The organism is Microbacterium altimontanum (genome assembly GCF_058349865.2).
The window spans coordinates 111365-167013 of record NZ_JBYRJB020000003.1; the positions used below are offsets into that span (position 1 = coordinate 111365).

Annotated in this window: 53 protein-coding genes and 2 tRNA genes (2 of these 55 running past the window's edge); 23 read left to right on the forward strand and 32 right to left on the reverse strand. The window is 71.1% G+C overall.

What is annotated here, in order from left to right:
• A protein-coding gene (locus AC3RX1_RS05245; RefSeq protein WP_491500190.1) for a DEAD/DEAH box helicase crosses the window boundary here: on the reverse strand, nt 1-283 show its 5' portion. Its footprint begins 1223 nt before the window's first position; only the first 283 of its 1506 coding nucleotides appear in the window; its start codon is at nt 281-283; its stop codon lies off the left edge, out of view.
• A gap of 199 nt (nt 284-482) precedes the next feature.
• Here AC3RX1_RS05245 and AC3RX1_RS05250 point away from each other — a divergent pair, with 199 nt between their 5' ends.
• On the forward strand, nt 483-1196 hold the full coding sequence (locus tag AC3RX1_RS05250) for a ferritin-like fold-containing protein (protein WP_491500191.1): 714 nt from the start codon (nt 483-485) through the stop codon (nt 1194-1196).
• Nucleotides 1197-1205: 9 nt separating this feature from the next.
• On the opposite strand, the gene AC3RX1_RS05255 is transcribed toward AC3RX1_RS05250, so the two are convergent.
• Nucleotides 1206-1496 (reverse strand): GlsB/YeaQ/YmgE family stress response membrane protein, encoded by a 291-nt coding sequence (locus tag AC3RX1_RS05255; RefSeq protein WP_491500192.1) that lies wholly within the window; start codon nt 1494-1496, stop codon nt 1206-1208.
• Entirely contained in the window at nt 1496-1720 is a 225-nt protein-coding gene (locus AC3RX1_RS05260; protein ID WP_491500193.1) for a DUF3107 domain-containing protein, read from the reverse strand. Before AC3RX1_RS05260 ends, AC3RX1_RS05255 begins: the two co-directional genes overlap by 1 nt.
• 183 nt (nt 1721-1903) lie before the next feature.
• Here AC3RX1_RS05260 and AC3RX1_RS05265 point away from each other — a divergent pair, with 183 nt between their 5' ends.
• Nucleotides 1904-5053, forward strand: a complete 3150-nt coding sequence (locus AC3RX1_RS05265) for an ATP-dependent helicase (RefSeq protein WP_491500194.1) — start codon at nt 1904-1906, stop codon at nt 5051-5053.
• Nucleotides 5050-8328 (forward strand): ATP-dependent DNA helicase, encoded by a 3279-nt coding sequence (locus AC3RX1_RS05270; RefSeq protein ID WP_491500195.1) that lies wholly within the window; start codon nt 5050-5052, stop codon nt 8326-8328. Before AC3RX1_RS05265 ends, AC3RX1_RS05270 begins: the two co-directional genes overlap by 4 nt.
• A gap of 10 nt (nt 8329-8338) precedes the next feature.
• On the opposite strand, the gene AC3RX1_RS05275 is transcribed toward AC3RX1_RS05270, so the two are convergent.
• Entirely contained in the window at nt 8339-9583 is a 1245-nt protein-coding gene (locus AC3RX1_RS05275; RefSeq protein WP_491500196.1) for a phosphotransferase, read from the reverse strand.
• Between the two features lie 63 nt (nt 9584-9646).
• On the opposite strand from AC3RX1_RS05275, the gene nudC reads away from it, so the two are divergent.
• Both nudC and AC3RX1_RS05285 read left to right on the forward strand, forming a co-directional pair.
• Nucleotides 9647-10570, forward strand: coding sequence for an NAD(+) diphosphatase (gene nudC, locus AC3RX1_RS05280; RefSeq protein WP_491500197.1), 924 nt, complete (start codon nt 9647-9649; stop codon nt 10568-10570).
• Entirely contained in the window at nt 10567-12336 is a 1770-nt protein-coding gene (locus AC3RX1_RS05285; RefSeq protein ID WP_491500198.1) for an ATP-dependent helicase, read from the forward strand. The genes nudC and AC3RX1_RS05285 overlap by 4 nt, the downstream gene beginning before the upstream one ends.
• Nucleotides 12337-13130: 794 nt before the next feature.
• On the opposite strand, the gene AC3RX1_RS05290 is transcribed toward AC3RX1_RS05285, so the two are convergent.
• Nucleotides 13131-14564, reverse strand: coding sequence for a zinc-dependent metalloprotease (locus AC3RX1_RS05290; protein ID WP_491500199.1), 1434 nt, complete (start codon nt 14562-14564; stop codon nt 13131-13133).
• Nucleotides 14565-14689: 125 nt separating this feature from the next.
• On the opposite strand from AC3RX1_RS05290, the gene AC3RX1_RS05295 reads away from it, so the two are divergent.
• Together AC3RX1_RS05295 and AC3RX1_RS05300 are read left to right on the forward strand one after the other, a co-directional pair.
• Nucleotides 14690-15811 carry a YlbL family protein gene (locus tag AC3RX1_RS05295; RefSeq protein ID WP_491500200.1) on the forward strand — a complete coding sequence of 374 codons (1122 nt, stop codon included), beginning with the start codon at nt 14690-14692 and terminating at the stop codon, nt 15809-15811.
• A 45-nt stretch (nt 15812-15856) separates the two neighbouring features.
• On the forward strand, nt 15857-18772 hold the full coding sequence (locus tag AC3RX1_RS05300) for a UPF0182 family membrane protein (protein WP_491500201.1): 2916 nt from the start codon (nt 15857-15859) through the stop codon (nt 18770-18772).
• Nucleotides 18773-18937: 165 nt separating this feature from the next.
• Here the strand turns inward: AC3RX1_RS05300 and AC3RX1_RS05305 are convergent, their stop codons facing one another.
• Entirely contained in the window at nt 18938-20356 is a 1419-nt protein-coding gene (locus tag AC3RX1_RS05305; protein ID WP_491500202.1) for an HNH endonuclease signature motif containing protein, read from the reverse strand.
• 252 nt (nt 20357-20608) lie between these two features.
• On the opposite strand from AC3RX1_RS05305, the gene AC3RX1_RS05310 reads away from it, so the two are divergent.
• Nucleotides 20609-20685 (forward strand) — tRNA-Met (locus AC3RX1_RS05310).
• 48 nt (nt 20686-20733) lie between these two features.
• Here the strand turns inward: AC3RX1_RS05310 and AC3RX1_RS05315 are convergent.
• Nucleotides 20734-21279, reverse strand: coding sequence for a flavin reductase family protein (locus AC3RX1_RS05315; RefSeq protein ID WP_491500203.1), 546 nt, complete (start codon nt 21277-21279; stop codon nt 20734-20736).
• Between the two features lie 90 nt (nt 21280-21369).
• Here AC3RX1_RS05315 and AC3RX1_RS05320 point away from each other — a divergent pair, with 90 nt between their 5' ends.
• On the forward strand, nt 21370-22188 hold the full coding sequence (locus AC3RX1_RS05320) for a carbon-nitrogen hydrolase family protein (RefSeq protein WP_491500204.1): 819 nt from the start codon (nt 21370-21372) through the stop codon (nt 22186-22188).
• A gap of 4 nt (nt 22189-22192) precedes the next feature.
• On the opposite strand, the gene AC3RX1_RS05325 is transcribed toward AC3RX1_RS05320, so the two are convergent.
• A complete protein-coding gene (locus AC3RX1_RS05325; protein ID WP_491500205.1) occupies nt 22193-23434 on the reverse strand; it encodes an aminotransferase class I/II-fold pyridoxal phosphate-dependent enzyme in 1242 nt (413 codons plus the stop codon).
• A gap of 55 nt (nt 23435-23489) precedes the next feature.
• Here AC3RX1_RS05325 and AC3RX1_RS05330 point away from each other — a divergent pair, with 55 nt between their 5' ends.
• The 3 genes from AC3RX1_RS05330 to AC3RX1_RS05340 all read left to right on the forward strand — a co-directional run bounded on the left by AC3RX1_RS05330 (nt 23490) and on the right by AC3RX1_RS05340 (nt 27754).
• On the forward strand, nt 23490-24962 hold the full coding sequence (locus AC3RX1_RS05330) for a S1C family serine protease (RefSeq protein WP_491500206.1): 1473 nt from the start codon (nt 23490-23492) through the stop codon (nt 24960-24962).
• Between the two features lie 84 nt (nt 24963-25046).
• Nucleotides 25047-26309 carry a CDP-glycerol glycerophosphotransferase family protein gene (locus AC3RX1_RS05335; protein ID WP_491500207.1) on the forward strand — a complete coding sequence of 421 codons (1263 nt, stop codon included), beginning with the start codon at nt 25047-25049 and terminating at the stop codon, nt 26307-26309.
• Nucleotides 26306-27754 carry a CDP-glycerol glycerophosphotransferase family protein gene (locus tag AC3RX1_RS05340; protein WP_491500208.1) on the forward strand — a complete coding sequence of 483 codons (1449 nt, stop codon included), beginning with the start codon at nt 26306-26308 and terminating at the stop codon, nt 27752-27754. Before AC3RX1_RS05335 ends, AC3RX1_RS05340 begins: the two co-directional genes overlap by 4 nt.
• A gap of 37 nt (nt 27755-27791) precedes the next feature.
• On the opposite strand, the gene AC3RX1_RS05345 is transcribed toward AC3RX1_RS05340, so the two are convergent.
• The 7 genes from AC3RX1_RS05345 to AC3RX1_RS05375 all read right to left on the reverse strand — a co-directional run bounded on the left by AC3RX1_RS05345 (nt 27792) and on the right by AC3RX1_RS05375 (nt 33213).
• Complete coding sequence (locus AC3RX1_RS05345) at nt 27792-28817, reverse strand: glycosyltransferase family 2 protein (RefSeq protein ID WP_491500552.1); 1026 nt, start codon at nt 28815-28817, stop codon at nt 27792-27794.
• A 93-nt stretch (nt 28818-28910) separates the two neighbouring features.
• Entirely contained in the window at nt 28911-30167 is a 1257-nt protein-coding gene (locus AC3RX1_RS05350; protein WP_491500209.1) for a DUF4192 family protein, read from the reverse strand.
• Between the two features lie 107 nt (nt 30168-30274).
• Nucleotides 30275-30508 (reverse strand): hypothetical protein, encoded by a 234-nt coding sequence (locus tag AC3RX1_RS05355; RefSeq protein WP_491500210.1) that lies wholly within the window; start codon nt 30506-30508, stop codon nt 30275-30277.
• A gap of 35 nt (nt 30509-30543) precedes the next feature.
• Nucleotides 30544-30837 carry a hypothetical protein gene (locus tag AC3RX1_RS05360; RefSeq protein WP_491500211.1) on the reverse strand — a complete coding sequence of 98 codons (294 nt, stop codon included), beginning with the start codon at nt 30835-30837 and terminating at the stop codon, nt 30544-30546.
• Between the two features lie 150 nt (nt 30838-30987).
• Complete coding sequence (locus tag AC3RX1_RS05365) at nt 30988-31953, reverse strand: hypothetical protein (protein ID WP_491500212.1); 966 nt, start codon at nt 31951-31953, stop codon at nt 30988-30990.
• Between the two features lie 38 nt (nt 31954-31991).
• Complete coding sequence (locus tag AC3RX1_RS05370) at nt 31992-32684, reverse strand: phosphocholine cytidylyltransferase family protein (RefSeq protein WP_491500213.1); 693 nt, start codon at nt 32682-32684, stop codon at nt 31992-31994.
• Between the two features lie 403 nt (nt 32685-33087).
• Nucleotides 33088-33213, reverse strand: a complete 126-nt coding sequence (locus tag AC3RX1_RS05375; RefSeq protein WP_498239138.1) for a hypothetical protein — start codon at nt 33211-33213, stop codon at nt 33088-33090.
• 34 nt (nt 33214-33247) lie between these two features.
• On the opposite strand from AC3RX1_RS05375, the gene AC3RX1_RS05380 reads away from it, so the two are divergent.
• The 3 genes from AC3RX1_RS05380 to AC3RX1_RS05390 are packed head-to-tail and all read left to right on the forward strand — an operon-like array spanning nt 33248 to nt 36437.
• Nucleotides 33248-34585 (forward strand): ABC transporter ATP-binding protein, encoded by a 1338-nt coding sequence (locus tag AC3RX1_RS05380; RefSeq protein ID WP_498239140.1) that lies wholly within the window; start codon nt 33248-33250, stop codon nt 34583-34585.
• 8 nt (nt 34586-34593) lie between these two features.
• Nucleotides 34594-36129 carry a hypothetical protein gene (locus tag AC3RX1_RS05385; RefSeq protein WP_491500215.1) on the forward strand — a complete coding sequence of 512 codons (1536 nt, stop codon included), beginning with the start codon at nt 34594-34596 and terminating at the stop codon, nt 36127-36129.
• A gap of 41 nt (nt 36130-36170) precedes the next feature.
• Nucleotides 36171-36437 carry a DUF3039 domain-containing protein gene (locus tag AC3RX1_RS05390; protein ID WP_491500216.1) on the forward strand — a complete coding sequence of 89 codons (267 nt, stop codon included), beginning with the start codon at nt 36171-36173 and terminating at the stop codon, nt 36435-36437.
• A gap of 3 nt (nt 36438-36440) precedes the next feature.
• Here AC3RX1_RS05390 and AC3RX1_RS05395 read toward each other — a convergent pair whose 3' ends face one another.
• A complete protein-coding gene (locus AC3RX1_RS05395) occupies nt 36441-37769 on the reverse strand; it encodes a nicotinate phosphoribosyltransferase (RefSeq protein WP_491500217.1) in 1329 nt (442 codons plus the stop codon).
• A 46-nt stretch (nt 37770-37815) separates the two neighbouring features.
• On the opposite strand from AC3RX1_RS05395, the gene murI reads away from it, so the two are divergent.
• The 4 genes from murI to AC3RX1_RS05415 all read left to right on the forward strand — a co-directional run bounded on the left by murI (nt 37816) and on the right by AC3RX1_RS05415 (nt 41052).
• The gene (gene murI, locus AC3RX1_RS05400) at nt 37816-38682 is read left to right on the forward strand and encodes a glutamate racemase (RefSeq protein WP_491500218.1); all 867 of its coding nucleotides are present in this window, start codon (nt 37816-37818) and stop codon (nt 38680-38682) included.
• Nucleotides 38679-39440 carry a ribonuclease PH gene (gene rph, locus AC3RX1_RS05405; protein WP_491500219.1) on the forward strand — a complete coding sequence of 254 codons (762 nt, stop codon included), beginning with the start codon at nt 38679-38681 and terminating at the stop codon, nt 39438-39440. The genes murI and rph overlap by 4 nt, the downstream gene beginning before the upstream one ends.
• Nucleotides 39437-40033: an RdgB/HAM1 family non-canonical purine NTP pyrophosphatase gene (gene rdgB / locus AC3RX1_RS05410; RefSeq protein WP_491500220.1), complete on the forward strand. Its 597-nt coding sequence runs from the start codon at nt 39437-39439 to the stop codon at nt 40031-40033. The genes rph and rdgB overlap by 4 nt, the downstream gene beginning before the upstream one ends.
• A 107-nt stretch (nt 40034-40140) precedes the next feature.
• Nucleotides 40141-41052, forward strand: coding sequence for a cation diffusion facilitator family transporter (locus tag AC3RX1_RS05415; protein WP_491500221.1), 912 nt, complete (start codon nt 40141-40143; stop codon nt 41050-41052).
• Nucleotides 41053-41164: 112 nt separating this feature from the next.
• On the opposite strand, the gene AC3RX1_RS05420 is transcribed toward AC3RX1_RS05415, so the two are convergent.
• Nucleotides 41165-43759: an ATP-dependent DNA ligase gene (locus AC3RX1_RS05420; protein ID WP_491500222.1), complete on the reverse strand. Its 2595-nt coding sequence runs from the start codon at nt 43757-43759 to the stop codon at nt 41165-41167.
• Between the two features lie 75 nt (nt 43760-43834).
• On the opposite strand from AC3RX1_RS05420, the gene ku reads away from it, so the two are divergent.
• Entirely contained in the window at nt 43835-44680 is an 846-nt protein-coding gene (gene ku / locus AC3RX1_RS05425; RefSeq protein WP_491500223.1) for a non-homologous end joining protein Ku, read from the forward strand.
• 36 nt (nt 44681-44716) lie between these two features.
• On the opposite strand, the gene AC3RX1_RS05430 is transcribed toward ku, so the two are convergent.
• Together AC3RX1_RS05430 and AC3RX1_RS05435 are read right to left on the reverse strand one after the other, a co-directional pair.
• Complete coding sequence (locus AC3RX1_RS05430) at nt 44717-45418, reverse strand: DedA family protein (protein WP_491500553.1); 702 nt, start codon at nt 45416-45418, stop codon at nt 44717-44719.
• Nucleotides 45419-45474: 56 nt separating this feature from the next.
• Nucleotides 45475-45556 (reverse strand) — tRNA-Leu (locus AC3RX1_RS05435).
• 125 nt (nt 45557-45681) lie between these two features.
• Here AC3RX1_RS05435 and AC3RX1_RS05440 point away from each other — a divergent pair.
• Together AC3RX1_RS05440 and AC3RX1_RS05445 are read left to right on the forward strand one after the other, a co-directional pair.
• On the forward strand, nt 45682-46017 hold the full coding sequence (locus AC3RX1_RS05440) for a hypothetical protein (RefSeq protein ID WP_491500224.1): 336 nt from the start codon (nt 45682-45684) through the stop codon (nt 46015-46017).
• Between the two features lie 145 nt (nt 46018-46162).
• Entirely contained in the window at nt 46163-46414 is a 252-nt protein-coding gene (locus AC3RX1_RS05445) for a hypothetical protein (RefSeq protein WP_491500225.1), read from the forward strand.
• 155 nt (nt 46415-46569) lie between these two features.
• Here AC3RX1_RS05445 and AC3RX1_RS05450 read toward each other — a convergent pair whose 3' ends face one another.
• The 4 genes from AC3RX1_RS05450 to AC3RX1_RS05465 all read right to left on the reverse strand — a co-directional run bounded on the left by AC3RX1_RS05450 (nt 46570) and on the right by AC3RX1_RS05465 (nt 50452).
• A complete protein-coding gene (locus tag AC3RX1_RS05450; RefSeq protein ID WP_491500226.1) occupies nt 46570-48882 on the reverse strand; it encodes a tape measure protein in 2313 nt (770 codons plus the stop codon).
• 117 nt (nt 48883-48999) lie between these two features.
• Complete coding sequence (locus AC3RX1_RS05455) at nt 49000-49275, reverse strand: hypothetical protein (RefSeq protein ID WP_491500227.1); 276 nt, start codon at nt 49273-49275, stop codon at nt 49000-49002.
• Nucleotides 49272-49604 carry a DUF7169 domain-containing protein gene (locus AC3RX1_RS05460; RefSeq protein ID WP_491500228.1) on the reverse strand — a complete coding sequence of 111 codons (333 nt, stop codon included), beginning with the start codon at nt 49602-49604 and terminating at the stop codon, nt 49272-49274. The genes AC3RX1_RS05455 and AC3RX1_RS05460 overlap by 4 nt, the downstream gene beginning before the upstream one ends.
• A gap of 521 nt (nt 49605-50125) precedes the next feature.
• The gene (locus AC3RX1_RS05465; protein ID WP_491500230.1) at nt 50126-50452 is read right to left on the reverse strand and encodes a hypothetical protein; all 327 of its coding nucleotides are present in this window, start codon (nt 50450-50452) and stop codon (nt 50126-50128) included.
• A gap of 178 nt (nt 50453-50630) precedes the next feature.
• Here AC3RX1_RS05465 and AC3RX1_RS05470 point away from each other — a divergent pair, with 178 nt between their 5' ends.
• Nucleotides 50631-51092 carry a hypothetical protein gene (locus AC3RX1_RS05470; RefSeq protein WP_491500231.1) on the forward strand — a complete coding sequence of 154 codons (462 nt, stop codon included), beginning with the start codon at nt 50631-50633 and terminating at the stop codon, nt 51090-51092.
• Nucleotides 51093-51239: 147 nt separating this feature from the next.
• Here the strand turns inward: AC3RX1_RS05470 and AC3RX1_RS05475 are convergent, their stop codons facing one another.
• From AC3RX1_RS05475 to AC3RX1_RS05515, 9 genes are all read right to left on the reverse strand, one after another.
• Nucleotides 51240-51482 (reverse strand): hypothetical protein, encoded by a 243-nt coding sequence (locus tag AC3RX1_RS05475; RefSeq protein ID WP_491500232.1) that lies wholly within the window; start codon nt 51480-51482, stop codon nt 51240-51242.
• 66 nt (nt 51483-51548) lie between these two features.
• On the reverse strand, nt 51549-51719 hold the full coding sequence (locus AC3RX1_RS05480; protein ID WP_491500233.1) for a hypothetical protein: 171 nt from the start codon (nt 51717-51719) through the stop codon (nt 51549-51551).
• A 10-nt stretch (nt 51720-51729) separates the two neighbouring features.
• Entirely contained in the window at nt 51730-51945 is a 216-nt protein-coding gene (locus tag AC3RX1_RS05485; protein ID WP_491500234.1) for a hypothetical protein, read from the reverse strand.
• Between the two features lies 1 nt (nt 51946).
• Nucleotides 51947-52684, reverse strand: a complete 738-nt coding sequence (locus AC3RX1_RS05490; protein ID WP_491500235.1) for a hypothetical protein — start codon at nt 52682-52684, stop codon at nt 51947-51949.
• Nucleotides 52685-52776: 92 nt separating this feature from the next.
• Complete coding sequence (locus AC3RX1_RS05495; protein ID WP_491500236.1) at nt 52777-53904, reverse strand: hypothetical protein; 1128 nt, start codon at nt 53902-53904, stop codon at nt 52777-52779.
• Between the two features lie 259 nt (nt 53905-54163).
• Nucleotides 54164-54382, reverse strand: coding sequence for a hypothetical protein (locus AC3RX1_RS05500; protein WP_491500237.1), 219 nt, complete (start codon nt 54380-54382; stop codon nt 54164-54166).
• 476 nt (nt 54383-54858) lie between these two features.
• Nucleotides 54859-55107 (reverse strand): hypothetical protein, encoded by a 249-nt coding sequence (locus AC3RX1_RS05505; protein WP_491500238.1) that lies wholly within the window; start codon nt 55105-55107, stop codon nt 54859-54861.
• 137 nt (nt 55108-55244) lie between these two features.
• On the reverse strand, nt 55245-55535 hold the full coding sequence (locus AC3RX1_RS05510) for a hypothetical protein (RefSeq protein WP_491500239.1): 291 nt from the start codon (nt 55533-55535) through the stop codon (nt 55245-55247).
• A gap of 76 nt (nt 55536-55611) precedes the next feature.
• A protein-coding gene (locus tag AC3RX1_RS05515) for a recombinase family protein (protein WP_491500240.1) crosses the window boundary here: on the reverse strand, nt 55612-55649 show its 3' end. It continues 1579 nt past the right edge of the window; only the last 38 of its 1617 coding nucleotides appear in the window; its start codon lies off the right edge, out of view — the gene reads right to left on this strand; the stop codon is at nt 55612-55614.

The following is a 55649-nucleotide window of genomic DNA, read 5'->3' on the forward strand; positions in this document are numbered from 1 at the left end:
TCAGCATGTCCATGTCCTCGTACACCTGCACCGCGAGCTCGCGGGTGGGCACGACGACGAGGGCCTTCACGCCGGGCTCGGGTTCGAGGCCGAGGCGCTGGACGATCGGGATGCCGAAGCCGAACGTCTTCCCGGTGCCGGTCTTCGCCTGGCCGATGATGTCCTGGCCGGGGAGGCTGAGCGGGATCGTCTGCTCTTGGATGGGGAACGAGTCGGTGATGCCGCGGGCCTGAAGCGCCTCGACGATGTCCTGATCGACGCCGAGTTCGGCGAAAGTCGTCACGATGTGTATGCCTGTCTGATTCGAGAGCAGCCCGTCAGGGCCGCCGGATGGAGGTCCACGCCGTCTCATCGTCTGCAGGCGCGGCGGTCCCGATCCGTCGCCGGGACGGCACGAGTCTACCGGAGGCGGCGTCGCACGCCCCGGTGCGCCGTCTGCGGCGCGCCTTCCGCTTCGCGATCCGGGCCGTAGGCTGTATCGCGTGTTCGGGTGGTGGAAGAGACGAGGCCCCGCTGAGCGCACGCTGCGGCTGCGCTCCCGCGGTGACATCGGCGACGCGACCCGCGTCGCCTTCGAAGACCTGGCGCCCGACATCGACACGTTCCTCGGCCAGGCGGCCTATCTGCAGCTCGGCTACTTCGAGACGCTCAGCGAGCTCATCGCCGCCACGCCGGCGCTCGCGCACAAGGAAGCGCTCTCCCGCGCTGCCGGCGCGGCGCTGACGAAGCACCAGGAGATCGTGGGCCTCATCCGTGAGCGGGGCGGCGATCCCACGGATCTCATGCTGCCGTTCCGGGAGCCGCTCGACGAGTTCCGGGCGGCGACCCACGGAGTTCGCCCCCAGGAGACGATGCTGTCGGTGCACATCACCGCCGGGATGCTCGACGACTTCTACGATGCGCTGTCGGGAAGCTACGGAGAGCCGGGCGCCCGCGTCGCCCGCGTCCTGCAGGCCGATGACGACCGTCAGGCGATCGTCGAGCTCGTAGCGGAGGCGATCGCAGGCGACGAGGAACTGCGCTCGCTGCTGGCGATGTGGGGGAGGCGCCTGGTCGGCGACACCATCCTCATCGCGCGCGGCGCGTTGCGCGCCCGCGCGCTCGACGCCGCCGAGGAGGAGCAGGTCGAGCCGGTCTTCACGGGGCTGCTCTCCGCGCACGCGCGGCGCATGGAGGCGATGGGCCTCACCGCCTGACGCGTCGTCTCAGGCGAGGCCGAGCCGCTTCCGCTCCCGTGCGTCGTGGGCCCGACGCATCCGGGTCGTGACGGCGAGGACGACGAAGACGGCCGCGGTGGGCACGCCGAACGAGAGGAGCCACAGCCACGGGTTGTCCAGGGCGAGGCCCGCCCACGTGAGGACCGTCCAGAGCGCGCCGCCGAGCACCGCGCCGACCATCGGTGCGAGCACCGGCCCGCGCGAGTCGCGCGCCGGCATCGTGAAGTGCGCGAGCGCGCCGATCGCCGCCCCGTAGATCAGGGCGAGGACGATCTGCATCAGGCGACGAACCCGACGCGGCGCACGTCCTCGGTGCCGAGCTCGACATACGCGAGATTCGCCGTCGGGACGATGTACGCGTTGCCCTTGTCATCGGTGAACGTGATGTGCGTCGCCCCCGACTCGAGCGCCGAGGTGACGGTCGTGCGGACGGCGTCCGCCGCCTGGTCGGTCTCGAAGTTCAGCTCACGTCCGGTGTTCACGATGCCGATGCGGATCTCCACGGATCACTGCCTTTCTGTGCCGTGCTGGCGGTCTTGTCGCGGGCGGTCCGGAACGACCTCCGGTGGCGCGCGGGTACCGCAACTCTACGACACGACGCCACGGCGACCGGCGCCGCGGGCGCACGCTGTCCGCGAACGGATGACGCGTCCGGTGTCGTCGGCACGCGATAGCGTGGCGGGGCGATGACACAGCACGACCCGAACACTGCGGAGCCCGCACTCGATCCCGCGCAGCGCGCCGTCGTCGACCTGCCCCTCGATGCTTCGGGGACCGTGGTCGGCGCGCCCGGCACCGGCAAGACGACCGCGCTCGTCGAGCGGGCACGCGCGCTCGTCGCCGCAGGGGTGAGCGCGGACGACATCCTCGTGCTGACGCCGAGCCGGCAGACGGCGACGGCCCTGCGCGATCGCCTCGGCCTCGCGGTGGGCGGCGCCACCGCCGGTGCGCTCGCCCACTCGGTGGCCTCGTTCGCCTTCCGCCTCGTCCGTGGCGCCGAGGTCCACGCCGGCGGGGAGCCGCCGCGTCTGCTGACGGGCGGCGACGAGGACCAGATCATCGCCGACCTCCTCAACGGCGACGCCGACGACGAGGTCGGCGGCGGCGGCCGCTGGCCGGAGTGGCTGGGGCCCGAGGTCCGGGGAACGAAGGGCTTCCGCAGCGAGGTGCGCACGTTCCTCGCAGAATGCATCAGCCTCGGCATCGACCCGCGGCGGCTGCAGCAGCTCGGGCAGCGCAACGGCGTCGAGGTCTGGTCGTCGATGGCCGCGTTCTTCGCCGAATACCTGCAGGTGCGCGCCGATATGCGCGGTGCGCACCGCGACGCCGCCGGACTCGTCCGCGAGGCCGTGTCGCTGCTCCGCTCCGCCGAAGCCGCCGACACCGCGGCACTCGGCGCCTTCACACACCTCCGCGCGATCCTCGTCGACGATGCGCAGGAGCTCACGCTCGGCGGGGTGGAGCTGCTCGAGGCGTGCCGGCTGCGCGGCGTCCCCGCGATCGCGTTCGGGGACCCCGATGTCGGCGCGGGCGCCTTCCGCGGGGCGACCCCCGAGAACTTCGCCCGGCTCACGGCGCTGCTCGGCCCCGTGCACGTGCTGTCCGAACCTCATCGCGGCAGCCCCGCCGTGGTCGATCTCATCCGCAGCGTCACTGCGCACATCGGCACCTCCGGAGGGGTGGCGCACCGGCGGCCGCCGGTCGGGGGTGCCGACAGCGGCGGCCTGACGACGATGCTCGCCCGCTCGCAGGCCGAGGAGTACGACGTCGTCGCGCGGCTGCTGCGGGAACGTCACGTGCGAGACGGCATCCCGTGGCACCGCTGCGCGGTGATCGCCCATGACACCCGCCAGGTGGCGGCACTCGAGGCGGAGCTCAGCGCCCGGGAGGTTCCCGCGCGCTCGACCGGTCCAGGCCTCGCGCTCGGCGCCCTCCGGCCGGTGCAGGACATGCTCCGGCTCGTGGAGCTCGCCGCGGTCGACCCCGACGAGTGGACCGCACCGGCGGTGTCCGACGTCCTCCTCGGGGTCGCCGGCGACCTCGACCCCGTGCAGCTGCGGCGGCTGCGCACGGCGCTGCGCCACGAGGAGCTGCGTTCGGGCGGCGAGCGCACCGCCACGCAGCTGCTGGTCGACGGGTTCCGGCATCCCATCGAACTCGACCTCGTCGACCTGCGCGAGGCCCGCCGAGCGGCCCGGCTCGCACGGACCGTCGCCGATGTGCGCCGAGGACTCGACGAGGGGGCGACCGCCCATGAGCTCCTGTGGACGGTCTGGGAGGCGTCGGGTCTCGCTCGTACCTGGTCGCAGGCGGCGCGCGGCACCGGGCCGCTCGCCGAGCAGGCGAACCGTGACCTCGACGCCGTCGTCGCGCTGTTCCAGGCGGCGAAGAGATTCGGCGAGCGTCAGGATGTCGCGGCCGGAGACGCGATGGTGTTCGTCCGCTCCATCCTGCACACCGATGTCGCCGAGGACCGGCTCGAGGCGGCGGCCTCGGCGGAAGGTTCTGTCGCGGTCCTGACACCGGCCGGCGCGCTGGGGACGGAGTACGACACCGTCGTGCTCGCGGGCGTGCAGGACGGCGTGTGGCCGAACACGCGCCTACGGGGGAGCCTCCTCGACACCTGGCGCCTCGCCGACGCCCTCCTGCGGGCCCCCGGTGACGGCGGCGCCCCCGACGTGCTCGACCGCCGCCGCCAGGCGATGCACGACGAGCTTCGGCTCTTCGTCCGCGCGGCGTCCCGCGCCCAGACCCGCCTTGTCGTCACGGCCGTCGACGACGACGACACCGGGCCGAGCCCCTTCTTCGAGTTCCTTCCCGCCCCGACGGCGCCCGGAGCGCTCGCCGAGCATCCGCTGTCGCTGCGCGGCCTCGTGGCGCGCCACCGCCGCGCGCTCACCGATCCACGCGGCATGCCGGAGTCGCGACGCCACGCCGCCGGCCAGCTCGCGGTGCTGGCCGACGCCGGAGTGGCCGGCGCCCGGCCGGCGGAGTGGTACGGCATCGCCGAGCCGAGTTCCACCGCGCCCCTGCGCGATCTCGCCCGCGAAGACGTGCGGGTCTCTCCGTCTCGCCTCGAGGCGCTGGAGACCTGCCAGCTCAACTGGGTCATCGCCGATCTCGGCGGCGACCCGGGAGGAGCCACGGCGGGCCTCGGAACCATCATCCACGCGGCGCTCGAGCACGCCGACGGCGCTCCCGACGAGCAGGCCCTGTGGGACCTGGTCGCGCAGCGGTGGGGGGAGCTCGAATTCGAGGCCGCCTGGGTCGACCGCGCGACCGAGCGGCAGGCGCGCGACCTCGTGCGACGCCTGCACGCGTACCTGCGGCGCTTCGAAGGGACGGGGGGAGTGCTGCTCGACGCCGAGCCGCACTTCGAGGTGCCCATCGCGATCGACGACAGCGGTGAGCACGGCGCGATCCTCAGCGGCTACATCGACCGGGTCGAGCGGCGTCCCGACGGCACCGTCGTGATCGTCGACCTCAAGACGGGGAAGAACGAGCCGCAGACAGATGCCAAGGTCGCCGAGAACCCGCAGCTCGCCGCCTACCAGCTGGCGTTCGAATCGGGCGCGATCGCGGGGACCGAGGGGCTGTCGGCGGGAGGGGCCAAACTCCTCGTCCTGCGCCCGAGCGCGAAGGGCAAGGACTACGCCGAGCCGTGGCAGCCGCCGTTCGACGACGAGAGCCGCGCGGCGTTCCTCGGCCGCATCCGTTCCGCCGTCGACGTGATGCGCTCGACCCTCTTCACAGCCCCGTTCGAGGAGCACTGCCGCGACGAGCACTCGTACGGGCTGTGCCGCATCCACACCATCGGGGCGGTGAGCGCCTCGTGACCGGCGCCCTCCTCTCCCCGGCCGTGATCGCCGCCGCGCTCGGCCAGTTCCCGCCCACCGACGAGCAGGCTGCCGTCATCGCCTCCCCGCTGGCGCCCGCCCTCGTCGTGGCGGGCGCCGGCAGCGGAAAGACCGAGACGATGGCCGGCCGGGTCGTGTGGCTCGTGGCCAACGGCCTCGTGCGTCGCGACGAGGTGCTCGGCCTGACGTTCACGCGCAAGGCCGCCGGCGAGCTGGCCGAGCGCATCGCACGCCGCCTGGCCCGCCTCGCCGAGTTCGAGCGGCGCGGGCTCGTGCCGCATCTTCCTGCCCTGCACGCCGCGGGGGCGCTCGACGTGTTCGCGCGCCTCGACGGCGCGCCGGATGCCGCCCGGCACGCCGCGCTCGACGCGCTCGCCGCACGGGTCGGGGCGCACCCGGTCGACGACGACGGCGAACTGCTTCTTCATCGCCCGACCGTGGCGACGTACAACAGCTTCGCCGACGGCATCGTCCGCGAGCACGCCGTGCGCATCGGACGCGATCCCGAGGCCGCGCTCCTGAGCGAATCGGCCGCGTGGCTGCTCATGCGCCGGGTCGTGTACGGCAGCGACGACGAGCGCCTGGAGGGGGTCGACCGGTCGGTGCACGGGGTCATCGACGCCGCGCTGCGGATCGCGCGCGACAGCGTCGACAACCTCGCCGACCTCGACGACCTCGCCGCGTTCCCCGCCCAGTTCCGCAGCGTGTGCGACCTGCCCAGCGAGAACAGCCGCACGAGCGTGTACGCGGATGTCGCGACGGCCGCCGCCAACGTCGACGCGCTCGAGCTGCTCGTGGAACTCGCCCGCGTGTACAACGCCGAGAAGCGGCGTCTGGGGGTCCTGGACTTCTCCGACCAGGTCGCCGGCGCCCGTCAGATCGTGCAGGGGCACCCGGCGGTGGCCACCGAGATCCGTGACCGGTTCCGCGTCGTCCTCCTCGACGAGTACCAGGACACCTCGGTCGTGCAGACGGAGCTCCTGTCGACCCTCTTCGCGGGGGCCGCCGTGATGGCGGTGGGCGATCCCCATCAGGCGATCTACGGGTGGCGGGGGGCGAGCGCCGGCAACCTCGCCGGCTTCGCGGCGGCCTTCGCCCCGGACGGCGCCTGTGGGTCGTTCTCGCTCCTGACCAGCTGGCGCAACAGCGCGGGCGTGCTGCGTGCGGCGGCGGCCGTGCTCGCACCCCTCGCCGCCGAGTCGCCCGTCGCGGTGGGCGAGCTGCGCGCGCGCCCGGGCGCGCCCGAAGGCGAGCTCGAGATCGTCGCCGCGGCCGACCTCGACGCGGAAGCCGATCGCGTCGCCGCCTGGTTCGCACGCGTGCGCGACGACCGGGCGCGGGCCGGACGATCGACGACCGGTGCCGTGCTGTTCCGCAGCAAGAAGCACATGGTGCGGTTCGGCGACGCCCTGGCGGCCCGCGGCATCCCGCACCGCATCCTGGGGCTCGGCGGCCTGCTCGCCACGCCCGAGGTGGTCGACGTGGTCAGCGCGCTGCGGGTCATCAGCGACCCGCGCGCCGGGTCGGCCCTCATCCGGCTCCTCGCCGGCCCGCGCTGGCGGATCGGCCTGGCCGATCTGCGCGAGCTGGAGCGTCTCTCGCGCCGGATCGCCGAGCACGACACCGCGCTGCAGCGCCTCGACGCGGCGATCGTGGAACGCATCCGCACGTCCTCGGGCGACGATCAAGGCTCGCTCATCGACGCGCTCGACTTCGTGCACCGGGCGCCCGACGATCACTCCTGGCTCGCGGGACTCACGCCCGTCGCCCGGGAGCGCCTGCGCGACGCGGCGGCCGTGTTCGCCGGTCTGCGCCGCTGTGCCGCCCTTCCGATCGCCGAACTCGTCCGTCTGGTCGAGCTCGAGCTGCGACTCGACGTCGAGCTCGCGGCCAACGAGATGCGCGGCCCCGCCCGCATCGCGTCGGCCCAGCTGCGCGCGTTCGTCGACGAGGTGCACGCGTTCCTCGCCGCCGACGAGACGGGATCGCTGTCGAGCCTCCTTGCCTGGCTCGACCACGCCGAGCAGCTCGACGAGTTCGCCCCGCGCACCGAGCCGCCCGAAGACGACGTCGTGCAGCTGCTGACGATCCACGGCTCCAAGGGACTGGAATGGGATGCCGTGGCCGTCGTGCGGATGGTCGACGGCGAGCTTCCCACGGCGGCCAAGGACACCAAGGCGTGGCTCGGCTTCGGCGTGCTGCCGTACCGGTTCCGCGGAGACGCACATTGGCTGCCGGAGTTCGCGTGGCGGGGCGCTGCGACCCAGCAGGAGGTGAAGCGCGCGCTCGACGACTTCGTCGCGGCGAACCGTCGACGCCAGGTGCAGGAGGATCGCCGGCTCGCCTACGTCGCCGTCACGCGGGCCCGCGAGCACCTTCTGCTGAGCGGTTCCCCGTGGGCCGGCACCGCGAAGCCCCGTGCGCACAGCCCGTTCCTCCTCGAGATCGCCGACGCCCTCGGCCGGCCGCTTCCCGAGGGAGATCCCGGCGAGAACCCGTACCTCGGTCAGCGTCGTCTGCTGCAGTGGCCGATGGATCCGCTCGGCGCCCGCCGCCCCCGGGTGGAGCAGGCCGCTGCCGCGGTCGAGGCGGCCCTCGCGCGCCCGCACCCCGAGCCGGACGACGACCTCGAACTGCTGCTGGCGGAGTGCGATGCGCGACTGCGCCCGCCGGCGGTCCGCGCTCCCGTGCGCATCCCCGCATCGCGGTACAAGGACTTCGTCGCCGACTACGACGGCGCCGTGGCGGCCGTGGCCCGGCCGATGCCCGAGCGGCCGTACCGGCAGACCCGGCTGGGGACGCTGTTCCACGCCTGGGTGGAGCGCCGCTCCGGCCTCGTCGGCGCGTCGGGGTCACTCGACGACACGCTGTGGGACGGCGAGGAGGACGACGCGTCGCTGGCGCCCGCGGACGAGGAGGCGCTGCAGGCGCTGAAGTCGGCCTTCGAGAAGTCCGAGTGGGCGAGCCTGAAGCCGATCGCCGTGGAGACCGAGATCGACTTCCGCTTCACCGGGCTCGACGACCGCGAACATCTCGCGATCTGCAAGCTCGATGCGGTGTACCGACACGGCGAGCGGATCGAGATCGTGGACTGGAAGACCGGCGCGCCGCCGCGCGACGCCGCCTCGCGGCAGTCACGGATGCTGCAGCTCGAGCTCTACCGTCGGGCATACCACGAGAAGCACGGCACGCCCCTCGAGCTCATCGACGTGACGCTGTACTACGTCGCTCACGACCTCGTCCTGCGCGGCTGAGCGGCTCTCGCTACTCCGACGCCGCCCAGCGCCGCAGCGCGGCCTGCGACGCGCGATCCGCGTCGCTGACGGCGTCGGCGTCTCCCGCGACCCAGTCGCCCACGTCGAGCGGGGCCGTCTCGTCGGGGTCGGACGCGCCACCTGTCCGACGGCCGGAGTCCACACCGGGGCTCGCCGCGGCGCCCAGGTCGCCGTCGTCGAAGAAGGCGGTGTCGGCCGGGTCGAACGCATCCGTCTGCATCGAGGTGTCGGCCCCCGATGCCGGCGCCTCGGGCATCCGGCCGAGCAGCGCGATCGCATCGTCGACGTCCAGCCCCTCCTCCGCGAGAAGATCGTCGTCGATGACGGTGTCGGCGAGCGAGGTCAGCAGGGCCACCGCGTCGTCGATCACGTCCTGGCGTCCGACGTCGTCGCCGTGCACGAGCCACTTGGCGAACTCGAGCTCCGCGTACAGGCGGGCCCGCGTGCGCAGGGTCGCATCGGGGGTGCGGGCGCTGCCGGCGAGGTAGGCCGCGAGCACGTCCGCGGCGGCATCGGGCGCCGACGAGAGCCACCGCAGGTCCACGGCGGGATCGCCCACGGCCAGTCCGCTCCACACGAGCAGGCCCGTGACGGTCGGCACACCGGCGCGGTCGGAGATGAGGAACGCGTCGGACGTCGTGCCGCCGAGGGTGAGCACCGACTCGAAACGCCACACGTGATCGGCCGCGAGCGCGCGGCTCCAGCGGGAGAGCAGAGAGACCGGGATGCCGTGGTGGCTCGCGGTCACCCGGTCGAGGAGGCGGGAGACGTCGGCGCGGACCTGGTCCGGCGTCAGCACGGTGAGTCCCTCGGCACGGGCGACCGATTCCGGAAGCGCATGCACCGCGGCGATCGCCGCGCCCAGCGACGTCGCCGCGCCGCGCCCCGGCGGAACGTGCGCGGCCTCGACCCGGTATCCGTCGAGATGGTCGGTGACGATGGCGGGGACCTTGCCGAGCGCCGTGCGGCCGAGCAGCTGCGGTGCGGCGAACGGCAGCTGGGCCCGCACACCCCAGGTCAGCGCGCGCAGGGCGCGTGCCTCCGCCCCGAGCTCCGCCGCGGTGTCGGCGTCGGTCGCGACCCGGACCACGACGCGGCGGCCGTCGTCGAGGTCGGCCACGGCCGAGTCGTAGCGGCCCGCCCCGTGCTCGGTGAGGGCGGCGACGCCCACGACCGACGCATCCGGCAGAGCCGATGTCACCGTCGCCGCTAGAGTGAGAGGGGAGCGTGCCATGCCCCCCAGGGTAGGTCGGCCCGGGCGGTCGGACGCGTCGCCACGCCCTGGACGGAGGTATCGATGACCGCTCGGACGAGCCGCGACATCCTGGCCCCGGCCACCCGTGGATTCGACCGATCCGCCCTGGAACGGGACGACCCGGACCTGGTCGAACGGCTCCGGCGGGACGCGGCCACCCGGGTGCTCGTCGTGCACGGCGACGCGGCCCAGATCGACGCCGGCGTGCTGCGAACCCGGTCGGCCGCTGAGGCGCCCGAGGGTGGACGCTGGGCGTTCCTCGGTCGCGACGAGCAGGGCCGCGCCGTGCTGCTCGCGGCGTTCGACGCCGACGAGGCGCGTGACGAGGCGCAGCAGGACGGCCCGGGCTGGGCGCCGCTGCGGATCGCCGCCGCGGAGCTCGCGGGCGGCGACGGCGAGATGCTCGGCACCGCGGTGAGCCTCGGCCGCTGGCTGCTCGGAGCGGACTTCTGCCCGGTCTGCGGCGAGCGGATGCGGCTGACGACGGGCGGCTGGGCGCGCCTGTGCGACGGATGCGGCCGGGAGCAGTTCCCCCGCACCGACCCGGCGGTGATCGTGGCGGTGGAGAGCTCGTCCGACGCCGATCGGCTGCTTCTCGGATCGAACGCCCTATGGAACTCCGACCGATACTCGTGCTTCGCCGGCTTCGTGGAGGCGGGGGAGTCGTTGGAGGGCGCCGTCGTCCGGGAACTGCGCGAGGAAGCGGGTGTCGAGGTGGAGGACGTGCGCTACCAGGGCTCGCAGCCGTGGCCGTACCCCCGTTCCCTCATGCTCGGGTTCCGCGCGCGGGCCACCGATGACGCGCAAGCGCGCGCCGACGGCGATGAGATCGCCGCGCTGCGATGGTTCACGCGCGACGAGCTCGGGCAGGCGCTGAGCGACCCGTCGTCCGTCGACTTCGTCCTCCCCGGCCGCTCCTCGATCGCGCACCGGCTGATCGCGGACTGGCACGCGGAGACGATGTGAGCGTCCTCGACGGACTCGACGAGCGGCAGCGCGAGGCGGCGACGGCTCTGCGCGGACCCGTGTGCGTGCTGGCGGGTGCCGGCGCCGGCAAGACCCGCGTGATCACGCACCGCATCGCTCACGGCGTCGACACCGGTGCCTACTCGCCGGGCCGCGTGATGGCGGTGACGTTCACGGCGAAGGCCGCCGGCGAGATGCGCGGGCGACTGCGGGCCCTCGGGGTCGAAGGCGTGTCGGCGCGCACGTTCCATGCCGCGGCGCTCGCCCAGCTCAACTTCTTCTGGCCGACGGTGGCGGGCGACACGGCCCCCGCGATCGTCGACAACAAGGTGCGGCTCCTGGCTCACGCGGCCGACGGGATCGGCCTGACGCTCGACACGCCGACGCTGCGGGATGTCGCAGCACAGATCGAATGGCGCAAGGTCACGATGCGCTCCGTGGACGCGTACGCGCGGGCGCGCCCGGGCGGGGTGGGGCGGCTCGGTGTCGATCGGGTCGTCGATCTGCAGCGCGCGTACGAGAAGCTCAAGGATGAGCGGCGCCAGCTCGATTTCGAAGATGTGCTGCTCGCGTGCGCGGGCATGCTCGAGGCCGAGCCGCGCGTCGCGATGGCAGTGCGGGAGCAGTACCGGCACTTCACGGTGGACGAGTTCCAGGATGTCTCTCCGCTGCAGCACCGGCTGCTCGAACTCTGGCTGGGCGACCGTCACGATCTCTGCGTCGTGGGCGATGCGAGCCAGACGGTGTACTCGTTCGCGGGAGCGGACGCGTCATTCCTGCTCGACTTCGACAAACGGCATCCGGACGCGCGCGTGGTCCGGCTCGAGACGAGCTACCGCTGTGCCCCGCCGGTGCTGGAGGTCGCGAACGAGCTGATGCGCGGCCGCGCCGGTGCACTTCGCCTGCATGCGCCCGAGACCCGGGACGGCGACGTGTCGGCGCCGGAGCCGGTCGTCACGACGTATCCGGATGATGCGGCCGAGGCCCGCGGGGTCGCCGAAGCCATCGCGGCGCAGATCCGTCGCGGTGCCGATCCCCGGTCGATCGCCGTGCTGTACCGCGCCCACGCGCAATCGGCCGAGCTGCTCGGCGCGCTCGCGGCGCTGCAGATCCCGGCGACGGTGCTCGGCGGCCGCCGCTTCTTCGATCTGCCGGAGGTGCGCCAGGCGGTGCTCGCGCTGCGGGGCGCCTCCGTCGCGCCGATGAGCGCGGGGTTCGTCGAGACCGTGCGCGACGTGCTGCGCTCCCTCGGGCTGACCGACGACCCGCCGCCGGCCGGTGGAGCGCTACGCGATGCCTGGGAGGCGCGCCGTGCGCTGCTGCGGCTCGCCGAGGAGGCGCCGGCGCACACGACGCTCCGCGTGTTCACCGACGACCTGATGGCGCGCGCCAAGGACCAGCACGAGCCGGCGCTGCGCACGGTGACACTCGCGACGCTGCACGCAGCGAAGGGGCTGGAGTGGGATCACGTGCATCTCGTCGGCGTCGCCGAAGGTCTGCTCCCCATCTCCTACGCGACGACGTTCGAGCAGGTCGACGAGGAGCGCCGGCTCGCGTATGTCGGCGTCACGCGGGCCGCGCGATCGCTGTCGCTGTCGTGGTCGCGGGGCGGCGAGGATCGCTCTCCCCGTGCCGCATCGAGGTTCCTTCAGGAGATCGGCAGCCGCAGTCTTCGTGCTGTCGATGCACGCGCCACGAGCGCCGCGGCGAGACGGCGCTCAGGCTCACCGATCGCGCCGAAGCGGACCGGCCGACGGGTGCCATGACCATCCGTGCGGCGACGAGCCCCGCCTCGAGCGCGAGACCGGCGCCCGCCTCGACCGGCGCACACTCCAGCAGCTGACCGGCCAGTGCCGGCCACGCAGGATCCAGATCGCGGCGCTCCGCTGCCACGCACATGAGGCACGGCGTACGGCCTGGCTCGACGAGCGGGCCGATCGTGACGCCACCGCCCACGAAGACGACCGGCAGGTGGGGCGTGTCGTCCCGCAGCAGGGCCGCCGCGACCCGCGGGTCGGTGACGTGCGACGAGACCAGGACGACGATCTGCCCCGGGCCTGCATCGCGCCCTGCCGCGCCGGCGGCACTCAGAGCCGCTGCGACGTGCGACGCGGCGTCCGTGGGAGCATGATCGGTCTCGCGCACGACGGCGGTACGGGGCGCGGTCGTCGTCGCGGGAGGGCACAGCACCGGCGCGAGGGCGTCGACGAGCGCGCGGGCCTCCCGTTCGGTGCCGCCGAGTGCGAGCGCGACCGGCCCCAGCGCGGTCTCGGGCACACCGCGCGTGAGCTCGGTGACCATCCGCTGCTGCCAGGGCGTCGGCGCGTCGAGCACTGCGCGAGCTTCCACGCCGAACTGCAGGGTGTCGGGGCTCCGCCACAGGGGCGGCTGGGTCGGATCGAGGACGAGCATGTCCCGATTGTGCGCGCTCGCAGTGCGTCTCTGGCGGTTGTCCACAGGCGTCGCTCGGCCGCGCTCGATCGGCGCGCCTTGGGGAGGCGCCGACGGCTCGGACCCGCCGCCATCCTGGCCCCGCGGTCGCCCTCGGACAGGCCGTGGCTCAGACGGGGTGCGGCCCCTCGGGCCGGTCGTCCTCGGGCCGGTCGTCCCCCGAGCCGCCGTCGGTCTCGCCGCCGTCGCCGCCGTCGGCGTCCGATCGCAGGGGCGGCACGTCCCCGCGCAGCAGCGCGTCGAGCGCATCGTCCATCGCGTCCCGCGGAGCCTGCTCGCCGCGCGCCCGCGCCTGCAGCCGCACGATGAGGCCCGACGGGTCGTCGATGTCGGCCGCCGCCGGCATGAGGTCGGGGTAGTCCCACAGGGCGTCGCGATCAGCGACGCCGACGGCATCCGTCACCGCCTGCCACATCGCCGCAGCCTCCCGCATGCGCCGGGGCCGCAGCTCGAGGCCCACGAGGGTTCCGAGTGCCTTCTCGGCCGGCCCGCCGGAGGCACGGCGTCGCCGCACCGCCTCGGCGACCCTCGCCGCCGAGGGCAGACGCTGCGTGGCGGCCGCCGTCACGACGTCGACCCATCCCTCGATGAGAGCGAGCAGGTTCTCCAGCCGGGTGAGGGCGGCGGTCTGCGCCTCGGTGCGCGCGGGCAGCAGCGCGCCGTTCTGCAGCGCGTCGCGCAGCTCTTCCGGATGCGACGGATCGAACCGCGAGGCGAGGTCCTCGAGCGCCTCGGTGTCGACGCGCACGCCCCGAGCGAACTCGGTCACCTGGCTGATGACGTGCAGACGCAGCCACTTCGCGTGGCGGAAGAGGCGCGCGTGAGCGAGCTCGCGCGTCGCGAGATACAGAGCCAACTGGTCCTCGGGCACCTCGAGGTCGCGACCGAAGTCGGCGAAGTTCTGCGGCAGGATCGCGCCCTGGCCCGCCGGCATGATCGGGATGCCGACGTCGCCGCCCGTGACCACCTCGAGGGAGAGCTGCCCGATCACCTGGCCGAGCTGGGTGGCGAACAGACTGCCGCCGATCGTGCGCATCACGCGGCCGGCGCCCTGGATGAGCTGCTGCATGTCCTCCGGAGCCTGCGAGCTCATGGCATCGGTGAGGGCATCGGCGATGCTCGTCGCGACCGGCTCGGCCAGCTCCTGCCACACGGGGAGAGTGGCCTCGACCCAGCCGCCGCGGGTGATCGCCTGAGGCGGCGTCGCCAGCTCGGAGATCGTCGTCGCCTCGCCGAGCCACAGCGTCGCGAGCGAGAACGCCTGGTCGAACTCGCCGCGCTGACCGCTCGTGACTCCGAGGTCGGTCTGATTGGCGATGTGCAGCGCCTGACGCTTCGCGACATCCCACGAGATGCCGCCCTCCGGAGCCTGGCTGAACGCCGTGTGCAGCTGCTGCATCATGTTCTGCATCATCGTCGGGTCGAGGCCGAGGGCGCGCATCTGCTCGAGCTGCTCGGGGTCGACACCGCCGCTCTGGCCGCCGAACAGCTGCCGCAGCAGCTCCTGGAAGTCGTCCTCCGGGCTGCGGTCGTCGTCTGCCACTTCAGCCGCCTTTCAGCAGGGTCGGGGTTCACGTTCTACGCTAGTCGCACGGATCGCACCGATCCCCGGCCGAATGCGCGTCATCCGTACGCCGGTCGCGAACGACCAGACCCGGAAGGTCCGAAGTGGCGCTGTTCGACGAGAACGTGACGATCACGCCTGCGCCACGTCGCCAGCGTCCCCGGTCGACGGTCGTGGGGCTGTGGGCGCTCACCGTCGCGCTCGTCGTGCTGCTGGTGCTCACGTTCCTTCCCACCGCGTACGTCATCCAGCGGCCGGGACCCGTCTTCAACACGCTCGGCACGACCACCGACACGGATGGGACGAAGGTCCCCCTGATCGCCGTGGACGGGGCCCCGACGTATCCCACCGAGGGGGCGCTCGACCTGCTCACCGTGCAGGTCGTCGGGAACCGCGAGCGCACCCCGTCCTGGCTCGAGCTCGCCGCCGCGTGGTTCGACCCGTCACGCGCCGTCCTGCCGATTGACGCCGTGTTCCCCGAGGGCCAGACCTCCAAGGAGCGCGATCAGGAATCCGCGGAGATGATGGTCGACTCGCAGAAGGAGGCGACCGCGGCCGCCCTGACGCATCTCGGCTACACCGTGACGCCGAAGATCACCGTGTACTCGCTCGTCGAGGATTCCCCGGCACAGGGCATCCTGCAGAAGGGTGACGTCATCCTCACCGCCGATGGGACGACGATCACGGATGCCGACACCCTGCGCTCCGTCATCGCGAAGGCCGCCGGCAGCCCGGTCACGCTCGGCATCGACCGCGGCGGGGCTCGTCAGACGGTGCAGGTGGAGCCCACGCAGACGACGGTGAACGGCAAGACACAGTGGATCATCGGCGTCACCCTCATCACCGACTTCGACTTCCCGATCGACGTCACGATCCAGCTGAACAACGTCGGCGGTCCCTCGGCGGGGATGATGTTCGCTCTCGGAATCATCGACACCCTCACGCCGGGAAGCCTCAACGGCGGGAAGCAGGTCGCCGGCACCGGAACCATCGACGCGAAGGGCACGGTGGGGCCGATCGGGGGGATCCGCCAGAAGCTGTACGGCGCGAAGGACGCCGGGGCCGACTACTTCCTCGCTCCGAAATCGAACTGCGACGAGGTCGTGGGGCACGTCCCGGCCGGTCTGCGCGTGTTCTCGGTCACGAAGCTCGACGACGCGCTGACGGTGATCGATGCGGTGCGCGACGGGGGAGACCTCGGCACTCTCCCCACCTGCGGCGGCTGACGCATCCCGAGGCGACCCATAGGTGGGGCGGCCTAGGATGAACGGGTGACCACGACACCCGCCCCTGCCCCGGCCACGCCCCACCGTTCCCGTCGCGTCATCGCGATCTCACTCGTCATCATCGCCGCCCTGGTGGTGGCGTTCTTCGTTTTCGCGAACCTGTACACCGACTGGCTCTGGTACGAGCAGCTGGGCTTCGCGGGGGTGCTCACGACGCAGTGGTTCGCCCGGATCGCGATGTTCGCGATCGGCTTCGTCGGGATGGCGCTGCCGGTCTGGCTGTGCATCCAGCTCGCATACCGGCTGCGTCCGGTGTACGCCCGGCTGAGCTCCCAGCTCGACCGCTACCAGGAGGTCGTCGAGCCGCTGCGCCGGCTGGCGATGTGGGGCATCCCGATCTTCTTCGGGTTCTTCGCCGGGTTCGCCGCGTCGACGCAGTGGGAGACCACCGCGATGTGGCTGCACGGCACGTCGACCGACGTCACCGACCCGCAGTTCCACCTCGACACCGGCTTCTACATGTTCGCGATGCCGTTCTACAGCGCGGTGCTCGGCTTCACCTCGGCAGTGCTGCTCATCTGCCTGCTGGTGACCGCGGTGGTGTCGTACCTGTACGGATCGGTGCGCATCGGGCAGCGCGAGCTGCGCATCTCGAAGGCCGCCCGCATCCAGTTCGCCGTCCTCGCCGGGGTGTACCTGCTCGTGCAGGCGGTGAGCCTGTGGCTCGACCGCTACAAGACGATGGTGTCCGACAACGGTCTCATCACGGGGCCGGGCTACACCGAGGCGAACGCCGTGATCCCGGGCCAGATGATCCTCGCGATCATCGCCGCGATCGTCGCCGTGCTGTTCTTCGTCACCGCTGTGATCGGCCACTGGCGGTTCCCGCTCATCGCGACGGCGCTCCTGGTCGTCTCGGCGATCGTGGTCGGAATGGCGTATCCCTGGGTGGTCAACGTCGTGCAGGTCAAGCCGAACCAGCTGACCCTCGAGGCCGAGTACTACCAGCGCAACATCGACGCGACGAAGACCGCTTACGGACTCGACGACCTCCAGACCACCAACTTCGCGGCGAAGACCGACGCGACGAAGGGCCAGCTGCGGGCGGATGCCGACACCACGGCGCAGATCCGGATCATGGACCCCGCGATCATCGGGCCGACGGTGCAGCAGCTCGAGCAGTATCGCTCGTATTACCAGTTCAAGAACCCGCTCGACGTCGATCGCTATCAGATGGGCGACACCTCGCAGGACACCGTCGTGTCGGTGCGCGAGCTGAACCTCGGCGCCCTCGGCTCGAACGCGACGTGGCAGAACACGACGCAGATCTACACGCACGGCTACGGGCTGGTGGTCGCGAAGGGCAACGCCCGCACGAGCGACGGCAAGCCGGTGTTCCTCGAGCGCGGCATCCCCACCACCGGATTCCTCGGCAAGGGCTTCGAGCCGCGCGTGTACTTCGGTGAGTCGTCGCCGACATACTCGATCGTCGGTGCTCCCGCCGGGTCGGCGCCTCTCGAGCTCGACTACCTCTCCGGTGCCGAGGGCACGAACGAGGTGAAGACGACGTTCTCGGGCGACGGCGGGCCGAACATCGGCAGCTGGTTCAACCGGCTCGTGTACGCGCTGAAGTTCCAGTCGGAGCAGATCCTGTTCTCCGACAGCATCAACGAGAAGTCGCAGATCCTCTATGACCGCAAGCCGGTCGACCGGGTGAAGAAGGCGGCGCCGTATCTGACGCTCGACGGCGATCCGTACCCGACGGTCGTCGACGGGCACATCGTCTGGGTGGTCGACGGCTACACCACGAGTGCGGAGTACCCCTACTCGCACACGACCGGCTTCGCGAAGGCGATCGCCGACTCGACCAACCCGACGCCGACGCTCGCCGGGCTCGACGACATCAACTACATCCGCAACTCCGTGAAGGCGACGGTCGACGCGTACGACGGGCATGTGACGCTGTATGCGTGGGATGCCGACGACCCGGTGCTGAAGACGTGGGAGAAGATCTACCCGGCGACGGTCGAGCCGCTGTCGAAGATGAGCGGCGAGCTCATGAGCCACGTGCGCTACCCGACCGACCTGTTCAAGGTGCAGCGGTCGGTGCTCGGCACCTACCACGTCGACGACGCGTCGTCGTTCTATCGCAGCGACAACAAGTGGGTGACCCCGCCAGACCCGCAGAACAAGGACGAGCTGCAGCCGCCGTACTACCTGACGATGAAGATGCCCGGGCAGGATGCGTCGGAGTACTCGATGTTCACGAGCTTCATCCCGGCCTCCGACGCCGACTCGGAGTCCTCTCGAAACGTCCTGATGGGCTACCTCGCGGTCGACTCGAACGCGGGCACCGATACAGGGAAGAAGCGCGCCGGCTACGGAAAGCTGCGCATGCTCGAGATCAGCGCCGACACCCCGGTGCCGGGACCGGGGCAGGTGCAGAACAACTTCGATGCCCAGCCGAGCGTGTCGTCGTTCATCAACCTGCTCAAGCAGGGACAGTCGCAGGTGCTGCCCGGCAACCTGCTGACGCTGCCGGTGGGTGGCGGTCTGCTGTACGTGCAGCCGGTGTTCGTGCAGTCGTCGGGTGCGACGAAGCTGCCCACGCTGCAGAAGGTGCTGGTCGCGTTCGGTGACAAGGTCGCGTTCGAGGACACCCTCGGCGAAGCGCTCGACAAGCTGTTCGGCGGCGACTCGGGGGCCGCGACTGGCGACCAGAACGTGACGCCGACGCCCACGCCGACCCCGGGCGAGACGCAGAAGCCCGGTCAGGGTGGCGGCACAGGCACCGGCGTGGAGGCGTCGGTCGAGTTCCAGGCCGCGCTGCAGGAGGCGAAGCAGGCGATGACCGATCGCCAGGCCGCCATGGAGAAGGGCGACTGGGCGGCGTACGGTGCCGCCGATGCCCGCCTGACGGCAGCCCTCGACAAGCTGCTCCAGCTCAGCGGCGACCAGTAGCCCGTCGAGAGGGGTGCGGCCGCGTCGCGGCTGTGCCCCTCCCGGATCGGGCTGGGCTTGCGCTCGTAGTCTCAGACGTGCACGCACGCGGTGCCGCCACCCTGCCGACGGCCAGCGGGCGATGCACGCGGTTCGCCCACGACGGCCGCCGCATTCCACTCCCGTTCAGGTGCGTTGTCGGATGAGTTGGAGGAGTCGGGTTTTGGATTTGGTGGGGTGGCGCCAGCGCCTCGCGGGGTCGAACCAGGCGGGTCCGCGGATCTCGGGGACCCCGTCGTTCATCCGGATCTCCCATGGCCCGGTGTCGATGAACCGGTGATGACCCCAGCACAACAAGACTCCATTATCCGTGTGCGTGGGTCCGCCCTTGGCGTAGTCGAGGACATGGTGGATCTCGCACCAGGCGGCGGGGATCCCGCATCCGGGGATGATGCATCCGCCGTCGCGGACGGTGATCGCCTTGCGCTGGTTCGCGTTGAAGACCCGTTCCGGGGTCCCCAGTTGCACGATCTTCCCGTTGTCTCCCAGGACCACCCGTTGCAGCACTCCCGCGCAGGCGGTGTGCGTCGCAGTGTTGATCGATAGCGGTTGCTCGATCCCCTCCAGGAACGCCCACCCCGCACCTCGGGCGAGATCGGTGGCGTTCACCGTGACCAGCAGTGTCGGGGCGGCGCCGCCGATGGTGGGCAGGTTCCCGGACGCGGCGGCGGCGAACAGGGCCGACGCGAGCGCATCATGCTGCTTCTGGGTGCGGGTGCGCTGATCGATCCACGCCCCCTCCGCATCACGTTCCCCCAACCCGCCCGACCCGCCGGAAGCGGTGCCGGGCTCGGTGAACCGGACACCGCCTGCCACGGTTGCCCCGTCCTGCTCAGCCGACGGGTCAGAGTTGACGTAGGGGGAGTTGATGGCGTCGAGGATGCGTTGCATCTGCGCGGCCAGTTCCGGCACGGCGTTGCCGTGGAAGGGCACCAGCCCGTCCTTGGGTGCTCCGAGCACGAACGAGCGGCGGCGGGCGGTGTCCCGGTCGGTGGGTTCGTCGCCGTCCTGATCCAACGCGCACGACCAGATCTCCGCCTGCACTCGCAGCAGGTCCGCCGATGCGGCCGGTTGTTCGTCCGGGCCGTCGCCGCGGGCGAACGCGGCGATCGCCGCGTCGGCGGCCAGCACCTGGAACCGGTCCACCCGGTCCCGCATCCGCAGCATCGGCCCGGCCACCGCCACCACCCCGTCCACACCGACGTGCCCGTCGCGCAACGCGTCCCGCATCGCGGGCAGCTTCGCCGGCCGGCCTTCCCCACCGACCGGGTCCCACCAGGTGGCGACACCGCGTTGCGCGTTCTCCAGGCGGGCCGCGGTGTGCGGGCCGCACCGGGTCAGGCGCTGCACGAGCTCGTTCACGTCATGACAGCCCACCCGGGTGGTGAGCCGTTCCGACCTGTCTCGTTGCCGGGACCGTTCCACGATCTCCGCGACACTCTCCACCAGCACCGCCTCCACCAGCCGCTGCACATCCCCCGCGGCCGTGACCGCCTCAAGCAGATCCACATCCGACGCGGCGTGCATCGTGGCGTCGTCGAACACGCCGGACACGATCGTGGCGAGCTGCTCACGCAACCCCTCCAACATCGTCGTCGTGTTCTCCATACCCTCCATTGTGACGACCACCACCGACACTGAAACCGCCGATCAACCCACGGATCCGGAACTGTGGACAACACGAATCGCGCCTCGAATCAGCGCATCTGGGGAGGCGTCCCCGACGCGGAAGCATGACTCATGAACGGCGCGCTCGATTGGGACCTGGCCGTGGATCGTGTTAGGCTGTAGAAGTGCCGCGGGGTGGAGCAGCTCGGTAGCTCGCTGGGCTCATAACCCAGAGGTCGTAGGTTCAAATCCTGCCCCCGCAACCAAAGACGACAGAGGCCCTCGCATCGCGGGGGCCTCTGTCGTTTCGTCCATCAGCGGTCGTACTGGGACCGCCAGCGCACGAGCGGCCGTACGCCCCACGGCATCCGGGCGCTCATCGCCCGCACCTCGCCGGCGGCGAGGACGTGCGTGGCGACACGGTGCAGAACCGTGACCTCGAGGTCGAACCAGGCGAGCGCCCCGGCGATCAGCGCCGGCCCATCCGCATCGCGCCGAAAATGCGGCACCTGATCGAGCAGGCCCACGAGCGGTGCACCCGGCTCGCCCAGCCAGTCGGCGATCCGCCGCTGATCATCGGCGAGCAGACTCAGTCCGAACCGACCCGACGTCGCGACGGCATCGGCGATCCGCGATAGCTCGTACAGGCTCACGAGCAGCGTCGGCGGGTCGTACGACACCGAGAGGTGATCCGTCACCGTCACCGCGTGGTCCCACGAGCCCTGCCGCGCGGTCACCACGGCCACGCCCTTCGCCGCGAGAGTCGACAGCGCCTTGTACGCCTCCTGGTCATCCAGGGTCGGTCGATCAGCCAGGCGGCGCTCCGGCTGCGTGGCACCCGTTGCGGGGGAGTCGCCCATCCTCGTCCTCTCCGCGGTCGCTCCGGCCGCTGCACCTCAGCGTATTGCCGCCCGGTTGCCGACGCCCGGACGCCGGGTCAGGATGGGAGCATGCCCCTCGACCGCGGTTCCTCCGTCACGCTGGCCGTCGCCCAGTTCGCCCCCACCGGCGACGCATCGACGAACCTCGATGAGATCGCACGGCTCACGACCCGAGCCGCCGACAGGGGAGCACAGCTCATCGTCTTCCCCGAGTACTCCAGTGCGTTCATGGACCCGTTCGACGAGTCGCTCGCTTCCCTCGCGCAGCCGATCGACGGCCCCTTCACCCAGCGACTGGGCGAGCTCGCCGCTCAGCACGATGTGACTCTCGTCGCCGGGATGCTCGAGCGCGCCGCCGACCCCCGGCGGGTGCACAACACGGTGATCGCGGTCGACCGCGACGGCGTGCGTGCCACGTACCGCAAGCTCCACCTGTACGACGCATTCGGGCAGCGCGAGTCGGACTGGGTCGAACCCGGTCCGCTCGGGGAGCCCGAGCTCTTCGACACCGGCGGTCTGCGGTTCGGGCTGCAGACCTGCTACGACCTGCGCTTCCCGGAGGTGACGCGCACCCTCGTCGATGCCGGTGCCGATGCGGTGCTGGTGCCGGCCGAGTGGGTCCGGGGCCCGCTGAAGGAGCACCACTGGCGCACCCTGCTGCAGGCTCGCGCGTTGGAGAACACCGTCTACGTCGCCGGTGCCGACCACCCGCCGCCCCTCGGCATCGGCCACTCGATGATCATCGACCCGATGGGAACGACGATCGCCGCCGTGGCGACGACCACCGACGTGGCCCTCGCTCCTCTCGACGGCGCCATGATCGACAGCGTGAGACGTGTCAACCCGGCGCTGCAGCTGCGACGCTATGGTGTCGTGCCGCGCGGCTGAGCATTCACGCCAGACGACCGAGCCGGGCCGCGGCCTGCTCGATCACCCCGACCCGCTTGCAGGCCGCGAACCGGACGAGCGTCGCGTAGTCATCGCGGTGCGTCGGCGTGGTGAAAGCGGTCAGCGGGATGGCGACGACGCCCGTCCGCTCGGGCAGGGCGCGGCAGAACGCCGCGGCATCCGTTGCTCCCAGCGGGGCGGCGTCGGCGACCGTGAAGTATGTGCCGGCGGGGCGGAAGACGGTGAACCCCGCGTTCACGAGCCCCTCGGCCAGCAGCTCGCACTTGCGCTGCAGCTGCGTCGCGATGTCCGTGAAGAACTCATCTGGCAGCCGCAGACCCGCGGCGATCGCCGGCTGGAACGGCGAGCCGTTGACGTAGGTGAGGAACTGCTTGACGGCGAGCACCGCATCCACGAGATCGGCAGGGCCGGAGATCCAGCCGATCTTCCAGCCCGTCGTGGAGAACGTCTTGCCGCCCGACGAGATCGTCAGCGTACGCTCGTCGGCCCCCGGCATCGTCGCGATGGGCGCATGCGGCCCGTCGAAGACGAGGTGCTCGTACACCTCGTCCGTCACGATGATCGCGTCGTGCCGGTCGGCAAGGCGCACGATCTCCTGCCGCACCTCCGGCGCGAACACTGCTCCCGTCGGGTTGTGCGGATCGTTCACCAGGATGAGACGCGTGCGGTCGGTCACCGCCGCCCGCAGCGCGTCGAGGTCGGGCTGGAAGTCGGGGCGGCGCAGCGGCACGGGAACCAGCCGCGCCCCGCTCAGCGCCACGCACGCGGCGTACGAGTCGTAGAACGGCTCGAAGACGACAACCTCGTCGTCGGACCCGTCCACGAGCGCCAGGAGCGCGGCCGCGATCGCCTCCGTCGCGCCGGCGGTGACGATGACCTCCCGCTCCGGGTCGAGCTCGATCCCATAGAACCGATGTTGATGCTCGACGATCGCCTCGCGGAGATCCAGGATGCCGCGGCCCGGGGGATACTGATTCGCGCCGCGCGCGATCGCCTCCCGCGCGGTCTCGAGCACGATGTCGGGGCCGTCCTCGTCGGGAAAGCCCTGACCGAGGTTGATCGCACCGGTGCGCGCAGCGAGGGCGCTCATCTCGGCGAAGATGGTCGGGGCGCTCCGGCCGTCGGGACCGAGCAGTCCCGCGCCGGCAGCCGCCCGGCGCCATGCTCCTGCTGGCTCTTGCACGTGACCCACGCTACCCGCATAGTCTCGTCGCAGTGTCGGCATACCGAACACACAGATACGGCCGGGATGATGGCACCATCACCACGAAGGAGCGCTCATGAGCGACAACAAGGACTTCCGTCCGGACGACACTCCGGCCCAGCCCGCCGTCCCCCCGGCTGCCTCGACGCCGACATCGGCGCCCAGCGCTGGTGCCGCCCAGACCCCGCCGTCGAACGCCGTCCCCCCCAAGCCGACGCAGCCCGCACATGCGGCCGCCGGCGCCTACCCCGGGCAGGGCTTCGGTCTGCCCCAGGCCCAGGCCACCCACTCCTACCCGACGCTGCCGCTCGGCGATCAGCCGGTCGCGACCGCCGAGCCCAAGAAGAAGTCGGGAGCCGGCAAGGTCGCCGGTCTGCTCGTCGCGGCCGCCCTCGTCGGGGGTGCCGCGGGGCTCGGCGGCACGTGGGCCGGTGACAACCTGTGGAGCGCGAACGACGCGTCGCCGGCGGCAGGACCGAGCGTCGTGACGGTGAACAAGACCGACAGCGTCAATGCCACGACCGCCATCGCGGCGAAGGTCGTCCCGAGCGTCGTGACGATCAACGTGGCCGCCGGCAACAACGGCGGCACCGGGTCGGGCGTCGTTCTGAGCAAGGACGGCTACATCCTCACGAACACCCACGTCGTGACCCTCGACGGCGAGAGTGCCGACCCGACGATCTCCGTGACGACCTCGGACGGCCACATCTACTCCGCGAAGATCGTCGGCACCGACCCGGTGTACGACCTCGCCGTGATCAAGCTCGAGGGGGCGTCCGACCTGACCCCCATCACCTGGGGCGACTCGGGTTCGCTGAACGTGGGCGACCAGACCGTCGCGATCGGCGCGCCTCTCGGGCTCTCGAACACCGTCACCACCGGCATCGTGAGCGCCCTGAACCGCTCCATCGAGATCGCCTCCTCGGCGGCGCCGGAAGGCGGCGACAGCGGCGGCAACGGCGATCAGAACGGCGGCCAGAACGGTGACAGCCCGTTCTTCTTCGACTTCGGACAGGGCCAGCAGAACCAGCAGGCCACCGAATCGATCAAGATCGCGGTCATCCAGACCGACGCGCCGATCAACCCGGGCAACTCGGGCGGGGCGCTCGTCGACTCCGAAGGCAAGCTCGTGGGCATCAACGTCGCGATCGCCTCGACCGGCTCCTCGTCGTCCTCGAGCCAGAGCGGATCCATCGGCGTGGGCTTCTCCATCCCATCGGATGTGGCGCACCGTGTGGCCGACGAGATCGTCAAGAACGGCAAGGCCACGCACGGCCTGCTCGGCGCGAGCGTGCGCGACGCCGCATCCGTTCAGGGCGCGAAGATCACCGGCGCCTACATCGCCGAGGTGACCTCGGGCGGCGGGGCTGCGGAAGCCGGGCTGCGCGCCGGCGACATCGTCACCGCCTTCAACGACGTGCCCGTCGGCAGCGCCGTCGATCTCACCGCCCAGGTGCGGGCGGCGGCCGCCGGAAGCAAGGCCACGGTGACCTATGTGCGCGACGGCAGCAGCCACACCGTGGACGTCACGCTCGGCACCTTGAAGTAGCGGTCCCACCTCACGCTCCGGGAACGGACGCCACCCCGCCTATCGCCGTAGGCTACGCCTGCGAGCGGAGGATAGGCTCGCGGGGTGGCGTCCTTCTCGTTCAGCGCGGGCAACGCGGCGAAACTCCTCCGACTCCCGCTCTATGCTGTCGGCCGCATCGCGACGCTGCTGATCCCCCGTCGTGGGGGCGAATGGGTCTTCGGCTGCGGGGCCGGAATCGGCGATGGTGCGCTCGCGCTCTGGAAGGAGGCCGCCGGCCACGGGCACCGCATGGTGTGGCTGGTCGAATCCACGCGGGAGGAGACGGATGCCGCGGCGCGCGGCATCCCGACCCTGCGGAAGAACTCGCTGCACGGGTTCTGGCGCACGGCGCGAGCGCGGGTCGTCGTCGTGACTCACGGCTTCGGCGATGTGAACCGCTACGCCACGGGCGGGGCTTTCATCGTGCAGCTCTGGCATGGCATTCCGCTGAAGCGGATCGGCATCGACTCGCCGGAGACCGTGCGTGTGCCGACCGTGCTGCGCCGACTGCGCCTGGAGCGACTCGCGCGCGGACTGATCGCCCGGATGTACCGCGCGGCGACCCGTCGCATCGACGTGATCCCCGCTGCATCGCACGTCGTGCGGGGACGACTGGAGTCGGCCTTCTCGCTCGGCGACCGGCAGGTTCCGGTGACCGGCGAGCCGCGGGTGGACGTGCTGTCTTGCGGAGACCCTGCGACGCGCCGCGCAGCTGGGCGCGATGCCGTCGAGTCCGCGGCGGGCTTGGTGGGCGACGCTCGGCTCGTGCTCTATGCTCCCACCTGGCGCGACGGCGCAGACGACGCGGCGATCCCGACCGCAGCCGATTGGTCGCGCATCGACGAGACCCTTCGCCGCAATGACGCGGTTCTGCTCATCCGCTCTCATCCTCTCGGCGCCGGACGGTACGAGCCGGGCGGCACGGATCGCGTGCGGTTCCTCGGCAGCGATGCGGTGGCCGACATCACGCCGCTGCTTCCGGCGTTCGATGCCCTGGTGACCGACTACTCGTCGATCGCGTTCGACGCCGCACTGGTGCCCGTGCCCACGATCTGGTTCGCCCCCGATCTCGATGCCTACGTCGCCCGACGCGGGATGTACGGGACATATTCCGATGCGGCCGGTGACGACTGGGCGGCGGACTGGGCGGGAGCCATCGAGCAGCTCGACGCCGTCCTGGGCGACAAGGAGGTCCGCCGCGAGCGGGTCGCGCGTGCAACCGCCCTCAGTGCGCGTCTGCACTCCTACGCCGACGGAGGGAACGCCGCGCGCGTGCACGAGGCCATCCACACGCGTCTGCGCACATCCCAGGGAGGAGCCCGATGACCGACGCCCGATTCGAGGCACGACCGATGCCGGCTCTCGTCCTCACTGGCACGGGCGCGCGGCCCTCACGCGTGGAACTCGTCGGAGCGCGGGCGCGCACCGGCGCGCGGATGACGGGGCGTGGACGCACATGGAAGGCGGTGCTGCCGTTGCAGGCGGCGCGGTGGGGCGATCCTGTGCTGCCGCTGCCGAGCGGCGACTACGAGGTGCAGCTGGACGGAGCCGACGGTGAGCCGATCGTTCTCGATGTCCAGGTCGACGAGGCGGTTCTCGGGGGCCTGCGGGCGCGGCTGCAGCGAAGCACTGTGCACATCGCGCCGCCGATGGATCCGGCCTATGCGTCGTGGGAGGGCCAGGCCGCGCTCGAGCGGCGTTACGTGAACCGGCCGAGCGACCGACTGGAGAACGCGGTCTTCTTCGAGAGCTTCTACGGTCGCAACGCGAGCGACAACCCGCGCGCGATCGATCGGGAGCTGGCCAGGCTTGCACCCGACGTCGCCCGGTACTGGAGCGTCGTCGACCTGTCCGTCGCCGTACCTGACGGGGCGATCGCCGTCATCGAGGGGAGCCCGGAATGGTGGCGGGCGCGGGGCGCCGCGCGCCTGCTCGTGGTGAACGACTGGCTGCGGCGGCGGTTCGAGCGCCGGCCCGGCCAGCGGGTGGTGCAGACCTGGCACGGCACACCGCTGAAGCGGCTTGCGCTTCACCGGCCCGGATTCGCGCCGCGCCGCGCGCTCGCGGTGATCCGGGAGGCGCGCCGCTGGGACGTGCTCCTCGCGCAGAGCCCGGCGGCCGCCGGCATCCTCCGAGGCGCGTACGCGTTCCGGCGCCCGATCTGGGTGGAAGGCTACCCCCGCAACGATGTGCTCGTCGGCGGAGACGCCGGCCCCGTCCGGGAAGCGCTGGGCATCGCACCCTCCGACACGGTGCTGCTGTACGCGCCGACGTGGCGCGACGACCGTGAGCACATCGTCGACTTCCTCGACCTCGAGCGCCTGGCCGACGAGACCGGTGCCGTCGTGCTGGTCCGCGGGCATTCGCGCACCCTGCTGCCCGGCCGCGACGCGGGGGGCGCGCGGGTGATCGATGTCACGGCGTACCCCGACACCGCGCAGCTCATGCTCGCTGCCGATGCCCTCATCACGGACTATTCGTCGGTGATGTTCGACTTCTCCGCCACCGGCAAGCCGATGTTCTTCCACGTACCCGACATCGAGCACTACCGCGGGCAGCTGCGCGGCTTCTACCTGGACCTCGCTGCGCGCGCGCCCGGTCCGGTCGTCGGCAGGCAGGAAGAGCTCACCGCGGCCATCCGCTCGCACGACGCCGCGGAGTACGGGCAGCAGTACGCCGCCTGGCGGGAGCGGTTCAACCCGCGCGACGACGGCCATGCCTCCGAGCGCGTGGTCGCCCGCATCCTCGATCAGGGGTTCGTGCGGCGCTGACGCTCCCCAGGTGAGTATCGCACGGCCGGGAGCATCCCTACGGCAGGGGAGTGTTGCGCGAACCGAGCCGCGACGTGTCGATCGTGCCCGACGCGCCGGAGACCACGCCGGTGAGGAATCCGGCTCCCCACGACACGTGCATCGTCGGCAGCACCGCCAGCGTCCACAGCTTGTCGCGCCATCCCGTACCGCCCCCTGATCCTGCCGCCACCGCGCCGATCAGGACGACGTAGGCGGCGATCGGCACGTAGACGACGCAGGCGAGGAGCGCCGGCCATCCGTGCAGGACGCGGGTCAGCTGGAGGATCCCGACGACCGCCGCGAGCACCGCGACGACGACGAGGGCCGGGGGTGCGAAGAACCGCAGCGGATTGCGCCGACCGAAGCGGCGGACGAGCTCGCCGCGCCAGGCGCCGGTCGCACGGAACTGCCGAGCAAGACGCACCCAGCTCTCGCGGGGCCAGTACGTCACGGCGAGCGCCGGATCGAACCAGACCTCATAGCCCGCCCGCCGGATGCGCAGATTCAGCTCCCAGTCCTCGCCGCGGCGGATCGACTCGTCGAAGCCGCCGACCTCATCGAGCACTGCGCGGCGCATCACGCCCAGGTACGCCGACTCGGCCGGGCCCTCTTCTCCGCCGCCGTGGTAGGCGGCTCCGCCGAGACCGATCGGGGAGTTGTAGGCGCGAGCCACGGCGCGCTGGAACGGGGTGCGACCGTCGGCGCGCATGACGCCGCCGACATTCGCCGCCCGGGTCCTCGCGAGCGTGGCGAGGGCGTCCACGGTGTAGCCGGCCGCGAGTTCGGAGTGCGCGTCCACGCGCACGATGGTCGGATGCGCGCTCGCGCCGATCGCGAGGTTCAGCCCCTTGGGGATATCGGCACCGGGGTTGTCGACCAGTGTGATGCGGCGGTCGGCGGAGGCGAGCCGCTGAGCGATCTCGGTCGTGCCGTCGGTGGAGGGGCCGAGGGCCAGCACGAGCTCCGCCGGCCCATGCGTGTCCTGGGCGAGCACCGTCTGCACGGCGCGCTCGAGGTACGCCGCCTCATTGAGCACCGGCATCACGAACGAGACTCCCGCGTCGGCGGGCGGGACGGGGGCATCCCGATGTCGTCGCGGGTCGTCTGGCACCAATCGATCATGCCACGTCGCCGCTCAGCGACGCCTCGCACCGTCGTCGGCCTTCCTCCTCTTCTTCTTTCCGGTGCACCGCCGGCCGGTGGCATGCGGACGCTCCTGGACGCCGCTGTGGCGCGCATAGACCCACTCGGGGATCTTGCCGGTGCCGAACAGCGTCAGCATGGTGCGGGACATCGTATGGTCGGGAGCGATCCGCAGAGCGCGCTGTGCCTGCATCGCGGCCGCGGTGCCCGCGCCGATCGACCAGTGCAGCCACGCGAGCATGCAGAGGAGGTCGGGCGTCTGATCCGGGTCGAGATGCGCAATGAGACGGCGAAGTACGGCGATGCCCGTGCGCGTGCGACGTGCCTTCAGGGGACGGGTGCTGTCGCCGATCATCAGCAGGCCGAGCTCATCGTCCAGTGCCGGGTCGTCCTCGGCTCTCGCCTGAGCGATCACCTCGTCCATCGACATCCCGGTCTGCCGTTGTCGTGCATGCCAGCGGTCCGAGGAGGCTCGGGCGCGTTCGCCCACGGCCCTGCCGAACGCGATCTGGAGCATCATCTCGTCTCGCCGGGCCGGAAACATGCTGAGGAAGGCGAGCCGGGCGAGCAGCGGAATCGGCACGGCGGCGGCGTCGTGGTCGAGGACCTGCTCGATGAGCTCGACACCGTCAGGCACGTCGACTGGACGGTAGAGGCCGAACGCGTCGGCCTCCGCGCCCGCGCACAGCGCGTCGACCGCGTCGGTCAGCACCCGGGCGAACTGCGGATCGGCGGGCGGGAGATCGCCTTCGTCGGCGGGCGCGGCAAGGGGGCGATGGCCCCGCACGCTCTCGGCCTGAGCCGTGAGCGGGCTCGACTCGATATCGCTCAGGGGATGACCCTCGAGCGGAGGGTCGGCCTCATACCAGCTCGCGTAGCCGTCCGCGCTCGCGCAGAGCGCGTCCTTGACCGCGAATCCGGCGCCGGCGAACCGTTCGTCGAGGCACCGGATGAGCGGCTCCCACCGGGCGAACGCCACGGGGAATGTCGCATCCGTGTAGACGGCGAAGACGACGCCGTCACACGCATCCATCCGGCTCAGCGCACCGACCGCGACGGAGGCGAGGCGTGCCGCCTCGCCTGGCTCGTCGCCGGGCGGCAGGTCGAGCCGCATGAGGCCGGTGGTGCGCCTGCCGGCGAAGGGCACGACGACGATGCTCTCCTGAAGGGTGCGGCCGGCGAGCGTCGGCAGGCTCGCGAGGAAGTCGGCGGTGGTGGACGATTTCAGGATCGTGGGGCTGCTGCTCATTCCCTCAGCGTGGCCGCCCCGCGGCGCCCCCGAGGGGCACAACGGTGATCGGTGGACAACCGGGCCGGTCCGTGCGCGTCACCGCGATCTGTGGAGGAGCCGGCGGATCAGTCTCCGACGGCGTCCTCAGCCTGCTCGTCCTCGCCGCGACCGGCACCGAGATCGCCGGAGGGGACATCCACGGCGATCGTGATCGACGAGATCGCGCCGCCGGTCGAGATGGCGAAGGGGTCGGTCGGCGGCGTCTCGAGCAGCTCGGCGTCGCTTCGCGGTGCGAGCGGGTCAGAGGGGATCCCAGCCCATTGGAACGGCTCTTCCGGTCGTGACGCGAAAAGTCCCATGCAGCCATTGTCGCCCGCGGTCGCGCTTCACGGCCTCACTGGGCGTATCTCCACAGGAATTCCCGGCCGTCGTCGGGTCGGAACCATACGAGGGTGACGACGATCTCGCCGGGCTCGTGACCGCACAGGCAGAGTTCGGCCGTGTCGCCGGGGAGCATCTGCCCCCACTCATGCGTTCCGGTGGGATTGCCGCGGTGATCGACGAACGCCCGCACGAAATCGAGCGGTGCCGCCCCGGCGTTCGTCACGAGGGAGTGGGAGTCGTACAGGCGGTGGATGCTCCAGGGCACCGCCCGCGCCGACCGGCTGCTGTCGAGGGGATCGCGCATGCCGCGACGGTAGGCGGGAGCGCCGACGCGCACGGACGTCGCGGGCCACGCCGAGCGTGTGCCTGTGGACAACGCGTCGACCGCTTTTCCTGGGGAGGGACGCCGGGGTGCGTTCGTCGACGGTGGCTCGTGCCGGGGGAGTGAGACCGCCTACGAGCCGTGCGGCGAGGGCGGGCTCTCTCCGTCGGTGATGGAACGTCGCCCGCGAACACGCCCCGTGACGGCGCCGACCGCGTTTCCCGCGCGGGCCGTCGCCCCGCCGACCGCGCTTCCCGCGCGGGCCGTGGCTCCGCCGACGGCGTGTCCCGCCCGCCGCAGGCCGCGGCCGAGGGAGTGCTCCACCCGGGTCGCGCCGGGTCGGGGTTCGATCTCGTCGGGAACGCGGGCGGGCGGGATGCCGAAGGCGCGGCGCGCCCCGACGACGACGCGGCGGCCGAGGATCCCATTGCCCACTCCGCCCACGGCGGCGCCGACGCCGAACGGCAGCGCCTTGCCGACCCATGACGCGCCGGCCGCAGTGGCGAAACGATGGATGAACGCCGACTTCAGTCGATCCACGAGTGGGCCGACTGCGGCGCGGGGGAGCGACGTGGTGATCAGCTCACCCCAGTAGGTGCTGCGGCTCGGACCGCGCCCGGTGGCCTGGCGGGTGAGCTGGGCGACCAGGTCCACGCCCTCTTTGCCGAGCATCAGGGTCAGCACGAGCGCGCGTGCGCGATCAGGGTTCTCCACCCGGATGCCGTGCACTTCGGCGAGCGACTGCGCGAACAGTGCCGTCGCATCGACGAACCCGACCGTCTCGACGCCGCTGAGGGCGAGCGTGATGCCGGTCGTCACACCGGGGATCACGGCGGTCGCCCCGACGGCGGCGCCGCCGGTCGCCACCGCAGCGAGGTAGCGGCGCTCGAGGATTCGCACGATGTCTGCGGGTGACGCCTCCGGATGGCGCAGCCGGATGCTGCGCAGATGCGCGATCACGGCGGGACGCTGGACCGCGAGCACCCGGTCGAGTGCGCGGATCAGCCGGGGATGGTCCGGCGAGCCCTCTGGCGGCATACCGCCCGCCCACGGCGATCCCTCCGGCATCGAGTCGATGCGGTGCACCTTCCTGACCATGCCGACGATCCTAAGCGGCGGCCATGGCGGCGAGGCGATCAGACGTACAGGTTCGCGCGTTCGAGGTCTTCGGCGAAGTCGACCTCGACCGCGTACAGGTCGGAGATGTCCATGGGCTGCAGCCGCACACCGTCTTCGGCGATCGCGAGCTCCAGTCCGCGCTCGAAGTAGTCCTGGTCGTCGACCCGACTGAGCTGACGCATGAACGCCTTCTTGTCGGCGCTGGAGATGTAGTTGATCCCGACCGCCTCGCCGATGCCACCGACCACGGTCTTCGACAGCTCCTTGATGAAGCCGTCCGCGGTCACCGTGTACTTCACCTCTTCGTCGCTGACCTTCGCCGTGTTGACGGTCACGAAGGACTGATCGCGCTCGATCAGCGGAATCGCGCGGCCGAGGATGCGGGGGTCGAACACGACGTCGCCGTTCATCCAGAGCACGCCCGCGCGGCCGGTGGCGCCCAGCGCGCGCAGCAGGCTCTTCGATGTGTTCGTCTGGTCGTACCGGTCGTTGTAGACGTAATCGGCGTCAGGGAAGGCCTCGACGATCGTCTCGGCGCGGTACCCGACAACCGTCGTGATGCGTGCGTCGCGGCCGAAGGCCGCGCGGATGTTGTCGTGCTGCTGGCCCATGATCGAGCGGCCGTCAGCCAGACGAGTGAGCGACTTGGGGAGACTGCGGCCGAGGCGCGAGCCCATGCCGGCCGCGAGGATGACGGTCTGAAGAGTCACAATCAGCTCCTGGAGGTGTGTGTCAGGGATGCCGGCGCAGACCGGCGTGACACCCCTTCGTGCTGGTGCCATGGTAGCGAACGGCCCTGAACACCCGCCAGGAGGCGTCGGGACGTTGCGCTTTCGTGATGAATGACACGGGTAGCTCACAGGATCGGCGTTGTGCCAGGGGGGCTTGATACCTTGGATCGGTGACAGCCTCCCTGCCTGTGCCACAGGACCCTCGCGACGACTCCCCGTCGGGCGAGAGCGACGCGGCCCGGCCGGCGAAGGCGCCGCGTCCGCGCCCGGCGCAGCCGCGGCCGCGCGACAAGGTCCGCGTCCTGAAACCCGTCGGTGACGAAGGCGGAACGACGCGCGCCGGCCAGGATGCGTCGACCCCGCCCGTTCCGAAACCCCCGGTTCACAAGCCGCCGGCGGCGAGGCCCGCGGCGCCGAAGTCCGGTTCGGCGAAGACGGCCGCGAAGAAGAAGGCCGCCGGCCCGAAGAAGCCGCCGACCGCGAAGCCGCGCCCGGCGAAGCCGCGCACGGTCCCACTGCCCGATGCAGTGCCCCCGAAGCCCATGGATCCCGGCGTCGTCGTGCCTCCGAAGCCGCCGCTGCCGGGGGCGACGCCCGAGGGCGATGCACAGCGTCAGGCGCCGGATGCGGAAGGTGCTCCGCCGGCGCCGGCTGCGGCGGATATCGCGGCGGTGAGGGGGGCGGTCGGGGATGCGTCGCACGTCGACGCCGAGCCGCAGCGGACCGAGGCGAAGGCGGCCGAGGCTGACGCGATCGTGGTCGGGGTTGATGCGACGGTGGTCGGGGCTGAGGCGAAGGAGAACGAGCCGGAGATGGTCGAGCCGGAGCCGCAGCTCGATGTGGCAGCGCCGGATCCGGAGCGTGTGGCTCCCGCGGTGGCAGAGCCCGAGCCCGAGGCGGCAGAGCCCGAGGCGGCAGAGCTCGAGGCGGTAGCACCGGAGGCAGCCGTGGTCGAGGCTGAGCCGGAAGCCGATGTCCAGTCGCCGGAGGCTGTGCAAGCCGCCGTCGAGTCGCAGCCCGAGACCGCCGAGACCGCGGACGCCCAGGCGGTCGTAGCAGAGAGCGAGCCGACCCAGGTTCCGTCCGATGCGGTCGCCGCTGCCGGGGAGGCCGCGGCATCCGTCCCGGCGCTCGCGGTGCATGGACTCACGAAGGCGTTCGGCGGCACCGTCGCGGTGGGCGGCATCGATCTCGAGGTCCCGACCGGAACGTTCTACGGTCTGGTCGGACCGAACGGCGCGGGCAAGACCACGACGCTCTCGATGATCGCGGGCCTCCTGCGACCCGACCACGGAACCGTCCGGGTGGCCGGAGTCGACGCGGCTCGCCAGCCCCGCGAAGCGAAGCGGCTCCTCGGCGTGCTGCCTGACCGGCTGCGCACCTTCGACCGGCTCACCGGGCGACAGCTGCTGTACTACTTCGGGGTTCTGCGCGGCCTCGATCCCGCCGTCGTCCACACTCGCACGGCGGACCTCGCCCGCGCCTTCGACTTCGCCGATGCGCTCGCGCGCCCGGTGTCCGACTACTCCGCCGGCATGACGAAGAAGGTCATGCTCGCCGGCGCCATGATCCACTCGCCACGCGTGCTCGTTCTCGACGAGCCCTTCGAGGCCGTGGATCCGGTGTCGTCCACCGTGATCCTCGACATCCTCGGTGCCTACGTCGACCACGGCGGCACCGTCATCCTGTCGAGCCACGGCATGGAGCTCGTCGAACGGGTGTGCTCGCGTGTCGCCGTCATCGTCGGCGGCCACCTCCTCGCCGAAGGACCCGTCGACGAGGTGCGCGGCGAGCTCACGCTCGAGGAGCGCTTCGTTCAGCTGGCCGGCGGGATGGGCGACGCGGAGGGCCTCGAGTGGTTGCACACGTTCTCCGACTGAGACTCGCGATGCTGTTCGCGCCGATGCGGGGCGAGCCACGGCAGACAGTGCGACTCGTGCTCGGCCTGCTCGTTGTCGCAGCGGCGACCGCGACGGGCTGCGTGGGACTGCTGGCTCTGCGCTCGTCGTCGGTCGAGGCGGCGCTGGTCGTCACAGTGCTCGGCGGCAGCGCCCTGACACTCGGATTCGCTGCTGCGCCGTTGATCGCCGGCGCCGTCGACCCGCTCGATCCGCGGCGCTTCACCGTCCTCGGCATCCCCGCCCGGCCTCTCGCCGCGACCCTCGCCCTGGTCGGGTTTGTCAGCGTCCCCATCGCCGCTGTGACGGCGCTCGCCGTCTGCGTGGCGATCCTGTGGCAGGCGCACGGTGCCCCGTGGGCGGCGGCGGTGGTCGCGGCAATGCTGCAGGTCGTGGTGTGCATGCTGCTCGCCCGTGTCTGCAGCGCCCTCGCCGCGCTCTTCCTGCAGGAGCGGCGATCCCGCGAGCTCACCGGCCTGTTCGTGCTCGCGATCCTCGTCGTGGTCGTGCCGGCCGGCGTCTTCCTCGCGTCGCTCCAGTGGCACGGCCGTGTGCCCGTGCAGCTCGCGCAGGCGGCGCAGGTTCTCGGCGACACCCCCATCGGCGCCGCCTGGGCGGTCGCCGCTCGCTGGGCCGACGATCCGGCCGCCGCCGGGCTGAGCCTCGGCATCGCCGTGCTCACGATCCTCGCTCTCGCCGCCGCGTGGTACGCGCTCGTGCACCACGCCGTTCGGACCGTCGCGCGTCCCGCCGTGGCGCGCGGCAGCGGCGGGCTCGGGTGGTTCGCCATCACACCCGGCACTCCCGGCGGCGCCGTCGCCGCGCGGAGCATGCTGTACTGGCTTACCGACCGGCGCCACCTCGTGAACCTGATCGTGATCCCGATCGCCGCGCTCATCGTGATGCTCCCGCTGCTCATCGTGGACGTGCCGTTCCCGACGGTCGTACTGGTTCCGGTTCCCCTCATGGCGCTGTTCCTCGGCTGGCTGCCGCACAACGACCTCGCCTACGACTCCACCGCCATCTGGATGCACATCGCGTCGGGCGTGCGCGGCGTGCACGACCGCGTCGGCCGACTCATCCCGATCCTCGTCATCGGCGTGACGGTGCTCGCCATCACGATCCCGATCGCGATCGCGCTCCACGGCCGCTGGCTGCTGCTTCCCGCCATGGCGGGGGTCTGCGCGAGCCTGTTCCTCGGCGGGCTCGGGCTGTCGAGCATCGCCTCCGTGGCGGCACCGTATCCCGTGCCGCATCCCGGCGACGGGCCCTTCCAGCAGCCGGAGCGCCCCGGCTCCGCTGCCGCCGCCTCGCAGGCCATCGTGCTCGTCGGGGCGGTGGCCGTGTCGATCCCCGCGGTGTGGTGGGGGTGGCTCGCGCTCACCCGCGGCGGCGGATACGCGGAGCTCGCGCTGTGGGGCGGACTCGCGATCGGCCTGCTCGTGCTGGTGATCGGCATCGGCGTCGGGGCGGCGGTGTTCGACCGCCGAGGCCCTCGGCTGCTCGAAGTCGCGGAGGCCGGCTGAACCGGAGACAGCGGACCGGTGCGCGGTTAGACTGGGCCACCATGAGTACCCCGATCGACAGCCCCGACTCCGGCGGCTTAGCGACCCTCGACCGCGAGCTCGAAGAGCTGCTGCGCGAGGAGAACATCGAGCCGGGCGACCACGAGCGCTTCTCGCACTACGTGAAGAAGGAGAAGATCCTCGAGTCGGCTCTCACCGGAAAGCCGGTGCGCGCGCTGTGCGGCAAGAAGTGGACGCCCGGTCGCGACCCGGAGAAGTTCCCGGTCTGCCCGACGTGCAAGGAGATCTACGAGGGGCTGCGGAAGTAGGCCTCACTCGGCGTCCATGTAGACGGTCGGGATCGCCGGGTCGGCTCGGCTGAGCGCCAGAGCGCGGACAGGCAGTTCCTCGCGCACCCGCGCATGGTGGGTGCGGGCGGCCGCGACACCGGCCGGACCCTCATGGGATGCGTCGATCTCGCCGTCTTCGACGAGTGCGACCTGGAGCGGCCGGGCGTCCGGGTGCTCGCTCGCGTCCTCGACCGCCTCGAAGCCGTCGGAGACGACGATGAGCTCCTGCGTGGCCGTCCCGGAGTCGAGCATGCGGAAGGCCGCCTTGCGGCCGCCCTTCGACGACTTGTCGGTGGACGCCTTGGCCACCGAGACCCACGAGCCGTCGGCCGCCTGCCGTGCCACCAGCTTGTACACCATCCCGGCCGTCGGCGTGCCCGAACCGGTCACCAGGGAGGTTCCGACGCCGTACGCGTCGACGGGAGCGGCGGCGAGGGTCGCGATGGCGTACTCGTCGAGGTCGCTCGTGACGGTGATCTTGGTGCCCGTCGCGCCGAGCCCGTCGAGCTGCGCCCGCACCTCGGCCGCGACGATCGGCAGATCGCCAGAGTCGATGCGCACGCCGCCCAGCGAGGTTCCCGCGACGCGGACGGCCGTCTCGACGCCGGTCGGGATGTCGTACGTGTCGACGAGCAGCGTCGTCTGCACTCCGAGGGCCTCGATCTGGGAGCGGAACGCCTGCTCCTCGGTGTCGTGCAGGAGCGTGTACGCGTGCGCGGCGGTGCCCATCGTGGGGATGCCCCACATCCGGCCCGCCTCGAGGTTGCTCGTGGCGTCGAAGCCGGCGATGAACGCGGCACGGGCCGCGGCCACCGCGGAATGCTCGCCGGCGCGGCGCGAGCCCATCTCGGCCAGCGGCCGGTCGCCGGCGGCGATGGACATCCGCGCCGCGGCCGTGGCGACCGCCGAGTCGTAGTTCATCACGCTGAGGGCGATCGTCTCCAGGATCACCGCCTCGGCGAACGTGCCCTCGATCGTGAGCACGGGCGATCCGGGGAAGTACAGCTCACCCTCCCGGTAGCCGCGGATCGAGCCGGTGAACCGATAGTCCTCGAGGAACGCGAGGGTCGACGCATCCACCACTCGCTCGTCGCGCAGATACCGCAGCTCGTCCTCGCCGAACCGGAAGTCGCGGATCATCTCCAGGAGGCGCCCGGTGCCCGCCAGCACGCCGAAGCGGCGAGCGCCGGACAGCCGCCGCGTGAACAGCTCGAACACGCACCGGCGGTCGGCGGTGCCGTCGCGCAGTGCGGCATCGAGCATCGTGAGCTCGTAGCGGTCGGTGAACAGGGCGGTGCTGGGCGCGCTCATGGGCGTCAGCCTAGCGGCCGCCCCCGCACCGGTAGGCTGGACGATTGTGAACGACGCCCCCATCGGAATCTTCGACTCCGGAGTCGGTGGGCTCACCGTCGCGCGGGCCGTCTCGGCGCTCCTGCCGCAGGAGTCGATCCGGTACATCGGCGACACCGCGCATTCGCCGTACGGACCGAAGCCCATCGCGGACGTGCGCCGGTACGCCCTCGAAGTGCTCGACACCCTGGTCGACGAGGGCGTCAAGATGCTCGTGATCGCGTGCAACACCGCCTCCGCCGCGATGCTGCGCGACGCGCGCGAGCGCTATGACGTCCCCGTCGTGGAGGTCATCGGTCCCGCGGTGCGGACCGCGATCTCGACGACGCGCAACGGCCGCATCGGGGTGATCGGCACGGCCGGCACGATCGGCTCGGGCGTCTACCAGGACATGCTCGGCGTCAACGCCGACCTCACCGTCTTCGGCCAGGCGTGCCCGCGCTTCGTCGACTTCGTCGAGGCCGGCGTCACCGGCACCCCCGAGGTGCTCGCCGTCGCCGAGGAGTACCTCGCCCCGCTGCGCCACGCGGGTGTCGACACGCTCGTGCTCGGGTGCACGCACTACCCGTTCCTGGAGGGTGCGATCAGCTACGTCATGGGCGCCGACGTGTCCCTCGTGAGCAGCGACACCGAGACCGCGAAGGACGTCTACCGCCAACTGGTGTCCCGCGACCTCATCGCCGGGCCGGATGCCGTGGCCCAGCACGAGTACGAGGCGACCGGTGAGTCGGCTCACGCGTTCCTCGACCTCGCCCATCGGCTCATGGGGCGCGAGGTCACCGATGTGAAGCTCGTGCAGACCGGGGTGATCGACCTGCCGGTCGGAGCCCGCACGAACTCCGTCCCCACCACCCGAGAGAAGGAAGCCGGATGACCGACACCCTCCGCGTCGACGGTCGCACCGCCGACCAGCTGCGCCCCGTCGTGATCGAGCGCGGTTGGAGCGCACAGGCCGAGGGCTCGGCCCTCGTCAGTTTCGGTGGCACGAAGGTGCTGTGCACGGCGTCGTTCACGAACGGCGTTCCGCGCTGGCTCACGGGCAAGGGGAAGGGATGGGTCACCGCGGAGTACGCCATGCTTCCCCGTGCGACCAACACCCGCAACGACCGGGAGTCGGTGAAGGGGCGCATCGGCGGCCGCACGCACGAGATCTCCCGCCTCATCGGCCGGGCCCTCCGCGCCGTCGTGGACACGAAGGCACTCGGCGAGAACACGATCGTCATCGACTGCGACGTGCTGCAGGCCGACGGCGGAACTCGCACCGCCGCGATCACCGGCGCCTATGTCGCCCTGGCCGACGCCATCGCGTGGGGTCGCGAGAAGAAGTTCATCGGGCAGAAGGCCCAGGTGCTGTTCGACTCGGTCGCCGCCGTGTCGGTCGGCATCGTCGGCGGCGAGCCGATGGTCGACCTCGCCTATGTCGAAGACGTCCGCGCCGAGACCGACATGAACATCGTCGTCACCGGTCGGGGGCTGTTCGTCGAGGTGCAGGGCACTGCGGAAGGCGCGCCCTTCGACAAGCGCGAGCTCGATGCGCTGCTCGAACTCGGCGTGAACGGATGCGGCCAACTGCGCGACATCCAGGCCGCGAGCCTGAGCGAGGGCGCCGACGCGCCGGAGGCGCGGCAGTGACCCGCGCGGTGCTCGCCACGCACAATCCGCACAAGGTCACCGAGTTCGCGCAGATCGTCGCGGCGACGCGTCCCGACTTCGAACTCGTCGGGTACGACGGCCCCGAACCGGTCGAAGACGGAGTGACGTTCGCGGAGAACGCGCTGATCAAGGCGCGTGCGGCCGCCCGTCACACGGGGCTGCCGGCCTTCGCCGACGACTCCGGCGTGTGCGTCGACGTGCTCGGCGGGGCGCCGGGCATCTTCTCGGCGTACTGGGCCGGGCACAAGAAGGACGCCGTCGCGAACCTCGAGCTGCTGCTCGACCAGATCTCCGACATCGCCGATCCGCATCGCACCGCGCACTTCACGTCGGTGATCGCGCTCGTGCTTCCCGGCGACGGCGAGCACGTCGTCGAAGGCATCTGGCCGGGACGGATCGCGACCGCCGCTCGCGGGACGGGCGGGTTCGGCTACGACCCGGTGTTCATCCCCGACGAGCAGCCCACAGCGGTGGAGCGCACGGTGGGCGAGTGGACCGACGCGGAGAAGGCCGTCGCGTCGCATCGAGCCCGGGCGTTCGCCGCGCTGCAGCCGCTGCTGCATCTGCTGTAGCGGGCTGCGTCTGCTGTAGCGCGCGGGGGATGAGGCTGAGAATCAGACTCATTCCCGACTGCGCCGTTCCGGCGGTCGCGGCAGCTGACGGGGCCTAGCCTGGGGGCATGCACGACCACGCACCGAGCGGCATCCGCGGCGCCGACAACCGGCGCCTGCTCGCGATCTCGCTCACCCTGACGACGGTGGTGCTGGTCGTGCAGATCGTGGGCGCGGTGTGGTCGGGCTCGTTGGCGCTGCTGGCCGATGCCGCCCACATGTTCGCCGATGCCGCCGCGCTCGTCGTGGCGCTCGTCGCGAGTGCCGTCGCCGCGCGCCCGGCCAACGACCGCCGCACCTTCGGGTATCAGCGGGCGGAGGTGTTCGGCGCACTCGTGAACGGTGTGATCCTCATCGCCCTCGCGGTGGGAGTCGCGGGGGAAGGTGTCGCACGGCTGACGAACCCGGCCGACGTCGAGGTCGCCGGGGGAGTGATGCTCGTCGTCGCGGTCGTCGGGCTCTGCACGAACGCTGTGGCGATGTGGCTGCTGTCCGCGGCCCAGCGGCGCAGCATGAATGTGCGCGGCGCCTACATCGAGGTGATGGGCGATCTCATCGGCTCGGCTGCGGTGATCGTGGCGGCCATCGTCATCCTCGTCACCGGCTGGCTCGCCGTCGACGCGATCGCGTCGCTCGTCATCGCCGCGCTCATCGTGCCGCGCGCCGCCGGCCTGCTGCGCGAGGTGGTGTCGGTGCTGGGGGAGTCGGCGCCCCAGGGGGTGCAGGTGCAGCACATCCGCGACCACATCCTCGACACCCCCGGCGTCCGCGCCGTGCACGACGTGCACGTGTGGCAGCTCACCCGTGGCGCCCCGGTGTTCACCGCCCACGTCATCGTCGACGACGACGCGCTGCGCGAGGGCCGCGCGGGTGACATCCTCACCCGGCTCCAGGGCTGTCTCGCCGAGCATTTCGACGTGGAGCACTCGACGTTCCAGCTCGAGCCCGCCGGCCACAGCGAGCACGACGCCCACGCCTGACCGAGGTGCGCCGTTTCACATGAAGTCGCGCGTTGCGCATCATCCCGACGCAAGAATGATGTGTTCGCGGCGGTTCCATGTGACATCGACGAAGGGACGAGGGAACGGGCGCTCAGCCCTCCCGGCGCACCTCGGCGGGGGTCTTGTCGGGGCGGAGCCCACGCCACCGGGCGTGCCGCAGGATGCCGCCCGGGGTGAACTCGGCGTACTCGACCTCGCCGACGAGCTCGGGTCGCACCCACAGGGCGTCGCGGGCGTCGGCGGGCGGCACGCCGACGAACGGGTCGTCATCCTGCCGCAGCGGACGCAGCAGCCCCTCCAGGTGCTTCAGCGTCGACTCGCTGAAGCCGGTGCCGACGCGTCCGGCGTACCGCAGGCCGTCGGGAGACGGGATGCCGAGAAGGAGCGACCCGATCGACCCCGTGCGACCGCCCCGGCCGGGCCGCACGCCGCCGATCACGACCTCCTGCGCGCGGGTGATCTTGACCTTCAGCCATTCCTCCGACCGCTCCCCGCGCCGGTAACGGGACGCCGGGTTCTTCACGACGATGCCTTCCAGGCCGAGGCGGCGGCTGAGCGCGAGCGCCTCATCGACGTCGTGGAGCACGGGCGGCACCGCGACGGTCTCCGGCGCCGCCGTCGCGATGCGCTCGAGCGCCTCCCGTCTCTCCGAGAGCGGGTCGTCGGCGATGTCGCGCCCGTCGATCGCGATCACGTCGAACACGTGATACCGCACGGGAGTGCGTTCGCGCTCGGCGGCGATCTCGCGGGGCTTCGTGAGATGCATGCGATGCTGCAGCCGCGAGAAGCTCGGCCGTCCCGACGCATCCAGGGCGATGATCTCCCCGTCGATCACTGCGGATGACGCCTCGAGCCGGAAGCCGCCGGTGATCTCGGGGTAGCGCGCGGTGATGTCGGTGCCGCTTCGGGCGTAGAGCCTCAGCGCGGTGCCGTCCCAGACGCCGATCGCGCGGATGCCGTCCCACTTCACCTCCGCCCAGGCGCCGCCCCACTGCTCGGCCCTCCGCGCCGCGAGGGCGGGCGACGCCGACGCGGTCAGCATCGGCGCGCGGTCGGCGCGCGTCGTGCTGCCCTCGGGTGGAGCGGCGCCGGATGCCGCGGAGGCCGAGGCGATCGCGCCGTCGGGGACTGCCCCGGATGCGTCGGCCCGATCACCGTCGGACACCGGTACGGATGTGTCGGCCTGCTCGCCGCCGCGTGCCGGACCGGACGCGTCGGTCGGCCCGGCGCTCGACACCGGCCCGGATGCGTCGGCCTGCTCCGACGGCGCGACCGGGGCTCCGTCGGGCTGCGGGCGGCCCTCGGCATCCGTCTTGGTCCGGTGCAGCAGCCAGCTGGACCGCTCGCCCTCGCCCTGCGTGCGGATGAGCGCGACGCGCACGGTGCCGAGCGGTCCGCCGGCGCGTCCGTGCAGCGTCACGATGACCTCGTCGTCGCGCCACTTCTCCGGCTCGTAGCGGCCGTCGTCCCAGATCGTGACGGTGCCGCCGCCGTACTCGCCGCGCGGAATCGTGCCCTCGAACGAGCCGTACTCCAGGGGATGGTCCTCGGTCATCACCGCGAGGGAGTTGCGTCCCGGGGTGGGCGGGACTCCGCGGGGCACCGCCCAGCTGACGAAGACGCCGTCGTGCTCCAGGCGGAAGTCCCAGTGCAACCGCCGCGCATGGTGCTCCTGGATGACGAAGCGCGGCTGCTCGCCGGGAGGCGTCGCCGCCGCAAGTGGATTGTCGGGCACCGGCTCGGGCGTGCGCTGGGCATCGCGCTTGGCGATATAGGCGGAGAGGGGACCGGATGCGCCGGCCCGCGCGCCGGCGCGGAAGCCCAGGCCCGCCATCGGGTCACCGATGTGCTCGGCGCGGTCCAGCACCTCGTGGAACTCGAGCTGGCGAAGGTCGGGGTCGTCCAGCTCCTCCCAGGTGCGGGGAGCCGCGACCGTCGGGCGCTCCCGTCCGCGCAGCGAGTAGGGCGCGATCGTGGTCTTCGCCTGGTTGTTCTGGCTCCAGTCGAGGAACACGCGCCCCGCGCGGACATCCTTCGCCATGCGGCTGACCACGAGGTCGGGGTGATCCGCCTCGAGTGCCTGGGCGAGCTCCTTCGCCACGGCCGACGCCTGCTCGCTCGTGTGCCTGCCGTCCAGCGGCGCGTAGACGTGGACGCCCTTGCTGCCGCTCGTGACGGGATGAGCCTCGAGTCCCATGTCGGAGAGGATCGCGCGCACCCAGCGCGCCACCTCGGCGCAGTCCGACAGCCCCATGCCCGGTCCCGGGTCGAGATCGAGCACGAGGCGGTCGGGCATCCCGCGGTCGCCGTCGGAGGTGAACCGCCACTGCGGCACGTGCAGTTCGAGGCTCGCCACCTGCGCGAGGTACACCAGTGTCGGCACGTCGTCGACGAGCGGGTAGTACTTCGGACCGCCGGAGTGCTCGATCGGCAGCCGGTGCACCCAGTCGGGGGCGCCGGGTTCGAGATCCTTGCCGAAGAACGGCGGATGGTCGACGCCCTCCGGCCATCGCTTGCGCGTGACGGGTCGCTCGGCGATATGCGGGATCATCAGCGGGGCGATGCGGGTGAAGTAGTCGATGACCTCGCCCTTGGTCGTGCCCGTCTCCGGGTACAGCACCTTGTCCAGCCGTGACAGACGCAGGCGCCTGCCTCCGATCTGCACGACCTGCTCATCACCCGGCATAACACACATCCTGCCGGGTGAGAATGACGCGCGCATCCGGTTGCCCCGGGCACGGCGGCAGTGTTCACTGGGGTCATGAGGGCGATCTGGAAGGGTGCGGTGACCTTCGGCCTGGTGAATGTGCCGGTGAAGATCTACGCCGCGACCGAGGACCACGACATCTCGCTGCACCAGGTGCACGCGAAGGACGGCGGACGCATCCGCTATCAGCGCGTCTGCGAGATCGACGGCGAGACCGTGCCGTACAGCGACATCGACAAGGCCTACGATGACGGTGACCGCACCGTCGTGCTGACCAAGGAGGACCTCAAGTCCCTTCCCGCCGAGCAGAGCCGCGAGATCGAGGTCGTCGAGTTCGTGCCGAGCGACCAGCTCGACCCGCTGCTGTTCGAGAACCCGTACTACCTCGAGCCCGACTCGAAGTCACCGAAGGCGTACGCGCTGCTGCGTGAGACGCTGCAGCGTACCGACCGCACCGCGATCGTGCGCTTCTCGCTGCGGCAGAAGACGCGGCTGGCGGCCCTGCGTGTGCGCGGCGAGACGCTGACGCTGCAGACGCTGCGCTGGGCCGACGAGATCCGGGATGCGTCGTTTCCGGCGCTCGATGAGCCCGTGAAGATCAGCGACAAGGAGCTGGAGCTGTCGGCGGCGTTGGTGGAGGGGTTCGCAGCGGACTTCGATCCGGAGTCGTTCACCGACGAGTATCAGAAGGAGCTGCGCACCCTGATCGACGCCAAGCTCGAGAAGGGCGAGGCGATCGACACCACCGAGACGTTCGGCGAGCGCGAGGAGGAGGGCGGCGGCGAGGTCATCGACCTCATGGAGGCGCTGCGCGCGAGCGTCGAGCGCAGCCGCAAGGCGCGCGGCGACGACGACGAGAAGAAGTCGAAGAAGAAGAGCAGCCGCAGCAAGGCGGGCTGATCAGCCGCCGTCGGCGGCTGATGCGGCGGTGCGGCGTCAGTCTTGGGCGTCCGGCGCGATGTCGTGCACACGCCTGGCGTCCTGCGCGTGCTCGCGACGCACCTTCGCCCGCTCGCGGAAGTAGTGCCAGGCGGTGCCGGCGATCGTGAGCACGACCACACCGATGAGGATGAGGTCAATGTACTCCTTGACGAGATCGGCGATCCACGGGATGTGGCCGATGCCGTAGCCGAGCATCGTGAGACCGAAGCCCCACAGCAGCGCCCCGATGAGGTTGTACAGCGAGTACCGGCGCCACGGCATGTGGCCGACGCCGGCCGCCACCGGCGCGAAGGTGCGCACGATCGGCACGAAGCGCGCGAGGACAACGGTGAGGCCGCCGAAGCGTTCGAAGAACGCGTTGGTGCGTTCGACGTTCTTGCGGCTGAACAGTCCCGATTCCTTCTTCTCGAAGACGGAGGGGCCGCCCTTGTGGCCGATGAGGTACCCCACCTCGCCTCCGGCGAAGGCGGCGAGCGCGATGAGCAACGAGACGAGCCAGATGTTGAGCCCGAAGATGTCGTTCGTGTTCGTGAGGATGCCCGAGATCACCAGGAGGGTGTCGCCGGGCAGGAGGAAGCCGATGAGCAGCCCCGTCTCGGCGAAGATGATGAAGCACACCACGAGAAGCGCCCACGGACCCGCGGCGGAGATGATCGTCTCGGGGCTGAGCCAGGGGATGAGACCTGCTGCGTGCACGTGGATCCCGTCGGAGAGGGCGGTCAGAAGGGCGGCGCCGGGTTCGTCGGCGTCCGTGCGGAAGGTGGGACTTGAACCCACACGCCCGAAGGCACAGGAACCTAAATCCTGCGTGTCTGCCGATTTCACCACTCCCGCGAGTGGTCTCAGTCTACTGAGGGCGCTGTGCGGACGCTGTGGGGATGTCCCGCCGGATTCCGCGGCGGAAAACCCCCTGTGGATAACTTTCGAGGCGCTCGGACGATTCTTGCAAGGATGGCGAAATGAGTCTCGCCCCAGCGTCTGACGGCGGCCTCGGACTGCGTGCGACGGAGCGGGTCGCCGAGCGGGTCCGCGAGCGGCTGCGCGCGGAACAGGCCGACCCGGCGCGGGATCCCGATCGTGCCACGCAGATCGCGTGGGCGGAGGTGCGCCGACACAACGACTTCGCCCTTGCCCGCGGCCTCGACACGATCGACGACGAGCAGGGCTGCGTGCGCGACGTGCTCGCGACCGTGGCGGGCTTCGGGCCGCTGCAGGGATACCTCGACGACCCCACCGTCGAGGATATCCGTCCGTTGCACCGGGGTCGCCAGGTTAACACACGCCGGGCCTGGTGAGGGACGGGCAGCCGCGTCTAGCGCGTCACGAAAGGAGCGTTGCGGGCGGCGCCTCGCGGAAGGAGTCTTGCCTGGTCAGAGGTGCTTTCTGCGCCTGTTAACCTCGTCATCGGAGCGGGCAAGGTGCTCGCCGGAGAAGGGGGACATGATGGACAAGCTCGGAGCACTCGCGGCGGCCCACGGCGAGCGCGCGGTCGAGTTCGCCGCGTGGGGCTGGGCGGCGACGCTGCCCGCCGAGACGCGGCGGACGGTGGAGCTGGCGCTCGGGATGCAGGGCATCGACGGCCTGGGCGACCTCGTCGCTGTCGGCCCCGCGGTCGGCGGCCTGGATGAGGCCCAGCTCGGGGAGCTGTGCGCGGTCGTGGAGGCGGAGCTGGGCGAGCTGCTCGCGGCGTGAGAGAGCGGATGGAACATGACCTAGATGCTCCATCCGCCCGTCGCCAGGGTAGCGCTCGGCGCGCTGCGCCGTAACGCCGAAAAGGCCCCGGCCCTCCACGTCATCGACATGATGCGGGGGAGGCCGGGGCCTTTCGTGCGTCTAGACGCTGCGGGTTAGGCGGCGTGCGCCAGGCGGCGGGCAGCCTTCACAAGCTCCTGCTCGGAGGTGAGGCCCTGGCCGCCGTTCTGGGTGTAGGTGAGGTTCGTCGTGGACCCCGCGCCGTTCAGGGCGGCCAGACGGCGGCCAACCGCGCCGCCGTCACCGGCAGCGATGGCGGCGTCAACCGCTGCGCCGGAGCCGATGGCGAGGGAGACGCCACTCACGGCGTCCTCGGCGGCGGAGGCAAGGCCCAGGGTGGCCTTGGTTACGTCGGACTCCATCGAGCCGATGCCGATGGCCAGACCCTCTCCGACGAACTCGCCGTAGCCCTTGAAGAGGCGGGAGGGCGAGTGGATGCCGAGGAAGGACAGGAAGCCGCCGATGGCGTTCTTCGCGATGTTGAGGAGCGCCTGGCCGACTGCGCCCGCCATCTGCCCGAGGCCCTTGATGAGGCCGCCGATCAGGTCCACGCCCGCCTGGATGAGGAGGGGGATGCACTTGATGAGGGCGGTGACCATCTTCGGCACGAGCTTGATGAGCGCCGGGATCAGCACCGGGATGATGCGCGGGATCGCCGTGACGATGCCGGTGAACAGCGTCACCGCGCCGTTGATGAGGGCCGGGATCATCGACACGAGCGACGAGAGGAGCGTCGGCAGGAGGTCGATGATAGCGCCGATCAGCGGCGGGATGATCTTTGGCAGCGCGGTGACGATGGCCGTGAAAAGCTTCACGGCGCCGTCGATGAGCTTCGGGATCATCGAGATGACGGCGGAGATGATCTTGGGCAGGAGGTCGATGATCGCCGCGACCAGGGGCGGGATGATCTTCGGCAGCGCGTTCACAAGCGAGGTGAACAGCGTCACCGCGGTGTTCAGGAGCGTCGGGATCATCCCGATGAGCGTCTTGACCACCTTGGGCAGGGCGCCGATGAGCGCCGTCAGCAGAGGCGGGACGATCTGCTCAAGCGCCGCGATGAGCGAGGTGAACAGGGTCACCGCGGAGTCCAGGAGGACCGGGACGCCCGCCATGAGGTTGTCCACGAGCGCCGGGATGAGGTTGCCGAACGCGGCGACGATCTGCGGGAGGGCCAGCACGACGGCGCCGACCGCGGCGGTGAGGGCGTCGGTGATGCCGGTCAGGAGGATCGGCAGGTTGGCGGTGAGGTTGTTCAGCATCGCGGGGATGAGCGTGCTGAACGCGCCGACGACGGACGTGATGAAGCCGGGGATCATCGCCACGATGGCGTCCAGGCCGCTGAGGAGGTTCTCGGGGCTGATGGCCACCAGTGCGATGAGGGCGCCAGCGGCGAGGCCGATGGGGCCGGTGAGGCCAGCAAACGCCGTGCCCAGGATCGGGATTTGCGACAGGAGCGGGCCGAGGAGGCCGCCCAGGAGGCCGAGGATCGGCAGGAGGGCGCCGAGGGTGCCGGTGAGCGTTCCGGCATCGGCAGAGAGGAACTTGGTCCACTTGTCCACCAGGGGGCTGAGCGCCTTGCCGAGGCTGTCCAGGACGCCCGTGGCGGCGCCGAGGGCGTTGGTCAGGACGGGGATGGCGGGCTGGATGAAGAGCGCGCCGAGGCGGGACAGGGCGGCGCGGGCGTTGCTCAGGGAGCCGAGGAAGCTGCCGCCCATGACTCCCGCGACGCCATCGACGGCGGGGCCGAGAGCGCCGTAGAACATATCGGCGGTGACCTTGCCCGCCGAAATCATGCCCGCCAGCTCGGAGTTGGAGACGCCCATGGCCTCGGAGAGGTACTGCCAGATGGGCACGCCCCGGTCGGCGAGCTGGTTCATCTCCTGGGTGGTCACCTTGCCGTTGGCGGCGACCTTGTTGAAGATCGCGCCCATGTCGTCCATGGAGACGCCAGCGAGAGCGGCGGTGTTGCCGATGGTGGTGAGCACGCCGGTCAGCTCCTGACCCGGCTGGATGCCAGCGGCGAGGAGGCCAACCGCGGAGTTCACGGCGGAGTCGAGACCGAACGCGGTGCCCTTGACCGATGCGAGGGCGTTGTCCGTAATGGTCTTGGACTGCTCGGTGGTGTAGTTCAGGGCCTTGAGCTTGGTCTGGGCCTCATCGAGCTTGAGGGCGCGGGAGAAGCCGCCGACGGCGGCCATGCCGACGAGAGCGGTGCCGATGGTGCCGACCGCGCCGAGGGCGGCCTTGACGGAGCGGCCCAGGCCGTCGGCAATGCCGGAGTACAGGGCGTTTCCGCCAGAGCGTCCGGCGCGGTCCAGGTCAGGGCTTACCTGAGAGGTGAGGGTCTTCCCGAAGTTCTTAGCGCTCGGGATGATGTTTAGCGTGGCGAAGCCCACGTTTTCGGCCATGGAAGGCCTCCTATTGGGTGGTCGGGGGAGTGGCGGGATGGGGGTGCGCGGGCACGCAAAAGCCCCCGTCGGCCCGCGCCGGAAGGGCGGGGGGACAGGGGCTTGAGCGGTGAGGGTCTAGCAGGTCGTGCGGCGGCGGAGGCGGCCCTGCCCGCCGCGGTGATGGGCGCGGGGGATGTTGTGGGTCACCAGGGCACGGTGGAGGGCGTGGAGGAACTCGTGAGCGTCGCCGAGGGTGAGGAGGCCGACGGCCTCGCGCGTGGGACGGTCGGGTAGGACCCTGCGCACGGCTCGGAGAGTGTCGGGGGTGGCGACGGCCTGGCGGAGGGTCTCGCGGGACACCTGGACAGGATGGCCGCGGAAGTGGACAGTCACGGTGGCGGGGACGGTCATGCTCTCAGGCCTCCCCAGGACGCCACGGCGGCCTCCAGCTCGGCAGCGGCAGCGGTCGCCTTGGTCGTGATGTCCTCGGCGGCGATGGACGCCGCGATGACCGCGGCGCGGACCGCCAGGTGGCGCGGGTCCGTCGCCGTCTGCTCGGTCGGGCGCTTGATGCCGCCAGCCGGGGCCTTGCGATCGTTCAGCTCCTTGATCGGCGCCGGTGAGGGCAGCCATTGGACTTCGTCAGCATGGGCGAAGGCGTCGGCCAGGGCAATGACGGCGAGGCCCATGGAGCGGATCGTCTGCGCGTTCTCGGCGGTGGACGTGGCGGTGGCGGTCATCGGGTAGCCCCCGCGGTCGAAGCCTGGCGGCCCGCGCCGGAGACGACGCGGTAGCCGCCCTCAGGGGTGCGCTCGACGTGGGAGGCGGGGATAGTCACCGGCTTGCCCTGGGGCGCCAGGACGCGGGAGATGAAGGACGGCTCAGGTGGGTCGATGCGGGGCATGGTGTCTCTCTCAGAAGGGCGCCGGTGTGGTGTCCGGTGTGGGGGTGGTTGGGAAGGTGGACCTCCGGCCAGGGGCGATACGCTGCGCGATGTCACGCGAGGCGTCGGGGCTGGAGACGCCGAGGCGGAAAACCTGCCAGATGAGGCGGGGCATGGCGCGGCAGGGGCCGGGGCGGTCACCGGCGAGGTACTCCTCGGAGCGGTGGCGGTGCTCCTGCGCCCACTGGACAGCGGCGCGGAAGATGGGATCGGCGCGGAGGTCGGAGGCCGGGATGGCCTCCAGCGCGCGGAGCGCGAGGGCAACGTCAGCAGGGGAGCGCCAGCCGCCGCGGGCAGACTCGGCGAGTCCGGGCGACCTCACCGGACGGCCCCGCCGTGGCGCTGACGGGCCATCTTTTGGCCCTTGGTGGTCGGAGCGATGAGGCGGGCCAGGATGCGCGCGGCGGCCTCCCGTGCGAGGCGGGCCTCCACGATTGTTGGGTGGACGACGGTCTGGCCGGTGGAGCCGGTCGCGACATAGCCCGCGGCGGAGGCCACAGTCTGGAGTGCGTAACTCGTGGTGAGTAGCTCGCACGCCTCCACGAGGGATGCGAAGGCGGCGCCGGAGAGGTTGGGCTGCTCGGCGAGGACGGTGTCGTAGGTGTCGATCACCGGCTCGGGCCAGTGCTCGGGGTGGTCTGTCATGAGGGGCCTCCAGGGGCGTGTAAACAGGGGAGAAATGGGGAAAATTTGGCGCTGCAAAAACAGACTTCTGCGTGCGCAAACAGGGGGACGCTATGGCCCTCCGGGAGGGAAGGCGAGGGGGTCGGGGGAGTCCCTCCCCAGGGTCCAGTCGGCGCTTGTCTGCTCTAGGGTTGACGCCGTGGGAACGTCGGATGCCATTGCCGTCTGGGCGCTCGTATCGAGCGTCTTACTCGGTGGCGGGTCGCTTACTGTCGCGATCATCGCGGAGCGACGTGCGAGGCGTGTTGAGGCGCGGCAAGACGCTGCTGGGATCGATTGGAAGCTGTCGTTCGACCCGGAGCGAGCGAGGTTGAGGATCATCAACCGCGGTGTGGACGATGCCCGCGATGTGACTGCCTCGGTGGAGCTTTACGGCTTCTCGGGTTCCGCGCGGTCTGACTTTGTGAAAGCGATGGGCGGCGAGATTGTCGCGGACTTTCCCGCCGTGCTCCCAAAGTTCGAGGCAAAGCGGGCGCAGTTCGACGCCGAAGGAGTACATGTCCCGGTGACCGTGGACATCGTCGCCAACGTCAAATGGCGCGTGTCCGGAAAGGCATGGCATCACGAGCGGTTGACCGGCACGGCAGAGCACTGGGTCTAGCTTTCCGGCTGCTGCGAGTAGGAGTGCAGCCCGCGACGCCGGAAGGAGAAGGCCAGCGGCGCGGACTGCGCGTGCTGCTGCTCGCTGTACCCACGGTGCGAGCGGCAGCGGACCCGCGAACATCATCGGTCGCGGGTGGCTCAGGAGCTAGGCCCCCGCGCGGGCAGCCGTCAGGGCAGCGTCCAGGGCGTCAGCGTTGGCGGCGTACTCCTCCTCGGTGCTGCCCTGGATGAGGTCCATCACCGGGGCCAGGCGCGGCAGCCGGATGATGGTCTGAGCGCGCCAGAGGGCGGCCCGGGTCGTCTTGAGCTGGGCGGCCAGGTCGAGGCGGGCGGCCTCGGCGGTGCGATGCATGGCGACCAGGTCGCGGTAGCTGGGCTGCTTCTCCATGGTGTGGGTCTCCTTGGGTGTCAGGGGGTGCCCGCCCTCGTGGGCAGCGGGGGCGGGCAGGGGGCGCTATGCGCCGGTGATGGTGTGGATGATGCCGACAGCGATGGCCAGCCCCGCCCAGACGGCGAGGCCGCCCAAGAGGGTATAAACGGTCGCCGAGGCGATCCGCTGGCCGACCGTGCGGCGCGAGGTGTGGCCGGTGATGGCGGCGAAGGCGCGGTCAGTGCGATAACTCATGCTGGGCCTTTTAGAAGCGGCGGAGGTCGGCGAGGACGGCGTCCGCGACGGGGATGGCGGCCTCGGCCCTACGGCGGCGGATGCGGTCGCGGATGACAGCGGTCGCCGCGTGGGGGTGCATACGCCGGGTAAGGCGGTCGTAGTCGTCGCGGTGCTCCTCGGGGATGCTGCCGCGGTAGGAGACGCGCTGGGCCTCGCGCTCGGTGAGTTCGCTGGAGTCGGACACGTCAGTAGACCTTCCGCTGGGTGAGGCCACGACGCCGGAGGATGGCGCGGTACTCGTTCGCCTTCTCATGCGCCGGGATGGCGTCGTTGGTGCGGATGGCATCGCACTCGCGGAGGAGGGCGATGCGCTTGGAGTCGAGGAGCGTGGCCGCGTCGATGGCGTCGGACACGATGCTCCAGGCGGCGGCGTTCTCGTCCACCAGACCGGCGTCCACGTAGGCCCCGATCTTGCCCAGCGCGTCGCGGAGGCCGTAGTTGCCGCCGTCCACGTTGATCGAACGGCCCAGAGCGTGGGCGAAGTCGTCCCGCTGGGTCAGCGCCAGAGTGAGGGTGTCCAGCGCCTCCTTGGCATGCTGCGAGGCGGCGGCATACATCGGCTCGACCTTGGCGGCGAAGTCGGGTTCCTCCATGGCGTCGTACACGAAGTTCCAGCGTGCACGCGCGGCGGCCTCCCAGGCGCGCTCAGCGGCGGTCTCGGCTGCCTGCGCGGCGCGGGCAGCGTCGTCGGCCTTGTTCCAGTCCGCGCGCTTGACGGACGCGATGGGCTGGCCCTCGTGGTCGCTCATGTCGCGGAGCTTGGCCGACGCGATGCTCTCGGCGCGACGGGCGGCATCCCGGGCCGTCCGGGCATCATGCAGCGCGTTGTCACGCTCGCGAGCGCCGGGGATGGCGTCCAGGATGAAGTCCGGGATCGGCTCGATGAAGTCGGACAGGCGGGGGGTAGCTGGCCGAAAGACCATGGTGTGTCTCCTAGATTGTTTGGTGGCCGCGGTGGCCGGTGGTGTGCTGCCGCCTTGGGCAGCGGGGTCGATGAGTAGACCGCCCGGAGCGGTCAGGCTGCTCGGCGGGCGCGGAAAGCCGCCAGATCGGCGACCGGGGAAGGGTCGCCCTTGAAGCGCTCGCGCTGGAGCTGGAGCGCGCCGAGACGGTCGCCGGAGAGGTACGCGGCATCCTGGGCCGCTGCCAGTCGCTCGAAGGCGTCAGCGGCGGCGTTGGCAGCGGTCGCCAGCTCGGTGAGGTGGTCGATCTGGTGCATGTCGGTGGTCTCCTCGGTGGTGGTCTCGGGGGTGAAGATGAAGCCGCGGGCGCGCGTGCCGTCGGCAGACGTGAGTACGCGTTCAGTCAGCCCGTGCGCTGCCGCGGCCTGGAGGATGAGAGCCGTCGCGCGTCGGGGAGCGATGGCGCGCCGCTCCTCGTCGGAGAGGTCCGCCCTGACCATGGCCGTCAGCTCGGCCCGGGTGATGCGCGCGCCGGGGACAAGCCCTCCATCGTCAATCAGCACGCCCAGGGCGTCGTCAATGGTCTGGAGCTGCGCGGCGGCTGCGGCCTCGCGCTTGGCCTTAGCGGTCGCCCGGTAGCGGACGCGCTGCTCGTCGGTGAGGGTGGGTGCCGCTGTGGGCGTCGGAACCATCCGTGCCGCTCGGGCCTCGCGGGCGGCGTCACGGGCTGCCCTCTGTGCGGCGGCTGCATCGAGGGCGCGAAGCTCGGTGAACGTTGCGGAGAGGATGGCCTCCTGGTAGTCCCAGCGGTCGAAGTGGGCGGAGACGTTGTCGGGGTGGTCAGCGGGGAACTCGTAGCGGAGGGCCGCATGGAGGCCCGCGTAGTGGTTGGAGAGCGCCAGGAACGGCGGAGCCTCTGCGACGTGCTCACGCCCCGGCTGCGGGGTGCGACGGGCCAGAGGGCCGTGGAAGCGCCGGTGGACGCCGGAGATGAAGCCGTGGACGGCCTCGCGGATGTCCCGGGGGTCGGTCAGGCCCGAGCGATGGATGGTCGGCGCGATGGCGAAGCGGGCGGCATGTTCGGGCGTCGGGACGCGGAACATCTGCGGGCAGGTGGTGCCGTCGCTCTGTGGTTCGAGGAAACGCGCGGTGACGTGGGCGGCAGTCGCGTGGGAGCTGCGCGCCCCCGGGGTCGTAGTGGCGTACTTGTCCAGGGCGGGCTTGAAGTTGATGGGGGACATGGGGGGGCTTTCGGTTGAGGCGCTGGCGGACGCCGACGGTGTGGGCAGTCGGGCGGCGAGGTGTGACAACGGGCCTCGCCCCGGGAGCTAACCGGAGGAGGCCCGTCGTCGGTGGTGTAGTACCCGCCAGGGTTCCGAAAGTGACCACGATGTGATGCCGCGAGGCGGCAGGGATGTTGTTGCACGTAGGAGTGCGCCTGGGGCCGGTGAGCTGCCCAGGTCAGAGAGGGGCGCCGCAGAGGCGGAGGTGAAGGTCGGGTTAGGCCGCGAGGAGTGCGACGGTGCGGCGGGCGACCGCCTCCAGGGCGTTGATATCGCGGGCGGCGATGGCGTCCTCGGCCTGGGCGGCCAGGCGGGCGCGCTGCGCGGTGAGGCGGGCGCGGTAGAGCTTGACGCGGCAGCGGTCGGAGCAAGTGTTAGCGGTGTTGCGTTCGGCGACGAAGGCGAGGCCACAGGAGGCGCAAGTGGCGGAGTACATGGAGACACCTCCAGGTGTTACGTGACGGTAAGGGGCCAAAGAGAAGCGCCCCGGCGACGTGGCCAGGGCGTGAGTAGGTAGTGAGAGTGTTCTTTTCTCTCAAGTAGTAGTGCGCCTGACTGCCCACGGAGACCCCCGGAAATACGCGGAAGTTGAGGCGGCGGCGGTGCGCTGGTGTCAGGTTCCCAGGGGACTCCCAGGGAGGAGCTGGCGGTGGCCCCGGTGGCCGTCATGGCGATGTCACACAAGTGACGAAAATGACGATGGGAACCGTCATTCTTACTTCACCTCTAGAGAGGGAGAGAGAGCTTAGACACAGATGTAGAAATGACGGAACGGAACGTCATTTGCGTCACTTGTGTGACATCCCGGGATGCACGGGAGGCCACCGCCACCTCCCCCGGCGCTGACGACAGGGGCGCCGGGTTGGACCCGACGGTGGACCTGGACCCGACGGTGGACCTGGACGTGGCGTGTCACGCCGGAGAGTCGGCCAGGGCCAGGCGGCGCGCCGTGGCGAAGGCCCGGAGGCGGCCCGCGCGGCGCTCAGACGGCCACTGGGCGGCGTACTGGGCGGCGATGGCGTCCAGGTAGGCGGCGGACGCGAAACGCTCGGCCAGGGACGGCTCAGGGCGTGCGGCGACTAGCTCGGCGATGACGGCGGGCGTCAGTGTAGGCGGCGGGAGAGTGACCGTCGCGAAGTCGATTTCGGAGGCGTGAAGCATCGGGGGCAGCCTAGCGGCGTGCCCCTGCTCGGCGCCGGTGTCGGACCGCGAGCTGGACAGCATCCCGGGGCACAGCGAAGGCCCCCCAGCGCCCGAGATGAGGAGCTGAGGGGCCTTGCAGAGTGGGGCCGGAGGCCCTATGCGAACTCATCGGGCAGCGGGGCGACCCGCATGGCTGCGAGCCGCTCGGCCATCGCCGCGGCGGGGACCACGGAGGGGCCGCCGTCGCCGAAGTGCTGCGGGACGACGACGCCGCGGACGCCGTCGGCGAAGGGGAGCCAGAAGACGCCGGAGCCATGCCAGACCTCGGGAGAGGCCTCGGCATCCGGCGCGTGCTCCAGGCGGTGGGCCTGGGCGATCCTGGCAGCGGAGTAGATGGAGTGGGAGCCGACGAACTGGAGAGCGTCGGGCTGGCGGTCGGTGGTCATGGCGTGCTCCTCGGCGGCGGGCGGACCGGGCGGACGGTGGCCCCCAGCTTGGCGGACTGGGGGCCGTGATGGCGACCTAGGCGGCCGTGGGGACGCGGGGCGTCCCCTCCTGCC

Excerpts from the sequence above, each read along its gene's own strand:
- AC3RX1_RS05440 (WP_491500224.1), top strand. The coding sequence starts at position 45,682 with ATGAGTCTCGCCCCAGCGTCTGACGGCGGCCTCGGACTGCGTGCGACG.
- AC3RX1_RS05315 (WP_491500203.1), bottom strand. The coding sequence starts at position 21,279 with ATGGGCGACTCCCCCGCAACGGGTGCCACGCAGCCGGAGCGCCGCCTG.
- AC3RX1_RS05445 (WP_491500225.1), top strand. The coding sequence starts at position 46,163 with ATGATGGACAAGCTCGGAGCACTCGCGGCGGCCCACGGCGAGCGCGCG.
- AC3RX1_RS05460 (WP_491500228.1), bottom strand. The coding sequence starts at position 49,604 with ATGACCGCCACCGCCACGTCCACCGCCGAGAACGCGCAGACGATCCGC.
- ku (WP_491500223.1), top strand. The coding sequence starts at position 43,835 with ATGAGGGCGATCTGGAAGGGTGCGGTGACCTTCGGCCTGGTGAATGTG.
- AC3RX1_RS05380 (WP_498239140.1), top strand. The coding sequence starts at position 33,248 with ATGGATCCCGGCGTCGTCGTGCCTCCGAAGCCGCCGCTGCCGGGGGCG.
- AC3RX1_RS05355 (WP_491500210.1), bottom strand. The coding sequence starts at position 30,508 with ATGGGACTTTTCGCGTCACGACCGGAAGAGCCGTTCCAATGGGCTGGG.
- AC3RX1_RS05255 (WP_491500192.1), bottom strand. The coding sequence starts at position 1,496 with ATGCAGATCGTCCTCGCCCTGATCTACGGGGCGGCGATCGGCGCGCTC.
- nudC (WP_491500197.1), top strand. The coding sequence starts at position 9,647 with ATGACCGCTCGGACGAGCCGCGACATCCTGGCCCCGGCCACCCGTGGA.
- AC3RX1_RS05350 (WP_491500209.1), bottom strand. The coding sequence starts at position 30,167 with ATGAGCAGCAGCCCCACGATCCTGAAATCGTCCACCACCGCCGACTTC.
- AC3RX1_RS05490 (WP_491500235.1), bottom strand. The coding sequence starts at position 52,684 with ATGGTCTTTCGGCCAGCTACCCCCCGCCTGTCCGACTTCATCGAGCCG.
- AC3RX1_RS05320 (WP_491500204.1), top strand. The coding sequence starts at position 21,370 with ATGCCCCTCGACCGCGGTTCCTCCGTCACGCTGGCCGTCGCCCAGTTC.
- AC3RX1_RS05345 (WP_491500552.1), bottom strand. The coding sequence starts at position 28,817 with ATGCCGGTGCTCAATGAGGCGGCGTACCTCGAGCGCGCCGTGCAGACG.
- AC3RX1_RS05340 (WP_491500208.1), top strand. The coding sequence starts at position 26,306 with ATGACCGACGCCCGATTCGAGGCACGACCGATGCCGGCTCTCGTCCTC.
- AC3RX1_RS05450 (WP_491500226.1), bottom strand. The coding sequence starts at position 48,882 with ATGGCCGAAAACGTGGGCTTCGCCACGCTAAACATCATCCCGAGCGCT.
- AC3RX1_RS05420 (WP_491500222.1), bottom strand. The coding sequence starts at position 43,759 with ATGCCGGGTGATGAGCAGGTCGTGCAGATCGGAGGCAGGCGCCTGCGT.
- rph (WP_491500219.1), top strand. The coding sequence starts at position 38,679 with ATGACCGACACCCTCCGCGTCGACGGTCGCACCGCCGACCAGCTGCGC.
- AC3RX1_RS05395 (WP_491500217.1), bottom strand. The coding sequence starts at position 37,769 with ATGAGCGCGCCCAGCACCGCCCTGTTCACCGACCGCTACGAGCTCACG.
- AC3RX1_RS05275 (WP_491500196.1), bottom strand. The coding sequence starts at position 9,583 with ATGGCACGCTCCCCTCTCACTCTAGCGGCGACGGTGACATCGGCTCTG.
- AC3RX1_RS05475 (WP_491500232.1), bottom strand. The coding sequence starts at position 51,482 with ATGGAGAAGCAGCCCAGCTACCGCGACCTGGTCGCCATGCATCGCACC.
- AC3RX1_RS05390 (WP_491500216.1), top strand. The coding sequence starts at position 36,171 with ATGAGTACCCCGATCGACAGCCCCGACTCCGGCGGCTTAGCGACCCTC.
- AC3RX1_RS05385 (WP_491500215.1), top strand. The coding sequence starts at position 34,594 with ATGCTGTTCGCGCCGATGCGGGGCGAGCCACGGCAGACAGTGCGACTC.
- AC3RX1_RS05360 (WP_491500211.1), bottom strand. The coding sequence starts at position 30,837 with ATGCGCGATCCCCTCGACAGCAGCCGGTCGGCGCGGGCGGTGCCCTGG.
- AC3RX1_RS05455 (WP_491500227.1), bottom strand. The coding sequence starts at position 49,275 with ATGACCGTCCCCGCCACCGTGACTGTCCACTTCCGCGGCCATCCTGTC.
- AC3RX1_RS05495 (WP_491500236.1), bottom strand. The coding sequence starts at position 53,904 with ATGTCCCCCATCAACTTCAAGCCCGCCCTGGACAAGTACGCCACTACG.
- AC3RX1_RS05465 (WP_491500230.1), bottom strand. The coding sequence starts at position 50,452 with ATGACAGACCACCCCGAGCACTGGCCCGAGCCGGTGATCGACACCTAC.
- AC3RX1_RS05505 (WP_491500238.1), bottom strand. The coding sequence starts at position 55,107 with ATGCTTCACGCCTCCGAAATCGACTTCGCGACGGTCACTCTCCCGCCG.
- AC3RX1_RS05510 (WP_491500239.1), bottom strand. The coding sequence starts at position 55,535 with ATGACCACCGACCGCCAGCCCGACGCTCTCCAGTTCGTCGGCTCCCAC.
- AC3RX1_RS05325 (WP_491500205.1), bottom strand. The coding sequence starts at position 23,434 with ATGCCGACACTGCGACGAGACTATGCGGGTAGCGTGGGTCACGTGCAA.
- AC3RX1_RS05330 (WP_491500206.1), top strand. The coding sequence starts at position 23,490 with ATGAGCGACAACAAGGACTTCCGTCCGGACGACACTCCGGCCCAGCCC.
- AC3RX1_RS05500 (WP_491500237.1), bottom strand. The coding sequence starts at position 54,382 with ATGTACTCCGCCACTTGCGCCTCCTGTGGCCTCGCCTTCGTCGCCGAA.
- AC3RX1_RS05365 (WP_491500212.1), bottom strand. The coding sequence starts at position 31,953 with ATGGTCAGGAAGGTGCACCGCATCGACTCGATGCCGGAGGGATCGCCG.
- AC3RX1_RS05415 (WP_491500221.1), top strand. The coding sequence starts at position 40,141 with ATGCACGACCACGCACCGAGCGGCATCCGCGGCGCCGACAACCGGCGC.
- AC3RX1_RS05265 (WP_491500194.1), top strand. The coding sequence starts at position 1,904 with ATGACACAGCACGACCCGAACACTGCGGAGCCCGCACTCGATCCCGCG.
- AC3RX1_RS05480 (WP_491500233.1), bottom strand. The coding sequence starts at position 51,719 with ATGAGTTATCGCACTGACCGCGCCTTCGCCGCCATCACCGGCCACACC.